The following is a 57671-nucleotide window of genomic DNA, read 5'->3' as shown; positions in this document are numbered from 1 at the left end:
CGTGAAAACAATTGGTTTCTTATTTAATTGCCTACTCTTTTCCATGCTTGCCCTTATTCTTGTGGATATTGGTTTTTATATCTGGGATTACCGAAACAATATTGCGATAGGTTCTGACTATAGCCATCGCTGGCTAGGGGATGGGTATGTATTTTTGACACCCTTTTTATTGGCCAGAATTTTATATAATCAAGAGCAAGGTGATATTCAAGCAATCAAAAAGCTCTCCGTAGCCCCCTTATTTTTTCAGCTATTGCTGTATTTACTCTTAATTCTTTCGGTGATCTTGGGCGGTGGCACCGGTGCGCGATCAACCTATCTAATTCTATTTTTTGAGATTGTATTTTTCATTGCTCTAAAAGCTTATCAAGCCAGATGGTCTGCAATCAAAATGCTGACGATCAGCTTTCTTGTTTTCGTAGTCTTAAAAGTCGCTCTTGGACTTTTGGCGCCTGAGTTGTTTGAGGGGGCTGTTTCTCGGAGGCTCCAAACTTGGGACAGGATTTTATATGCCTGGACCCCTGCGATTCTATTGATTCAGGAGGCGCCCATGATGGGCTATGGGTTTGGTGCTGAGGTATGGGATGCTGCTATTTCGCATTTAAAACTGACACATCCAAATATTATTAATTTTGGCAGTCCACACAATTGGTTTCTATCGGCGGGGTTTTTTGGCGGCATTCCAGCATGCATTGCCCAGTTTTCCCTGGTAGTTGGCATGTTTGGTATTTTAAAAAGCTTCTGGGAGCGCGGGCGTAAATTAATAGTCAATCGTGCAATAAATCAAAAATTATCTTACCTAACAATCGCAGTGTTAACAGCCTTCATCAGTTTCTATTTAGTTCGCGGGCTCGTAGAGTTCACAATATATAAATATCTAAGCATTTTGATAATAATTTTTGGTATGATCAACGTCGTAAATCAATCTAATCATCTCCATACCCCAGCTAATTTAGAAATAGATTGAGTTCATAAAACTCCAAATGGTTAATGTGCAAGCCGATAAAAACAACAATCTCGACGAGGGCGAAGTCTCCCTAATCGACATCCTGCGCTTCCTCAAAGCTGCCTGGAAATCTATCGCCCTCACAGGCGCACTTGGGCTTGCGGCAGCTGTAGCTTACCTGCTAATCACCCCCAAACAATACGAAGCATCGGTCCAAATCATGATGGCGCAAATTGTTATTGCCGCTAACAAGAACCTCAATCCTCTAGGCGTCAATGTTGAGGAGCCGACCCTCCTAATCGCGCGCTTCTCTTTGCCCACGAGCTTTTCGCCTCAGGTGATTAAGTCTTGCGGCCTCCAAGATCAAGCGGGCGATGCCGTAGCGCTGAAAAATATGATCAAGCTGAGCATCCCAAGGGGGGTGGCTAATCTGATTGAGCTCAAAACGGTTGGTCCATCCCCTCAAATTGCCACGGCCTGTGCACAAAGCATGTTTGATCTCATTCAATCGAGTCAAGCGCAAATTGTGGCGACCTACGTCGAGGAGGTCAAAACTAAGTTGGCAGACTACGAGGGTCGCCTGAAAAGAGCGAAAAACCTAGTAGCTATGGCCGACAAGTCCGGCCAGGCTATCAGCGCCAGCTACCTCTCGACCCGCGACGAGATCCGCTTCCTGCTAGAGGAGATGGCCATGTTCAATAATGTGGTCAGTACTAACCAAAGCCGTGCCACCCGCCTAATCACTCCCATCTATGCAGGCGACAGCCCGATCGCGCCCAAAAAAAGCGTAGTCTTGGCAGGTGGGCTCCTGGGTGGGCTCCTGCTTGGATTATTGATAGCACTGGGACGCCAGATGGTCGCAACATACATGCGTGAGATGGCGGGGACGGTTTGATAAAGAGAGGTACGAAAATAGATGCCCGGGTTCGGGCATTAGCGGGCGCTATTCCCACTCAGACCAGAATTGGTCTGTTTTGGACTTTGGGTTATTTTGCGTGACATCGACCTCCCGCTTCCTAAGCCACTCTTGTTGCGTCCTAAGTTCCTTTAAGAACCGAAAAAAGGCGCGTTCAGATCCAACCGGACACGGCTGGTCGGTTCAACTTTACTATTTAGCCACCCTAATTTCAGCAGCTTTTTTTTGGCAAGATATCTGATGGTCTATTCTTCTAGACACGACAGTTGGAATAAAAAACTTTTTCCCCTTGGCGGTCATGAATTGGCTGAAATTGTTTTAATATCCTCACACCTCGTAAGAACGTCGAAAGCCCTGTGTTTTACAAGTAGCATTAGAAGTCGGCTATTTTATTCAGGGCTAGACGGGCATCAATTGGGCGTGCAGTGCATCCAAGGCTTGCCCCTATTGGCACCCACACATGTCACTTAGCAATCAAACACTGTTTATATTTCTTTGGGCGCTCAAGCCACTCTGTGTCATCGTTGCGTCAAGGTATACACAATATCCAAATCAGGTGTACGTGATCTATGGAAGTACATTAATACTTTTGGCTACATTCATATATAAGGATATTGTAAACATCATATATATTCAATTGAAATGGCTGGCACTGCCAATCTGTTATGCGCTTGCCTTTATCCTTGTCTCATATTGGGGCATTGATTTTCAAGAGTCAATTAAATATCAAGTACTGTACCTTCCAATTGTGACCATCGACTTCATAGTGGCATTCATCATTGGTTACAAATTCAACCAGGCGGTTGTTGCAAAATATATATTAATTGCCGGGGCCCTCTCCATATTTTACTTGCTAATAGATGCGTATCTACACCCTTCCTTACCGAGAATAGGGGTTTTAGATTTAGATGTCGCTATGATAGTTCCGCTAGCGACTATCTCTGGTGCAACAACTTTGGCATTTGCCGCGATATTCACATTACTTGCATCAACCAAGAAGACGATAACCGTCGCGGCAATTTTCTCATTGGGAGCCGCTTTTTTGTTCAAGGCGCGAAATTCCCGTGGGCATAGGAATGCGGCCTTAGAGAGGCGAAATTCGGTCGCTTCAATATGGATTAGGCGAATAGTCGGGGTAATCGCTATTTTTTTTGTTATGGCCCTCTTTGCAGAGAAAATCCAAACAACATATAAACGCTTATCGGACCCGCAGGGGGATGAGGATCCGTCGCGAACGGCAATTTCTACATTATCATTTGAGCTGCTCAGTGAAAATTTCCCTGCGGGCATTGGTCTTGGTGGATTTAGCTCTATTTCCCAAGAGCTGATTAATTATCGGATCCTCGATGCTCGTGGAGAAATAGTTTACGGTGCAAATTTGCATAGCTCATATATGACTTGGGCTCTTGAAGGGGGGCTCCCCATTGTTGTGATTGTATTAAGCCTGTGCTTTTTCACGTTTCGGGCGATTCGTCATTTATTGAAGGATGAAAAATCAAGAGTGCTGGGTGAAGTAATGCTGATTTGGTTATTTCAAGGAATGCTATACGGATTGTTTCAGCAGTGGCACAACTCGGCACCTTTTTGGATGCTGTTCGGTTTGGTATTTGGCTGCTATGAGAGAAGTAAGAGAGTGAAGTGAACAAAGTCATCCTGCATTTGATACCTACTTTATCTGGTGGGGGAGCAGAACGCCAGCTCTCGCTATTAGCAAAGGAGCAGGCAAGGTGCGGCTGGAATGTGCATATTGGTATTCGTAGAGGAGGAGTTCATCTTGATGCTCTAAAGAGCGAAAAAATCGAAATTCATCAACTAAGGGACTTCAAATCCATCGATCCACGCTTATTTGTGTGTGTCTGTGCATTACTGAAGAAAATAAACCCCGATATTGTGCAAACCTGGCTGCCGCAAATGGATGTCGTAGGTGGTACTGCCGCATTGGTAAACCGAGTGAAATGGATAGGAACTGAGCGTTCCTCGATTCAGGGTATAAATGACACGAGGTTCATGGCTTGGCTTAGATGGTGGTTTTTTCGTTACGCAGATGCAGTGGTGGCAAATTCGTCCGCCGGTGAAAGTTATTGGCGCAGAGTATTGCCGGCAAATAAACACATCTTTCAAGTGGCGAATGCGGTTGATGTTGATGCAATCCGCAATGCTCCACAAGCGTTGTTAGATTCGTTAGCCTCAAATGTTTGCGAAAATAATATATTAGTGGTCGGGCGGCTGGCGCCGGAAAAGGGAATAGATGTGGTGATTAACGCGGTCAAGACAGATTCGTTATCGAATTTGGTCGGCGCATGGGTTATCGGGGAAGGGCCATCGCGGCAGTGCATTGAAAACATGATCGGAAATTTAGGTATGAATGACCGCGTCTCACTTTCTCTATATCGATCGGATTGGTGGGGTTTGCTGAGACGTGCTGCCGCTTTGGTCAGCATGAGCCGCTTCGAAGGGCAGCCTAATGTGGTGCTGGAGGCAATGGCTGCAGGTTGTCCGGTTATCGTGAGCGATATTCCGGCACACCGTGAGATATTGAATGACGAATCCGCTATCTTTGTGCAGCCCGATGATCATTTGGCGCTGGCAAAAGCCATAGAATCGGTGGTGATGCAGCGTGATATTGCGCGACAACGCTCCGAGTTGGCATACGGCCGCGTAAGTGGTATGACAATACAATCAGCCGCCAGAGAATATGAAAATATCTACAGGCAAGTATTAACTGGAGTGAATGAATAATGTGTGGAATTGTCGGTGTCGCATCTCGTTCGCCAGTACAGGATCGGGAGATTCTGACCGCAGCGCGGGATACCATGAGGCATCGTGGTCCGGACGACGCCGGTATTTGGTGGTGCGAAGGTGGGCAGGTGGGCATGGCGCATCGACGGTTGGCCATCATCGATTTGTCGCCAGCCGGACATCAGCCTATGCATGATTCTACTGGATCGATAACGATCGTTTTTAACGGGGAGATATACAACTACCTCGATCTTCAGCAAGAGCTGGCAGGGAAAGGTCACGTATTCCGTTCACTTACTGATACCGAAGTTCTTCTGGCAGCATACAGGGAATGGGGGGTAGATTGCCTTTCCCGGCTGAATGGTATGTTTGCTTTCGCGCTGTATGACGCCGCGATGCAAAAAGTATTTCTTGCCCGTGATCGCGCCGGAGAAAAGCCGCTTTTTTATTCCTTATCCGGAGGTTGCTTGCGCTTTGCCTCCGAGTTGAAGGGACTACTTTCGGACCCCGCCATTTCGAAGCATCTCGATGCAGAAGCGATGGATTGCTTCCTGGCGATGGGCTTTGTCCCGGGTGAGCGTTGCATCATTCATGGGGTGAAGAAATTGCCGCCAGCTCATGCGCTGACGTTCGATCTAAAGCAAGGTGCTGCAAAGGTCTGGAAATACTGGCAACTGCCCGCACCAACCCGAGAGAGTTGCCAGAATGAGCGGGCGCTGGAGAATGATCTCGAAGCATTACTGGAAGATGCCGTGCGGCGGCAGATGGTTGCAGATGTGCCGGTGGGTGTATTGTTGAGCGGCGGGGTCGACTCCAGTCTCATTACCGCCATGGCTGTACGAACATCGAGGCATGTCAAAACTTTTACAGTGGGGTTTGAGGGATTTGGAAAATATGATGAGACCAAACACGCACGTTTGATTGCTAAGCACTTCGGTACGGAGCATATTGAACTTAATGCTGGTCAGGTAACTCCGGATCTGCTTACGTTATTAGCGCGCCAGTATGACGAGCCCATGATCGATTCTTCGATGATTCCAACTTATCTAGTCAGCAAACTGGTAAGGCAGCATTGCACTGTAGCACTAGGTGGAGACGGCGCAGACGAACTCTTTGGCGGATATGCGCATTACGACCGGCTGTTGTGGCGTAAGCAAAAGATCGATTGGTTGCCTTTGGAACTTCGCAAACTGGTGGCGAGTTCGGCTAGCGCATTGTTGCCATATGGTTTCAGGGGGCGGAACTGGCTTCAGTCGTTAAGTAGCGATCTGGATTCAGGCTTGCCTCTGATTGCGACATTCTTTGATGATGCTGCACGCCGCGCATTAATCGGAGATGGATCTTGGAAGACGGTTGCGGAAGGAATCAGGCAGTCACGCATTCCGATGGTCGATGACTTATTACAGAGGGCGACTCGAATGGAATTCGAGAACTATATGCCCGAGGACATTCTGGTGAAGGTGGATCGGGCCAGCATGCTAAATTCCTTGGAAATTCGCGCGCCAATGTTGGATTATCGCGTTATCGAATTTGCTTATGGTCGAGTTCCGTCGCACATGAAAACAACACTGTCGCAGCGCAAGATCATCCTGAAGAAATTGACCTCGCGACTGTTGCCACCCGAATTTGATCGGCAACGCAAGCAGGGATTTTCAGTTCCATTGCGGGACTGGCTGAAAGAAGGAGCTTGGAGGGACTACTTCCATGCCGTTCTGCTCGATAACCGATGTATGTTCGACAAGAAGATGGTCTTGACTCTATTGCGCGGGCAGGACAAAGGTAGAAACAACAGTGAGCGATTGTTCGGACTGGTTATGTTCGAACTCTGGCGACAGGAATATCAAATAAGGATATGAGGATAAATGAAAATCGAATTGCTGGAAATTCTGCGGTGCCCTAAAACGAACCAAAAGTTGAGGTTGGAGGTTCCGGAATATCTGAATGGGCTGGTTCGCAGCGCTTGGCTGGTGTCGGAAGATGGTCATCAACGTTATCCGGTTCGGGAGTTTATTCCGCGCTTTGTACCGGAATCCAACTATGCCGACAATTTCGGAATGCAGTGGAACAAGTTCCGTCAAACTCAGCTTGATAGCTATTCCGGCCATCCAATTTCAGCTAACCGCTTCTGGCAGGCGACAGGATGGAACGTCGAGGATATCGCAGGTAAATGGGTGCTAGACGTCGGTTGTGGAGCAGGCCGATTTGCCGAGGTAGCGCTGCAGGCCGGGGCAAAAGTAGTTGCGCTGGATTATTCCAGAGCAGTTGATGCTTGCCTCACCAATCTCCGTCATTATCCCAATCTGCATGTTGTTCAGGGGGATATCTATTCACTGCCCTTTCTGAAAGCATCTTTTTCTTTTGTGTATTCGCTGGGAGTGTTGCAGCATACGCCGGATGTGGCTCGGGCTTTTGCAGCACTTCCTGGGATGGTTGCGGAAGGAGGGTGGCTTTGTACGGACTTCTACTGGAAACGGCTCCGTACCCTTCTTCATTCCAAATACCTATTTCGTCCAATTACAAAACACATGCCGCAGCAGCAATTGTTCCACTTCTTGGAGAAGACGGTGCCCGCGCTTCTCAAGACAAGTCAATTGATCGGGAGGATTCCTCTTGCGGGACGATATTTGAAGAGATTGATCCCGGTTGCCGATTACACCGGCGTATATCCGCTGGATGAGCGTCAGCTAAGAGAGTGGGCGCTTCTGGATACTTTTGATATGCTGGGCCCTCAATACGATAGTCCCCAATCGGCAACCACAATCCGGCAGTGGATGTCCGGCGCTGGCTTTAATCAGGTTGAAGTGTTTCAGGCAAATTTACTTGTGGTGCGAGGCCATAAAATCTGATGAAGCGCAGCAAGGGGATATTGCTGAATTTATTAGCGGCAACAACAGGTGGGCAGGTTACGAGGGCTGAGGCATTTTTGCGAAGGTTTCGTACTTATGCTCCCGACATACGTTTAGTGATCGTTAAAGATCGCGATTCTCTACCTTCTATAAATGATGCGGACGGTTGGGAGGTGATCAACGTACATATTGGGGTGGGACGATTGCGGGCGCTTCGCCGAGCGGCCTGGGAGAATTGGAACTTGCCGCAGCTGATGAATAGTAAAGACCTGAATATATATTTGACGTTCTCGCATTACCTGCCGCTATTTCTGGGTGAAGAAGTCTATTCGATCGTGGGAGTGTCTAATCTCGCACCCTTCTCTGAAGAGGCGTGGGGGGTTGAGAGCAATATTGTTCGTTTCAGGATGAGATTGCTTCGTCATACGATAATCTCTTCTTGCAGACGAGCCGACCAAGTGATCGCTCTCTCAAATACGTGCAAGTCCATACTTGCTGAATGCAGTATTAAGCCATTGAAGATCAAGGTAATTCCTAATGGTGTCGAGATATTTAATCCAAGTGCGGATGATATCCAGAACAGTACCCTTCCCTGCGAATCGCCTTTCATTCTTTCAGTATCTCATTTTTATAGATATAAGAATTTTGAAAGGTTGATCGAAGCTTTCAGCTTATTGCCGGCACAGCGACTAAACCGTTTAAGACTGGTGATTGTCGGTAAACCATACGATAGAAAATATTTTGAAGAAATCGAAGGTTTGATAGAGCGACTCGGATTGACAGATCATGTGAGTATTATTGCTGGGGCTGATCGGTCTAGTTTGGACGCGCTCTATCGTAATGCGTCATTGTTCGTTTTCACCTCTTTAATCGAGAATAGTCCGAATATTCTTCTTGAGGCCATGGCCTATTCGCTTCCGATAGTGGCCAGTAATGTCGAGCCTATGCCGGAATTTGGATCGAACGGGGTAAGATACTTCAAGGCATTCTCAGCAGAGGATCTTGCAGACAAGATTGAAATCATGTTGAGTGATCCGACAGGGGTGGCCGATTTGCGTCGACGAGCCAAAATGCGTGCAGACGAATATTCCTGGGAAAATTTTACAAAGTCTGTCATAGAAGTGTGTGTTTCTTCGCAAAAAGAAGGTCTACAATAACCAAGTGAGTGTTACAAGGTTGTTCCTGATCGACTCTTCAGTATGCTCTCATGTACTCTCTCCCTTAATGAGAAATAAACAATGAATCAATACAAATCGTTCGCAATATTACTGCTTTCGATAGTATTGGCTTTGATCATGCTTATTTACTACGAGGGGAAGCGTATTCAAGCGGAAGATTTTGCCTTGGGAAAAGAAAACACAAGCCGATCTGAGGCAATGGATGGCATTCCCTTTACGGGGCATACCTTGCCTGAAATCAATGCAATAGTCAGTCACTACTCCGGAGAATCGAAGCAACAAAAGATCGTGTTGTGGCTGAGTAATTCTCAGCTCCATACCATTAATCAATTCAAACAAGGTGAACACCTTGCGCCATACTGGATGAGAAACTCTCCACAGTGCGGAGGTTGTTTTGTCCCTCTCGGACTGTCGCTATCAAACGCTAATCCGCAAGAGGAGTTCATTCTTGCCCAGTTTGTTCAAAGCAAACTTGCTGTAAAGGCGTTGGTTCTTCAGGTCGAATTTATGGGCTTTCGAGAAAGCGGCTTACGTCAGGATTTTTCTGACATAGCCACCGATAAATTTGTCAACAGTCTGCTTACTTATTCAGTTGGCAGGGAATTGGCGCTTTTAGCGAATAATGGAAAGGAAGTTGAGTCAGAAGTAAAGCAGGGCGCTTACGGTGAATCAGTTGATAAAGGTTTGGAAGATTTGCTTTCGTCAAAATTGGGAAGTGTTTGGCAGCTTTGGGAAAAACGCGGCAATCTGCGAGCCAGTGTGCTTGGAGATTTATTTGAGTTTCGGAATTGGGTTTTTAATATTAGTTCAACAAGTCAGCGTAAAATCATTAAACCCCGCTATGAAAAGAATATGAAAGCCTTGGAAGACATGCTGGCTCGTTCAAAAGCGGACATGGTACCGCTAGTGATGTATATCGCCCCAGTAAGGCAAGATAAACCATTGCCATACGATAGAAAAGAATATTCAGAATGGAAAATTCAGATTGAGCAATTGGCAAATAAATATTCTGCAAAATATCTTGATCTTGAAAAATTAGTTCCAGCTGAAGATTGGGGCAGCAATTTTGGAGAAGACATTGATTTTATGCATTTTCAAGAAAATGGTCATAAACTTCTTGCGAAAGAACTCCTCCCTGTTATTCAGTCAAATTTGAAATAAGTGCATGCTATTTAATTCGGTCACTTACTTAACTTTTCTGGTGTTGGTTGTTACGACATATTGGATAATCCCAAGCTCAGGAAGGCGCTTTTTAGTGTTGGCAGCAAGTCTTTTATTTTATGGTTTTTGGCGAGTTGAATTTTTATTTCTAATTGTCTTGTCGGCTTTCGTAGATTATTTCGCGTCGCTGAAAATATATGACGAGAAACACCCTCGTGGACGTAGATTATGGTTGTTGTCGAGTCTGACTATAAATTTAGGCTTATTGATTTATTTTAAGTACGCTTATTTCATTACAGATAATATCTCGATGGTCGGTAAATCTCTTGGTCATGATTGGACATTCTCTCTGGGTAATATTATCTTGCCGCTCGGAATCAGCTTTTATACCTTCCTTTCAATCAGCTATACGGTTGATGTTTACCGTAAAATTTTTGAGCCGATAAGAAGTTTCTGGACATACCTAACTTATGTGATGTTCTGGCCGCATATGATTGCAGGCCCTATCCTGCGTGCACACGAGTTGATCCCTCAAATCGTCAAGATGCCACATATTAAGTTGGATAATGTGACTAATGGTATCAAGAAGATCATCTTGGGTCTGTTTCTTAAAGTGGGGTTGGCCGACCAGATTGCACCTTGGGTTGATGAAGCGTTTGCAGTCCCTCCTGATAGTTTGGGTGGGCTGGATGTGTGGACCATGGCATTTGGTTTCGGCCTCCAGATTTATTTTGATTTCGCCGGGTATAGTTTAATTGCTATCGGTTCTGCATTGCTGATCGGTGTGCATTTGCCTCAGAATTTCAACTGGCCATACTTGGCTTCGTCGCCAAGAGACTTTTGGAAAAGATGGCACATTACTTTATCTTCGTGGATTCGAGATTATCTTTATTTGCCACTTTCAGGTTCGCGGATCAAAGACAGTTCAGAAAACGGCATTGATATTCAGCCGAATCCTAAAGCAACTAGCATTCGCTTTGCTCTGGCCTTGGTCCTCACTTGGCTCATCATGGGGCTATGGCACGGGGCGGGTTGGATGTTTGCTCTATGGGGTATTTGGCATGCAATCTTTATATTGTTATATCGGTTGACCATGAATTGGTCTCCATTCAACTCATCCCGATTGACGATGATTTTCGGTTGGATGCTCACGCTACCAATCATCATGCTTGGCTGGATTCCATTTAGGGCGGATTCATTGAGAACGTCATTGTCTCTGTGGCAACGGGTATTTGATATTTCTAGTTATCATAGCTTGGCATTTCGTGAGAATTTCTATTTGCTGGTATTTTTATTCACATGTGGAATGTTGTTAACTTGGTTTTTTACACATACTAAAGCTTCCGTTCTTAATCAAACATGGGTTAGAAATATTGGGGAGATTGCGGCGTATAGTTTCATGATATTTGTCGTATTTATTTTTCTTCGCCCAGTCAGCCAGTTTATCTATTTCCAATTCTAGGGTTCACTATGACATATATTTTGGGTATCAACGCTTATCATGGTGATTCTTCTGCATGTTTGGTCAAAGACGGTGTTTTGATTGCTGCTGCGGAAGAGGAGCGTTTTCGACGTATCAAGCATTGGGCAGGGTTCCCTTCAGAATCTATCCGATATTGCTTGGCTGAGGCCGGAATTGAATTGACGGCTGTCGATAACGTTGCGATCAATCAGGATCCCAAGGCGAATCTGTGGCGAAAAATATTATTCACTCTCACCAATCGTCCCGACATCAAGTTTGTCATTGACCGGCTGCGTAACAAACGAGAGCGATTGAATGTGAGGCAGGAATTGTCAAAGGCATTTCCCGGGCAGCACTTTGCCGGTGAGATTCATGGTGTAGAACATCATGAATCTCACCTTGCTTCAGCTTTCCTGGTATCTCCTTTTGATGAAGCCGTTGTTGTATCTGTAGATGGTTTCGGGGATTTTGCGAGTGCCGCTTGGGGTTTGGGAAGAGGTGCGGAAATTCGTGAGGACAACAAGGTTTATTTCCCGCATTCGCTAGGCATCTTCTATCAGGCATTGACCCAGTTTCTTGGTTTTCCAAACTATGGTGATGAATACAAAGTGATGGGTCTGGCTCCTTATGGTTCACCAAAGTATCTACCTGAAATGCGTAATATCGTGAGGTTGAGGGAAGATGGTTCATTCCATCTTAATTTAGATTATTTTCAGCATCACAAGAACAAGATTAAATACGAATGGGAAAATGGTGAACCAAGAGTGGGAGGGTTATTTACTGATGCTCTATGCGAATTGCTTGGGCCGGCACGGCGAAAGGGTGACGAGCTGACTCAGCATCACAAGGATATCGCGCGTTCGATCCAGGCGATGTATGAGGAAGCTTTTTTCCATTTGTTAAAAAAGCTGTATGCAAAACACGGTGTGGATAATCTTGCTTTGGCCGGAGGGTGTGCTATGAATTCAGTGGCGAATGGCAAGATATACAGAAATACGCCTTTTAAGAAAGTCTATATTCAGTCTGCTGCGGGTGACGCAGGGGGGGCAATCGGCGCAGCATTCAATATCTGGCACAAGCAAGGAGGTAATCGCCGATTTGTGATGGATCATGCATACTGGGGACCATCGTTCAAAACAGAAGAAGTTCGGGGATTGTTGGAAGCAAACAATGAAAGGATACTCGCACAGAATTGCCGGTGGGAGTTCGTGAATGAGGAGAAGGTAATGTGTAACCGTGTTGCCAAAGCGATATCGGACGGCAAGGTGATAGGCTGGTTCTATGGGCGCATGGAATGGGGCCCCCGCGCCTTAGGGAATCGCTCTATTCTTGGTGACCCGCGACGTGCTGACATGAAAGATATTTTGAATCTAAAGATCAAAAGGAGGGAGTCTTTCCGGCCCTTCGCGCCATCGATTTTGCGCAAGGCAGTGCCTGATTGGTTCGAAACGGATGACGAGGTTCCCTTCATGATGCAGGTGTACCAGATTCGTGAAGATAAGCGTTCTCTTATACCGGCAGTAACACATGTTGACGGTTCGGGACGGTTGCAAACTGTCAGTGTCGAGACTAATCCACGCTATGCCATGCTGATTGAATCCTTCGGTGAATTGACGGGCGTGCCTCTGGTGCTGAATACCTCTTTTAACGAGAATGAGCCGGTTGTATGCAGGCCGGAAGAGGCTCTCGACTGCTTCTTGCGCACCAAAATGGATGTGTTAGTTTTGGGTGACTATCTTGTTACAAGAAATCAATAGAGAACTCAAAGGCGGAACTCGTTTCAAAAACGCACAAGAAAAACCACGATTAAATAAACTTAAGTGCTCTATTGTTACAGTCGTATTTAATGGAGGCGATAGTATCGAAGATGCTATACGTAGCGTTCTTGAGCAGACGTATGACAATATTGAATACATCATCATTGATGGCGGCTCGACGGACGAGACGCTAAATATTATCCGAAAACATGAAGAACATATCGATTACTGGGTAAGTGAAAAAGATGCGGGGATTTATGATGCCATGAACAAGGGCATCGCAATAGCTACGGGCGAAGTCGTGGGTTTCTTGAACTCGGATGATATGTTTGCTCTACCCTCAGCTGTTGCGAAAATTGCGGCTGTATTTGAAGATAGATCCATTGATGCCTGCTACGCAGATCTGATGTATGTCAGTCAGGATAATCGGACGATAGTGAGATATTGGAAGTCCTCACAATTTGTTATGGGCTCATTTGGGTTGGGATGGAACCCTCCCCATCCTACCTTCTATGTCCGAAGTAGGGTATTTAAAAGATTTGGAGGGTTTGATCTTTCCATAAAGATTGCATCAGATGTCGATTTGATGATGCGATATCTTGAGCGCTACAAAATTCGCGCTGTATATATTTCACAGGCGCTGATTAGAATGCGAGTGGGTGGAGTATCGAATAAAAGTCTTAAGAGTATTCTTCGACAAAACAAAGAAGTGATCAACGCGTTGAAAAAAAACGGGGTTCGCTTTTCTTTAATAAAATTTGCAGCCAGAAAAATAGTGAATCGGGCTTGGCAATATGTTGTCGGACACATATAAATCCGCAAGGACTTAACTTCTTAAAGTTACAAGACAATGGGATTTATAAAAAAACAGTAAATTACTGACAGCGGGATATCTCACCTCAGTCTCAGTGACGCTTGGCTTTTGGGGTGGTGTGCATTTTATATTAGGGATAATTATTATGCGAATGATCACGGGTTTCTTGTTTGTTAGTCCATTGATCATTTTGAATAGAGAATACCTCGTGGGGCAATTGGATCTGAATCTTAAGCCATATTTTTCAACAAGGATTATTGCAGTGCAACAAGCCAAGTGTTGCAGGCATTAGGCCGTTGTCTACCAAAAGTGACAAAATAAGCAGTTTCCATTTTTTGAGAGCATAAAGTGATAAAAAAGCTACTGGTTACTGGTGCGAATGGTTTTGTTGGAGAGCGACTGTGTCGTGAAGCTTATGCGAGGGGCTTGGAAGTAAAGGCGGTGACACGAGAGGCATGTAATTTGCCAAATGTAGATCATTGCCTGAGTGTTGGGTCAATAGACCAAAATACTAATTGGCGGAACGCATTGAGCGGGTGTGATGTGGTAGTTCATCTTGCAGCTAGAGTGCATGTCATGCGGGAAACCTCTAACGATTCAATGTCCGAGTTTCGTAAGGTCAATACGCTAGGAACACTGAACCTTGGCAAACAAGCTGCGCAGGCTGGTGTGCGACGCTTTGTGTTTGTCAGTTCCATCAAGGTCAATGGCGAGTTGACAAACGGTTCACTTCATTTTGCTTGCGATGACGATCCTGCGCCAGAAGATGGCTATGGCGTATCAAAGGCTGAGGCTGAGGCGGGATTGTGGCGACTGGCACAAGAGACGGGGATGGAGGTGGTCATAATTCGTCCTCCTTTAGTGTATGGTCCGGGGGTTAAGGGTAATTTTGCAAGTCTGTTGGCTTGGGTAAGGCGAGGCTTGCCTTTGCCTTTGGGTGCGATTACCCAAAACCGCCGCAGTTTTGTGGCGCTTGATAATTTGGTGGATTTGATTCTGACTTGTATTGATCACCCCAAGGCTGCAAATCAAATATTCTTGGTTAGTGATGGAGAGGATCTATCGACAACGGAGTTGTTGCAAAGAATCGGCAATGCCATGAACCGACCAATTCATTTACTGCCAGTACCTGCTGGCCTTTTGGTATTTCTTGCTGGATTTTGGGGTAGGAGAGCTGTGATTCAACGTTTGCTGGGCTCTTTAAAAGTGGACATGGGCAAGACCTGTGAGCTGCTTGAGTGGAGGCCGCCAGTCTCGGTGGACGAAGGGCTGCGTAGAGCAGTCGAGCCGAGGGTATGATGTTGCGGTTTTTGGATTTTGCATTTTCTTTACTTGGGCTCATCTTGGGGGCGCCGGTATTTTTGGTGATTTTTGTGTTGGGGTTGTTTGATACAGGTTCGCCGATCTTCCGCCAGCAGCGGGTTGGTCGCTATCAAAAGTCTTTTACCTTAGTCAAGTTTCGAACAATGCAGTCAGACACTGCTTCCGTTCCATCTCATTTTGCTGATGCTTCTGCAATAACTCCTTTGGGCGTCTTTTTGAGGCGAACTAAACTCGATGAACTGCCTCAACTGTGGAATGTGATGAAGGGCGAGATGAGTCTAGTTGGTCCCCGGCCTTGTTTGCTCAGTCAGAATGAGTTGATCCGTGAACGCGACGCCCTTGCTGTCTTTGATTCGAGACCTGGCATTACGGGGTTGGCTCAGGTGAGCAATATTGATATGTCGACACCAAAGCTTCTGGCTGAGACGGATGCACGTATGTTGCAGAATCTAACCTTGGCTATGTACTTTAAGTACATATTCATGACGTTAGGTGGCAAAGGTACTGGTGATAGGATTAAAAATTAAAGCTGGATTTTTCCAATCAACCGCTAAATTTATGATTTGAAAATGCCAGTAAATCATGCAACGAAAATATTGACTTTCTTCCAAGGGGAATCAAGATACTCATCGTTCTTCCATTGAATATTGAGCTTTGCTTGCTGACGGTCTAGCTGGCCATTATTTACATTTTGATGGTCTGATGCCTTAATCACTCTTGCTGCTAGAGTTGGTAGCGGTGATCGCGGTTGCTTATATCATCAATTTAGCTTGTACTGCGCCATCTTTAGATTCGCCTATGGTTATTGTCTTATGCGCTGGTATATACGACACACTTTTGGATCATTGGACTGAAGAGATACCACGATCAGTTGGCAAAATTCAATCAGTGCTGTTGTTTGTGGGAATGATCTATCCCAATTGGTGACCAAGTATTTCTTTAATGGCTGGTTGCGAAAAATGGCATCTGGAAGCTGGCCAAAGATAGTATTGATTTATGGACATCGGTCTCCAGCTTGGCAGATCGCGTCCGGCTTAAGTGGGGGTTTCGAGATTAAGTCGGTTAGTTTTGTGGATGAGAATCGTCGTTTATGGAAGGGGGGTTAGTAATCGTTTATCGGTGCTTGCGCTGATTCACTATGATCGGGGAATTACTGAAAAGTTGCTTGTTATTCCGTCTGCAAGTCGAGCTCGTCCAAAAGAAATATTCACGACGATGTTTGTTTTGCCTTTGTAAGCGCGTATCTTGCCGGGTTTGTCACATCTGGTAAATGGCTTAGTAAAGATTGAAGATATTGGCGAAGTTGAGATTGAAAATATGCTGACTTGAGATCCTTTGTAGGCAAGCAAAGATCTGTTGCACCAGAATTTAACAGGTGCGAGTGGATTAATTGGCTCTGAATTGTGCCGGTAGAGTCTGTTGCAGTAACCTAAGACATTAGTCTTGTTTGAGCTCAGCGAGTTTGCGCTATATGCTAATGATCGTGAGTTGACCTTGCTGTGAACGTTTGTAAATATTGTGACGGTGCTGGGGTTAGTGCTGGATGCCAATAAGCTGGGTAGGATCTGCCGACGCTTTGGTGTACAGGCGGTATTTCATGAGGCAATCTATAGGCATGTGTCCACGATTGATATGAACCCGGCTGCAGGGGTTTGGAATAATGTGTTTGGCACCTTGCGTGCCATTGGAACGGCTTTTAAGTATGGGCTTGAAGCGTTTGTGTTGACTTCGGCTGACAAAGCAGTGCGTCCCACCAACGTAATGAGTTGCTATAAGCGTTTGGTTAAATTGGTGCTGCAGGCTAAAAGCATGCAAGAGATCCCGTTGGGCTTGTATGCTATCTAGCATATCATGGTGCGCTTTAGCAATGTGCTAGGTTCCAGCTGTTCGGCGTGCCAGCATTTCAGATTAAAAAGTTTTTGATTCAGAGGGGCGTTAGAAGCCCACGTTTGAAGTGCCCTTGCTGTTCCCAAACAGGAAACGGGCGCTCTATTTTATAAATGCACTCAAGAGGCTTTCCGGAAGTTGTTTGTTGATTTGAAATCGTTTTCCATTCCAATCTTGATGAGCGCGCCCGCTTTTTGAAGTAAATGCGCCATCAGATAATCCCGATTTAGGCGCCTATATCCGTTGAGTGCGATTTGTTCGCGCTCCGTGTCGTGCGTTAAATAATATTTTATTTTATCTATCAGTTCATCGGCGTTTCTGTAGGACTCGATCTCACTTCCAATCTCAAAAAAAGTCTCTAGGTAAGGGCCGCCATCCGAAATTTGCATTACGCCGTTTGCGGGCAAATCAAAAAGGCGATACCCGCCGACGGTATAGTCTCCCCGGTTATGCACGTTGATACCGATTTTCGTCCGCTGGTATAGTGAAACGTATTGCTCGAATTGGAGCGGCTTGACCCAGCCGGGGAAGCCGAATTTCAAGTTGAAGTAAGCATTTCTTTTCAGGTTAGTAAGTCCATACAACTTCATTCGTCGACCGAATGCCTTCTTTACCGCTGCGATCAACGGCATCTTGTTTGGCGCAAGTGCGCCAACGAAGGCAATATCGATGTCCCGATCTTTTGATTTGATGTCTTCTTCTGTCATGCTTCGATCACAGAGTGCGTCAAAAGATCCGAGAGGCCAGAAATCAATCCGCTTTGCCCTGCAATAGCGGAGCTTTTCATCGATCTGCATATCTTTGCTGTAAGCTGGGGAATGATACAGCACATGGTCGAAGGCATGTAGATAGGCAAAGTCACGATCATAGGCTGCCATGGGCCCATCATTGATCCGCAATACTTTATAGATGCCCAGTTTGCGCAGATAGTCAGGATGGTAAGGATTATATGTATCGACCATCAATGCATCGGCCTGCTCTGTCCGAATTTTCTCTTCTATATTTGCATACAGCCGGGCCAGGCCGGCGCTGTTCTCAAAATAAAGATTGTCCAACAATTGCGCGCGCATAAATAAGCTCGATTTTTCATATCCGGCATGGTTGAACGGAATAAACGTATATTCAGCAGTGGAGGCGGCTGCAATCTCGCGCTCCCAATAATCAGCCTCAAAGCCGACCTTGCCGAATGAATAGATGATTTTCATTGATGACTTTTAACGAGTGCCCAAGGAATTTAGGTATGAAGAGTTTGTTGCGGAATCTTATCGCCACACGACGGATAACTCCTTGGTACTAGCTATTACATTAATCGTATCTTCGCCCTTAAGTACTTCACGCATTGCGGCAAGGCTGCCATATTCTTTGCCAGTATGTACGTCCCAAAAGCGATACTCCAAATCTGCAATAATTTGCCAAGGGTTAGTGGATGAATCCGCAAAATGATAAGCCCCGACCTCAGCAATTAGAATTGGCTTAAATTTGCGCAACAACTCTCTGGCCCCATCAAAAACGGCATACTCATTTCCATCCACATCAATCTTAATAAAGTCTAATTTGCTAAGTGACTGTTGAGCGGCCCAGTCATCCAGTCTAATGAAGTCTACAACGCTCGATTCTTGAGTCTGTGAACCATTTGTCTTCCAGCTTGCCCTATAGGAAATCTTCTGCAGTGGTTGACTCTGATTTGAAAGAGCCACTTGATAAAGATGAAGGTTGGTAAATTTATTCAGCGCAACATTTCGTTGCAGTTTTTTGAATGCATAGTTAGTTGGCTCAAATGCATATACCTTCCCGCCATTACCAACCAACCATGCAAATCGTAAAGAATGTGCCCCAATATCAAGCACAACCCAATCCCTTTGGCACAGTATGTTAATGGCCGATGTAACATCTTTTTCAAAACGATTAACGTATAAACACACATCAATCAATTCGCTCAAATCTAAATCAAACGTAATTTGATCGACTGTAGTTACAACTTTCCTTCCGCGAACATACCAAAGAAATGCATTCCACATACACTCCCTTATAACCCTTGCAGGAATATGCTGCCAAACTGAAGTTGCTGTATCTATAAACCATTTTTTCATTTTGTTTCCACAATCTTATTCGAAAAAATTTTGTATTCAGGAAAGGTGGCAAGTATATTCAAGTGACGATTGGTAAGTAGCTCATGGTTCTCTGAGTATTTCGGAGCCTTTCCAGTGAAAGACTCGTAGCTAATGTTCTTTACGTTACAGGACTCCCCATCTTTTGAGATAGTGTAAATGTCGATTTCTGGGCGAAGCGCTCTAAGGAAATCCAACGCAAAGTTTGTTGGTTCGAAAAATTCACCAGGCCCCAGTTCATACCAGCGTAGTGCTCTGGCAGGTTGTATCGTCCACCCATCAAAGCCGATCAGATAGGCCTTTTTGAATCCCATGTAATACGCCAATGACAATGCCGCATGAAAAGAACCGCCAAATAGATCAAAATTCCCAAGTAGCGCATCTGTCTTATTTCTAATTTGTGGCAACCCCCGATAAACATAGTGAATATTTTTACCGGTTAGCGCAAATCTGTTTGATAGGCTAACGAAAAACTCCTTTTCCGGAGTACTTACAATAAGGTTCTTGTATTCATTCGCTATATGAACAAGCTGATGTAGGTAAGTTATATTGGGCTGGAATAACTTTGGTACGAATAACCATGGCTCTGTAATTAAAATATATTTGACATCTAACTTGTGAAAATCTTTGTGAAATGGAATTTGTCCACAACAAATTGCAGGGTGATTAGAAAATTCACTTAAATTAAACCATTTGATAGATGGGCCATCGCCAAAAATATAGCAAGTTTTCCCTTTATGAAGATTGCTAAACCGCTTTAGCCCGGGCGTAAATATCTTGGCGGCCAGGTGTTTTACGTTCATGCCACCTTATGCCTCAGGACCCAGTCCCCATCCGCTCGCGCCCACAGATGTGGAGAGCGGAAGCGATCAGCAGTTTCGAAGAATTGTTTTTCGGATATGTTGATATATTCGAGGAATTCCTTGAAATACTTTTGGGGGAATTCCTGATCATATTTATGTACTAGATGCACTCCTTCCTCGCGAGTGATCTTGCCATTCCTTATTTCTTGCGCTGCATCGTATGTAGCTCTGCCGATGCCAAATTTTATTAGTGTGGTGAAATAGTGAAACATGTCTATCTGGTCATCGATGCTGCTGTACTTTGAATACGTGCCTTCAGTTCGTTCGCTGTTAGCCTGGAAGCCGGTATTCTCGACCGCATAGTAGTAGCACTCTTGCGGATCCCACTTAAGGTAGTAGCCGAGGTAATGCACTTCAACACCCTTGTTTTCAAGGAAATCCGCGCTCGGCGGAATATAGGGTGCGAAGTCGTTTAGATGATATTTGCCTTCAGCGATGATGTCTTTGACCGGCTTTCCTCCCAGAATCATTTCTTCCGGATTTCCCACGGAGAAGAATTTACGATCCATAGTTGGCACATAGTTGTCATTGGGATTGTTGCCGTATTCAGCCTGGTTCTCGCCGTACATGACCAATTTCACTCCAAACTTCGCCGCCATCGCCGGACCGATAATGCGCTGACCGACAATGAACGGCTGGAACGGATGGAACAGATTGAGAAAAGCCTGCTGTGTAAGATAGCGATGCAAACGTCCATTAGGAGTAAAAAGGATATTGTCGAGCCCCCCCACATGCATCCAGTTCTCGAAATTTTTCCAGCCGATCTGGGTGTATTTGTGGGGCGCCCAAGTGACGGTAAGCGGGTTCATTCCATATTTGTATTTAAGGATATGCGAGGTATATGCGCTATCTTTGCCGCCGCTGCCCGGCACGATTACGTCATAACCACCATCATTGCGTCGATGTTGATCCAGCAGCTCAATCAATGATTTCTCGCGCTTTTCCCAGCTTATTTGTTTTTCTTTTATTTCATGATATCGACAAGCATCGCACACGCCTTCGTTGTCAAAACCTATTGTTGCTTTCTTCTCGTCTTGTTTGTGCTTGAACTCGACGGACGAGCTCGGCCGCTGGTTCGAGATAACGCAGTGTTTGCAAAAAATCACTTCTTCAGGAAGTCCAAAATAAGGCTTACTCATTGCTGACCCCAGTATTTAACAAATACTTATAAAGTTATTTAAAAGATGTAGACCGCTCGGGCCGCTCTTTTCCGGATGGAATTGAGTTCCCCACAGTTTACCTCTTTGTACTGCTGCCACGATGTCATGCCCAAGGTAATTCACGGTTGCACTTAGGTTGTCTGGCTTAACCCCGGCTGCTGCATAACTGTGTACGAAGTAGAAACGCATCTCGCTGTCAGTTAGTCCTGCAAACATCCCATTTCGCCCCAGTTCGGTCGGGCTGACTCTGGACCAAGCAATATGTGGAAGTCGTCCTTCTTCTGGCAAAATGGAAATGATGTTAACCGATCCATGGATCAAGCCCAAGCCATCGGTCGGCACAAACTCCGTTCCTTTGTTGAACAGCATTTGCATACCTAGACAGATGCCCAACACAGGGCGACCTGTACCAATATATTTCTTTATTAACTCAACCAAACCGGACTTCTTCAAATTGTCCATACCATGTGGGAATGCCCCAACACCCGGGATTACTAAGCCATCAGCCTGCATGACAGATGATTCATCATGGACCACTTCCGCATTGGCTCCGATCGCCCGCAGGGCATTGCTCACACTACGTACATTGCCAAGTCCATAATTCAAGACAACGATTTTCTTCATTTCATCCTACCCGCTTTTGCAGACTCAATACTATCCCGCAAATCGCTAGCGCAAGCTGTCTTGTAATGCAATGCCGAGGCAAAGCACAAACCGCTGGGCTCGGTGACCTCAAGAAGCTCATTGATGTGTTTGGGTTGACCATAACCGCCGCTGACAATGACAGGAATCGACACCGCATTGTTTACCGCTCGCACCAACGGGATATCAAAACCGGATTTGGTTCCTTCCTTGTCAACCGAGGTAAGCAGCAGTTCTCCTGCGCCAAGTTCCTGCAATCGACGCACCCAATCCAGTACCTGAACACCGGTCTTTTCTCTCCCGGTCTCAATGTATGCTTCCCAGCCGTTCGCCGTATGTTTGGCTTGCACCGAGGCAACAACGCATTGGCTGCCATATTGCTTTGCTACCTTTTCAATCAATTCCGGTTCGCGTATTGCAGCAGTGTTGAGCGCAACCTTGTCAGCCCCGGCATCCAGAGCTTTTTCGACATCGTACAGATTACGCAAGCCACCTCCGATGGTAATAGGCACAAACACCTCTTCCGATGCTTTCTGCAGCACAGAAAACAGGTTGTTCCTATTGTACAAACTGGCAACAGCATCTATGAGTATGATTTCATCAATTCCTGCTTCATAGTAGGCCTTGGCTAACTGGTTAGGATCGCCAACCTTGCGTAAGCCCTCCAGGTGGATGCCCTTGATAACGAACTGGTTCTTCACATCAAGTCGCGCAATAACTCTCATTTTGAGTATTGGTCCACATCAAAGTGATGCATGTTCTTCTCAATCCAGCGCACGGTCTGCTCCAGGCCCTCCCGGAACGGAACAGCGCTTTTCCATCTGGTCAACTTATGAATTCTGGAATTGTCCGCAAGCAGACGATTCACTTCGCTCTTTTCTGGGCGAATACGTGTGTCATCTGTGATGATTTGCGGCTTACGGTCAGTTATCTCGCAAAGCATTTCTAGGGTTTCTGCGATCGACCATTCTTCACCAGAACCGATATTCACTACTTCACCTTGCGCTGCCGGACATAATGCCAGCGCCACCATTCCGCGTGCCGTGTCAGTTGCAAAATTGAAATCCCGGGTCGGATGAAGTGATCCCAGCTTGAGTTTCTGTTTGCCCGCAATCAACTGGCTGGCTATGGTTGGGATGACTGCCCTAGCTGTTTGACGTGGGCCAAACGTATTGAATGGCCTTGCTGTTACAACCGGCAAATTAAATGACAGATAAAAGCTTTCAGCCATCTTGTCGGCGGCTATCTTGCTTGCAGAGTAGGGCGATTGCCCAACCAAGGGGTGGTTTTCCGATATCGGAACTGTTTGCGCAGATCCGTACACCTCAGAAGTTGACACATGCACCAACCGCGTGAGCGCATCGCTCTCACGACAGGCTTGGAGAATATTTAGGGCGCCCATAACATTGGTTTCTACATATGATCTGGGGGCGTCATAGCTGTAAGGAATGGCAATGAGGCTGGATAGGTGGAATACGTAATCACAACCTTTTACCCCTTGACGGATGCGTTCTGCGTCACGAATATCGCCCGTGTACAACTCAATTTGGCTCAGAATGGATTCAGATAAATCCGTCAACCATCCGCTCGCGTTCCATGAGTTGTAATAGACTAGGGCGCGAACCCTTGCCCCTTCGTTGACAAGAATCTCCACCAGGTGACTACCGATAAATCCGTCTGCCCCGGTAACAAATACACTTTTTCCTTTGAGTGACTCACTCATTATTGATCTCCATCTTTGAGAAGTGAATTCGGGCCTTTTCCAGGTCGCTAGGTGTACCGATATCATTCCAATATTCGTGTACTGGAAATACCGCGACCGGCAATTTCTTTGTAAGGCAGATATTGACAAGATCTGTCATGTTGCTATGTATGTTCTTCTCTAAGTGAATCAGCGCTTGTGGAGAAAGTGCGTAAATACCCGCATTACACAAGAATCGTTCCGAGGGTTTTTCAACCAGTCCGGTAATAAACGCGCCGTCTGTCCGTATTACTCCATACGGGACATGAACTCGATGGTCTATTGCTGCAATAGTAATATTTGCCGCATGTGCGTTGTGAAAATGATAAAAACTATCAAGGTCTGACGTGGTCAGGATATCGCCGTTCATCACAAGAATAGGTCCTGTTGGGTGCTCCGGCAGCAACGTCAATGCTCCGGCAGTCCCCAGCTTTTCCTGCTCCCTAAGATAACTTATTTCTATCCCAAAGTCTTCACCATTGCCGAAATACTCCTCGATGATGTGACCCAGGTAATTTACTGAAATGTAAACGCGGGGAATCCCAATCTTGACCAGCCGTTGAATTTGACGTTCGAGTAAGGGTGCGCCGCCTATTTCAACCATCGGCTTGGGAATAGTCTCCGTCAATGGCCTCAGTCGCGTACCTTCGCCGCCCGCCATGATTACCGCAAAACTGAATCCCACTGCGTTGTCGGATATGCTGTCATTCAGATCCATATCCATCAAATGAATCAGCCGCAAGTATTTTCTATCGCGATCCAGCAAGGGGATCGCAACCACATTCCCGCGGCGCATCAAATCCTTGATGTATCCGTCCGAAGATCCCTCTTCTGCCGAAAGTGGGTTGGGATTCATAGCGATTGCTACCTGTGCATCCAGACTGCCTCCCGCGAGCAAATGACGACGAATGTCTCCGTCCGTCAGGGTTCCAGTCAAGCGGTTCTCTGCATCGACGACTACCGCCATACGCCTAGGGCTGATCTCAATAGCCCGAACAGCATCAATTAATTTTGCCTCGTGGCGAAGCGGCTTCTCAATCACCTGAACCAACCATCGTGAGTTTCTCCTTTGAGCGTCATCCGCTTGCGTATGATCTTGGGATCAAGGGAAACGGTTGCCAATACATTGGCAATTTTGGGGCCGGCATCGCCAAGCCAGTAAGGGTTTTCCGAATTTCGGCAGGCGGACCTGAAGTCGTCGTCGAACAAGCATTTTTTCATCGCCCTGGTGATTGAATTGTCGTTATAGTCTGCGTCGATAACATTCTCCCCGCGCAATCTTCCTTCCTGGCGTGAGCCTATATTGACTGTTGGACATCCGAAAGCTGGTGTTTCCTTCAGACCTGAAGATGAATTCCCTACGCATGCAACCCTTATCGAGGGATTGCGTGCGAGTGCCAACACGCCATGATAAAGATGCCGCCCAAGAGAGCGTCGAATTTGCGTTCCGGCAATCATCCTTGCCCCATACTCTTCCAGCATCTTGATAATTGCTTGTCCTCCGGCATCATTGTTCGGATATGTGAGAATCGTCTGCACTCCCTCCGCGGCCAATCTCTCTATTGCCTTCAGCGAGGGCTCAAGTTGCGATCCGGCGTGATCAAATTCGGTGCTCACCGAATGTTGGGTAAACAGCATAATGGGGCGGGATAAATCAAGACCAAGCTTATCGACAATTTCATTCTCTTTGGCAAATCGGCCTTCAGATATCAAATCGATGGCGGGGAACCCAACTGTATGTACACGCCATGGTTCTTCCCCCATCGCCAGAATACGATTAGTTGCTTGCTGGTTGGTTGTAAAGTGAAGATGGGAGAGCTTGGTCATTGCATGGCGTACCGAATCATCCAGTGCGCCGCCTTCAGTCAAGTCGCCCCCTTCTATGTGTGCCGTGGGAATATTCATTTGACTTGCCGCAATGACGGCAGCCAGTCCCTCAAAACGATCGGCGTAAACCACCATCATGTCCGGTTTCAGTTCGTTCAGCGCGCGACTGATGGACAAAATTCCCGACCCGATTGCCTGGGCCGTAGCATAGAGCGTTGCAGCGTCCATTTCGATCTTGATCTCAGCGTCAATGCGGAAGCCATCTGCACGAATCTCGTCCAGAGTGCTTCCGAAATTTGGGTCAAGGTGTGCTCCGGATACCATCAAGCGGTAATCCATATCAGGATGGCGATCTATAGCGCGCAGTATTGGATACTGCAAGCCATATTCGGCCCGGTTACCTGTAAATACTGCTATCGTGCGACGCTTCATGATGATGTTCTTCTTTTCCTATTTGCAGCAAATCCGTAATACCTTCAGCCAGCGTTGTCCTTGGTTTCCAGCCGCAGGCAAGAGTGGTTTGGTTGTAATCCAGAATCAGGCAGGAATCTTTTCCTGCAATTGATTTGGCTTCGACTCGCCTGTGCGATTCCCCAGCGATTTCCAAGGCCATATTGGCTAATGTTCCAATGGATGTTCCTATTCCAGTTCCTAGATTATATAGGCCGCTTTCGCTACCTTTTTGATCTCGCCCTAGGGCCAGCGCAACAATTCCATCGGCAGCATCATCGGCACTTAGGAAATCCCTGATAGGGCTAGCATCCATCACTTGCAGTGGGTCTACGCCGGGTATCTGGCGAAGAATTGCGCTCATCACGTTATTCTCTGACATTCCGCGTCCGTAGATATTAGCCAGGCGTACTACGACCCCTCCTCGCGTATCTAGTACTGCGCACTCCGATTGATGCTTAATTCGTGAGTAATTATCGGTTAACACAACCTTGTCGCTCGTCAAGTGCGGTCGTTTATCATTATCGCTATAGAGTACCGCAGATGACGCATAAATTACGCGGCTATATCCTTTTGCTAATAGCGCCATCAATGTTGACTGGATGCCTTCTTTATATGACTCGCCCATGCCTGCAACCTGACCTCGGTCGCAATTTTCTGCCAAATGAATTAATACGTCTCCGGCCGATGCTTGGGAATAATCGGACACCCTTTGCCAATTCGGGATGTTCTGCCTTGTCACGGGAACGAGCTCTACCTTATGCTTGTCACGAAGCAGTCGAACGATCCGTCGTCCTATAAATCCCGATGCGCCGGTAACAACTAGCTTCACGCTCCTGTTATCAGAGTACATTTGACTTCTTTATCTGAAAGCCTCGCGGTATATGCTCTTTTGCAGTTTTCCCAAGTAGACCCTCATAGTCCATGACAGTAAAATCACCGCCACCCGGACGTTTGACCCAAATATTTTCTTCGCTTAGTTTTTGTCCGGGTGTGATGTCGCGAATGGCCACAACTGAGGCAAATGCAAACGCAATCGTTGGCACTTCAGCTTCTACAGGGCCTTTTTCCCCGCCCCGTGCTGCAAAGATGATTTTTGACCCTTCGATCAGCTCATTCAGCGCGGTCGGGTCCATCGAACAAACAATATCGGGGCCGGGGCGATCCATGCGATCGGTAAAATGACGCTCCAATATTGATGCCCCAAGCGCTACTGAGCCTAGGCATGGATAGTTCGAAGTGGTGTGATCCGACAGACCGATTACTGCATCTGGAAAGAATTCTTTCAATTTGGTCATCGCCCCCAGTCGCACCAGTTCGGGTGGAGTGGGGTATACGTTTGTACAATGCATCAATGCATAAGGGATTTTTTCCTTGCGCAAGATTTCGACTGATGGCCTTATCGATTCGATTGTATTCATGCCGGTACTAATAATAACCGGTTTGCCAAAGCGGGCTATATACTTAATTAGCGGATAGTTGTTGCATTCTCCCGATCCCACCTTGAATGCCGGAATATCGAACTTGACTAGTCTGTTCACTGCGGCACGTGAGAACGGTGTGCTTATGAAAATCGCACCACGTTGCTGCACATACTTCATCAGCGAGTATTCATCAGTCTCGGAAAGTGCACACCGCGCCATGATCTCGTAGATTGAGACATCCGCATTACCTGGAATCACCGCTTTTGCCTCATCAGACATTTCGTCTTCTACTATGTGTGTCTGATGTTTGATGATCTCAGCGCCGGCATGGACAGCGGCATCAACCATCTGAATGGCTGTATCAAGTGACCCCTCATGATTAATTCCGATTTCTGCGATAACCACCGGTGGATGATTGTTGCCAATCCATCGGTCTGCAATTTTAAATTCAGCCATTACTTACCTCCCAAAATAATTTCTGCACGGCAGATATCATCTTCAGTATCGATATCTAGACTATCCTCAGTATTCATTACAAAAGGGATGCTTCCATTCGACGGGAAGCCGCCTCTTGACTTGAATTCTGATGCTCGGAATACATAGATTGCACCATTGGGAGCAAACACTTCGGGCAGATCCTGACGGCGAGCATTGGAAAGCTTCTCATCAAATAATGACTGCAAGCGCCCCTTTTCATCCAATGTAAACATCTTGAATGGCGATTTCTGTACTTCAGATACACTTACAAGCGATTGTCCCTTTGCGGCCAACATCTGTTCGAGTGCATCGTCAATATGATGGGATGTGCGAAGTGGCGAGGTAGGTTGCAAATACACAATATATGGGTCTTCCTGTAGCAACGTATCAGGAAGCATGCTCAGGAAATGCTCAACAACCGCAATAGCCGAAGCAGTATCCGAAGCAAATTCATCTGGCCTAGCAATCCCAATTGCTCCTAGAGTTCTCGCATGCTCCAAGATTGTTGCGTCATCCGAAGAGATGTATACATTGTCTGCATAGTTGGAATGCTGTGCCGCCAGAATAGTAAAATCTATAAGCGACTTCCCTGCTATTGTTCTCATGTTCTTCCTGTATACGCCTTTTGACCTGCCGCGGGCCGGAATAAGACAAACGACGGGAGTTGTATTCAGCCCCAAGATTACCCAACTTTCTTTATCGATAGTGAGTACATCATCATAACCATTTACCTTGCGCAGTCCCAATTGCCGGAGACAATCCTTGCGCAGAAATCTGCCCGCTCTCCAATTGCACGATCAAATCACAATTCTGGAGGGTAGAGAGTCGATGGGCAACCATAAGGATGGTCAAGTTGCGATTCAGATTTTCTATCGCCGCCATAACCGAATTTTCCGTATCCGTATCCAGCGCGCTGGTCGCTTCGTCAAAAATGAGGATCTGCGCCTTCTTGTACAGTGCTCGTGCAATTCCGATTCGCTGGCGCTGCCCCCCGCTCAGCCTGACACCTCTTTCTCCGACAACAGTGTTGTAACCATCAAGTGAGCCCTCAATTAAGTCAGTCAACTGCGCCTGTTCTGCAGCGTTCCTTACAAGTTCATGATCGATCTCGTTGGGCGCCACTCCAAATGCGATGTTTTCGGCAATCGTGGCGTCCGACAGGTATATTTGTTGTGGCACATGCGCAATTACAAGCTGCCATGATCGAGTGTTTTCTTCTGTAAGCGGATTGCCGTCTACAATGATCTGTCCGCACGTCGGCTCAAGCAAGCGCATGAATAAATCCAGTATGGTGCTTTTCCCGCTGCCAGTTTTGCCGACAAAACCGATTCGGGCGCCCTTGGGAATGGAGAGCGAAATGTCTTTTAGTATCCAGGGGCCCTCCATGCTATATCGAAAGCAGACTGACTCGAAGCGCGCTTCCTTCTTAAACGAAATCGGCTTGGGTTGTGGTTCATGAATATGGTTGGGCAATGACTGATCCAGAAGTGCCAGAACATCTTTTAACGTTGCTTGGCTGCCGGCAACAACTGACCAGTTGCCATATAGTTGCTGCAACAGGGGCATCAGCCGCTGCGCCCCTAATGCCAGTGCGCCCAGTATCGGCAGTGCGGCTCCGATGCCCCCCTGATGTTTGCTGAGGCTATAGGCGAAGATGGCGACCATTATCATACCCAGGGCCTCCATTACATACCGGGGGCCCAAGGTGATACACTGGTTTTCTCCTGTGGATTTCTGTAGTTGCTGTATCGAATTCCTAAAGATATTGGTGTAAGTGGATTGAGTCCCATCAAGCAACACATCGCGTATCGCACCCAAGCCTTCCTGCAATGTTTTAACGACCTGCGTCTGCTGTTGCGCTATGCACTGGCTGTTTCGCTTCAACCGTATACGCGTCTTCCAAGCAATAAGTCCATAGCCTGTTCCAAAACAAACCATTGCAACTGTAGCTATGTAGGGGTCGATTAAAAACAGTGACAACAGTATCGCAATAAACAGTATGGATGAAGTAGCGACAGTGATTAATGAGGTTAGTACGCTTGTCGCCGCAGTAACTTTTTGGGTAATTCCGCTAATGATTTCGCTGCTGCTACGCGCAACATGTACCAGATAGGGCTGATACAGCGTTTTTCGGTAGACTTCAACGCTCAGATCGGCCCCGGTAACGTTGGATAGGCGGATGCTGACCCAAAGCAGCAACAATCGCAGGACCGCAGCAACGATAGCAGCTACCGAGAATGCTACCGCTAGCGGTAGCACCAAGTCACTCGGTGTGGTTATCCCCATCCACTGTATGTATCGGGACAATATGGGTAAATTGAACACCCGCTCCGGCTCGGTCAGTATTCCGATAAACGGCACCACTGCGCCGAGGCTGACCACTTCCGCAACGGAAGTGGTCAGGGTCAAAGCGATCATCAGTACGAATTGGAGGCGTCGCTGTGGACTTATGTGCCGAAACAACTGAGCCAACAGTGTGCTCAGTTTTTCCGGAGATTGTGCATATGGGTATGTCATATTCCACGCTTCTTGTTCATTGCGTATCTGTAGATCGGTTTTGCTAGCGAATAGCTCATTTCAGCTTTTCCACATACCATTGCATTGCGACCCGTAGTCCCTCGCCTATGCGATGGGTTGGCTGGTAACCCAACAACATTGAAGCCTTTGTAATGTCTGCTAGTGAGTGCCGCACATCCCCTGCACGAAAATCTCGATATATGGGTTTGGCCTCTTGAATATGAGGGAGCAGCGGCTGGAGATTTAAACGCAACTGTTCATATAGCTGGTTGAGAGTGGTACGATCCCCGACGGCAACGTTATAAATCTCGTTCACCGCATCCGGGCGCTCGGATGTTGCGGCCAGTAGATTGACCTGCCGCACGTTCTCGATAAAGCAAAAGTCACGGCTAGTTTCACCGTCTCCATTGATGAAGATGCTTTCGCCCTTGATCATGCAGGAGATCCACTTCGGAATTACCGCGGCATAGGCTCCATCCGGATCCTGGCGCGGGCCGAATACGTTGAAATAACGCAAGCCGATTGTATTGAAGCCATAAGTCCTGGCAAAAACATCGGCATATAACTCGTTCACATACTTGGTTACTGCATATGGCGACAACGGCTTCCCGATTTTATCTTCGACCTTGGGCAAGCCGGGATGGTCACCGTAAGTGGAGCTGGAGGCGGCATACACAAAACGCTTTACCTTTGCATCGCGTGCGGCAACGAGCATATTGAGGAAACCGCTGATATTTGTTTGGTTGGTAATTATGGGGTTCTCAACCGATCGCGGCACGCTGCCGAGGGCGGCCTGATGCAAAACGTACTCGACGGGATTTTCACCCCCTCCCACCAAGCGGGAGGGAGAAAATCGCATGGCTCGGCGGCAGTCTTCTAGGTTGCGAATGTCGCCTTCGATGAACTGGAAATTGGCCCACTGTTTCCCGCTGACCAATGATCGAACCTCATCCAGGTTGCGCTGATGGCCGGTGGCAAAGTTATCCAGCCCTACAACACTTTGGTCAAGCTTGAGTAAAGTCTCAAGCAGATTGCTGCCGATAAACCCGGCTACGCCTGTAACAAGCCATGTATGTGGCTCGGTCGCAAGACGGCCTTTCAATTGTAGATATGAGCCAGTCATCGTTACAGTCGCCACAGTTTGTAACCCGCAGCTTCAATCGTTTCTTGCTGGTAGGCAGATTTGATGTCGATGAAAGCGCCACCCGGTTTCAATTTGGATAACAGTCGTGATACCGGTTGGCTGGTGTATTCAGCATGCGATACTGCCGCAACGATAGCGTCGACCTTGGCCGGTAATGTATCCCACGGGGTCATAGTGATGCCATATTCATGCAAGGCTTCCCTGGGATCAGCCAACGGGTCATGAACACTGACATCGCAGCTAAACTCTTTTAGCTCTTTCACTAAATCGGCGACTTTGCTGTTGCGCAGATCCGGGCAATTCTCCTTGAAGGTCAATCCAAGTACAATGACTTTTGAACCCTTGACGGCGCCGCCAGTTTGGATAATCTGCTTTACCGTCTGCTGCGCAACATAAGCTGTCATACCATCGTTGATTCGGCGACCCGCTAGAATGACCTGCGGGTGATAACCCAACATTTCGGCCTTATGCGTAAGGTAATAGGGGTCAACCCCGATGCAGTGCCCTCCCACCAGACCGGGGCGGAATGGTAAAAAGTTCCATTTGGTACCTGCCGCCTTCAACACTTCCAATGTATCGATGCCGAGCTTATCGAAAATGATGGCCAGTTCATTCATAAGTGCAATGTTCAAATCGCGCTGGGTGTTTTCGATGACCTTGGCCGCTTCGGCCACCTTGATGCTGCTCGCTGGATAGACTCCTGCAGTGATGATGGAATCGTAAACTGCGCTTACCGTTTTTAATGTTTCCGGCGTATCTCCGGAAACGACCTTGACGATCTTAGTTACTGTGCGCTCTTTGTCACCCGGGTTGATCCGTTCTGGACTGTAGCCAACAAAGAAATCTTTTTTCCATTTCAAGCCTGAGTGTTTCTCGATCAAGGGGATGCAGATTTCTTCTGTCGCGCCGGGATAGACCGTGGATTCATACACAACGATCGCACCCTTCTTTATGTATTTTCCGACCGCAGTGCTAGACGCTACTAAAGGCGATAAATCTGGGATGTGCGCCTCATCCACCGGGGTTGGTACAGCTACTACGATGAAATCTGCATCGCGCAAAACTTGCGGATCAGTGTGGCAAGTTAATTGGGTCGCTGCGCGCAAATCCTCCGAGTTCACCTCTCCCGTCGGATCCATAAAGTTCCGGTATGCCGCTACCTTCTCTTCAGAGAGATCCAGACCTACTGTGTGGAATTTCTTTCCAAACTCGACCGCTAAAGGCAAGCCGACATAACCTAAACCAACGACTGCTATTTTCATCTTAAGAACTTCTTTCTTCTATTGACCGAGCAGACCCGGTACGCACCAATATTCCCCGCTTGACACTACTAAAGAACGCGTCTGCCTGACATGACGTAGTCTGAGAGACGGCATTAGAAGCTCGGTAACCCTCCTGCACCCTTAATCTCGAAGCGCCATATCGGTTTTTTACATACCGTACAATAGGCCAAAGAGCTTAATCAAAAGTATATAGATTACGAGGGCTAGTTTACTATTTCAGCAATGGTTAGGTATATATAGCTTCACTAGTAACTGCGAAATATAAGCTCGATTTTATAATAAGCACTAAAAAGTAGTGATTACCTTGAACTGGAAAAATAAATGCAGTTTCTTTGCAAGAATAAACTCTTTTCGATCCTGTATTTTTTGACGGTACTTGCAGTTCTTATAGCGGTATACAAACTGGGTTTCAAGGAAGCTGTTAACCAAATAACTAGCGAGCCAGAACGTTTGAGAGATGTAACTTTCCGCATATGGGACAACTACGATCCATCTAATCATGGCTTTCTTGTTTTTTATTCGTTAGAGGATTTTAAAAAAAATATTGCATATTCAAATCATTCAACAGCATATTTGTTGTATATGTATGTTCTTTATAAAATAGAAATGCTAATTCCTGCTTTTCAGATGCGAGTAGTTAGCGCCTTGATCAATATGCTCTCGCTGGCTGGAGCAGTGTTTTATATAATTGCTAACATCACCAAAAAAAGCATCAGTCTTAATAAGGGCTTTCTTGTTTTGCTTTCGGTAATTTTTATGCTGTCGATGCCTGGCTATTGGATTTCAGTGGCTCGATTTAATGTTGATAACGCGTTCCCATTGATTTTTACCATATTGGTATTACTCGCTTTTTTTATTTGGAAAGATAAAGGAGGTGGCAAAAGGGTTTGGGGCTCACTTTTATTATTCGCGATATTTTCCCCTATTTCAACAGTAGTTACTGGGTTAGCGCTGTACCTATATTCGTTTCGATATGACGGTCTCAATATAAAGCTATTTAAGTTGGCATCTGTATCTGTATTAATAGGGTGTGTATTTTACCTCCAGGCACCTATTTTATTGAAGATTCTTGGTTTTACGTCGTCAAACAGTGGATGGCTATTTAGGTCTGGACTTGATGGCAACTCTGCTTACTTTTCTAATGCATTTTTGTCTGTTGTTTCGCCGCACTTCCCTAGACCTCTCCATATTATTGCCATCCCTATTTTATTGCTTCTCGCGCAGGTAGTGTATTCCCGATCAGCTGCTGGTATCGCGAAACTGGAAGGTGAAGATCGCGATGAGGGCATGACTTCCTCAGGTATGGAAGTTTTCAATTTTCTTATTTTTTCTCAATACATATTTACATTGCTGCTTTGGCCACAAGCAATTTCTATTCACCCTTACCTTTATGACTACATATTTCTCGCTCCCACTTCGGTGCTAATTATTTTAAATTTTTTAAACTTTCCAGGGCATTTTTATCTTTTGCGACTATGGGTATTAATACTGCTTTTCTTAATATCTTTTAATTTTCAGCAAATAGCACAGTCAAAGTGCGATGGTTGTTACTACCCCGCTTGGGGCGCAAGTAATTGAGGTCTTATTGGTGAAAAAAATCGCCATCCTTCAATCCAACTACATACCCTGGAAAGGCTACTTCGACATGATCGCCGCCGCGGATGAATTTATCCTTTACGATGACATGCAGTACACGCGGAGGGACTGGCGCAACCGGAATCAGATTAAAACACCAAATGGTGTGGAGTGGCTTACGGTTCCCGTTCAAGTCAAGGGCAAGTATAAGCAGAGGATAAATGAAACTATGATCGATGGGTCTGACTGGGCCTTAGCACATTGGAAAGCATTGGTACAAAACTATTCTCGCGCGCAACATTTTGATGAAGTTGCGACATGGCTTGAGCCTCTTTACATTCAGCGTTACACCCATATCTCACAACTGAATCGCCGCTTCATCGAGGCAATCTGTCATTACCTAGATATTAAAACTACCATTTCCAATTCATCGGACTTCACTCTGCTTGACGGTAAGACCGAACGTTTGGCCGATCTTTGTATGCAGGCTGGCGGCACCGAATATATCTCAGGCCCTTCGGCCAAGAATTACGTGGATGAACACATCTTTGATGATATGGGCATTAAACTTACATGGTTTGATTACGTGGGCTACCCACAATACCCGCAACTTTGGGGTGAATTCACTCATGGAGTCACGATTCTCGACTTGCTGTTTAATTGCGGCAAGGATGCTCGTCGATATATGAGGTATGTATGCAAATGAAGCTTTCGATTGTTGCAACACTTTACCAATCCGCACCCTACATCATCGAGTTTTATGAACGAGCGAGCGCCGCTGCTCAGCGGTTGGTAGGAGATAATTATGAGATTGTCTTAGTGAACGATGGCTCCCCCGATAACAGTCTTGATATTGCAGTTCAGTTAAGCCAGGGTGATTCCTGCGTCACAGTGGTTGACTTGTCGCGGAATTTTGGTCACCACAAAGCCATGATGACCGGTTTGGTACACGCTTCGGGGGAGCGTGTATTTCTTATCGACAGCGATCTGGAGGAGGAGCCCGAATGGTTAGATATTTTTTCGGAAAAAATGGCCAGCGAAACGTGCGACGTGGTGTTTGGCGTACAGGTGCAGCGCAAAGGTGGTTTTTTTGAGCAAGTGACGGGTAGATTTTTTTACCCCTTGTTTCGGATGATGACGGGCATTGCACAACCCAATAATATTGTTACTGCTAGGTTGATGTCCAAGCGTTATGTAGATGCCTTGCTGCAACACCAAGAGCGCGAGTTGAATATTGGCGGCTTGTGGATCATTACTGGCTTCAAGCAATGCCAGCAAACTGTGCTCAAGCATGCCAGCAGCCCGACCACTTACTCTCAGTCACACAAATTCAGTCACTTTGTTAATGCAGTCACTTCTTTCAGTAGTTTGCCCTTGGTATTTACGTTTTACTCGGGATTGGTTATTTCACTCTCCGCATTGGGTTATATCGCGTACCTGACTTTCAGATATTTGTTTATAGCATCACCGCCAGGTGGGTACACTTCGATTATCGCTTCAATATGGCTTTTTTCTGGGTTGATTATTTTCTTCGTCGGTATACAAGGCATTTATATTGCCAAGGTTTTCTCTGAGGTGAAGCAACGCCCTTACACAATTGTTCGCCAAATATATAAACTTGTCCCAAATCAGACTTAAAAAAAGATCATCGTGCCTATTATTCCAACAAAGTCCTATGGCGTTCTCCAGCAGAATCAGTGTTGCTCGACGCTTGATGAAGCCGCTGAGCAAGTTAAAAATCTGGGCTATGCTATTATCGACGCAGGCTACACAGCAGATGAACTACAAAGTCTTTCAAAAGAGTTCAACCGCACCCGGACCAACTATGTTAATACATATGGCGAGTCCAAGCTGAAGAGTTTAAATGAGTTTCATACCATTCGTTCACCGCTAACGCATGGCGGGGCAGCATTTTTAAAACTTGCGCTGAATGCGAATTTATTGTCTATAGTGAAAGAATTAATTGCTGGCAAATTTATTCTCAATCAACAAAATGGAGTTATTAACCCTCCAAAGGAGGGCTATAACCAAGGTGCATGGCACCGCGATCTGCCATACCAGCATTTTGTATCTTCGCAGCCGCTAGCCATCAATGCTTTATTTTGCGTAGACGATTTCACATTTGAGAACGGAGCCACCTTTGTGCTACCATCATCACACAAGTATGAGGTTTTTCCTTCGGTCAGCTATATCCAGAGAAATGCAATTCAAGTTGCCGCAAAAGCAGGTTCATTTATCTTGCTTGACTGTATGGTGTTTCATGCGGGTGGGTTTAACAATACAAAAGAAGAGCGCCGTGCGGTGAACCATGTTTATACCATTCCATTTTTCAAGCAGCAAATTAATATCCCAAAGAATATAGCGCACTTTGAAAAATTATCTGCAGAGGCTAAAGATTTATTGGGTTTAAATTATATTGAGCCAGCGTCGGTTGCCGATTATCTTGATTCGCGAAATTCCAAAGATACTGATCCAACTTAAATTGCAACTAAAGGCTAGGTAACAATATGGTGCTACCGCCGGGAACGTTGCTTCAATTAATGTATCTACAGGAACGCATACGTTTAATTGTGCCGGGTCGTTTTATAGAGATCGGACCAGGGAGCGGAGAAATTACAAAGCTCCTATTGGATCACGGTTGGAGCGGATACGCATACGACCTGGAGGAAAAAACTGTCGCGGCGCTTAAAGAGCGTTTTGCCAATGAAGTCGCCATACGCAGTTTGACGCCCATCCATGATAGTTTCCACTCTGCAACGCTGCCCAACTCTGAAAAAGTAGACTTGATTATCTCAAGTATGGTGATGGAGCACCTGGAAGATGGGGAGCAAATTACTTTTATGCAAAGGGCGTCGGAGAGGCTTAAGTTAGGTGGTATGCTGATTGGTTTAGTGCCAGCATCTCCCGCTGATTGGGGTATTGAAGACGACATCGCCGGACATTACAGACGCTACACGAAAGAAAGTATTACCAGCTTAATGGCATCTACGGGCTGGAAAGTCCAGCACATGGCTGCCTTGACATTCCCGGTATCTAATCTATTGTTGCCAATATCAAATTTTTTAGTGAATCGGAGTGAGCGCTCAAAATTAACCTTATCACCGCTAGAAAGAACCAAGCAATCAGGTCAACGTCAGGTCAAGTTTAAAACCTATTTCCCCGCAATGCTTGGACTGCTACTTAATAAGATAACTCTATTCCCTTTGCATTTGCTTCAAAAAATGTTCACCAAATCTGATCATGCACTTGTACTCTACTTTGAGGCGTATTTAAGCCCAGGTGCCAATAAAAAATGATCAACTTTGCTAATACAGCGCTTGCATCAGAGGTCTCAGCGCATTACTCAGCAAAGTTTGCCGAACATGGCAAGACAGCCAGTGGCAAGGATTGGAATGGTGAGGAGATTTGGAAGCTTATTTTTTCCATAGGCTCTTTTTTAATCATTGACCTCGATTATGGCTACATTACTCTACATAACTGTTTGACCAATGAGAAAGCAAGTTTTTCTTATGAGGGTGTTAGTGTGTTCGACGACTTGGATCAAGTCTCTTTACAACGCTACCAAAGTAATGTGCAAGCCCGTTTTATTTTAGTCGGTGAGTCGACTCAAGTCGCTGATTTCGGCGTAAAGAATGTTATCTTTAATGTCGTCATTGGCAGATCTGATGACGAATGAATATGTTGAGTTCATAATGGATTTACTTGACCAAAAAAGCGATGTTGGTTCCGTCTTCAACCACCTGACGTCCTATTTTGATAAAAACAAGATGCTCAACTATCTTTATAGTGTTGATCCTTGTGTGCTGTTATCTGCTCAATGTGGTGCTGCTCCGCGATTATGGTTTACATGATGAATTCACGATCCTAGTAAGGAAGTATTAATGAAAAAATCACTAGTAATCTTTGGTACTGCTGAAGTCGCCCAACTAGCACATTTTTATTTCAGCACTGACTCAGAATATGAAGTAGTTGCATTTACGGTTGATGCTGACTATCGAATGGAAAGAAAATTTTGCGATCTCCCGGTAATTGCATTTGAGGAGGTAACTAAATACTACACGCCAGAGCAATGTGAGATTTTTATTGCCCTCGGCTATTCCAAACTCAATGCAATTCGGAGGGAGAAATATCTAGCAGCCAAGGCATTGGGATATCGAATAGCCAGCTTCATTAGTTCGCATGCCACGTTGCTCAATGAGGGTCAAGTTGGTGAGAATTGTTTAATATTGGAAGACAATACTATTCAACCGTTCGTCACCATCGGAAATAATGTCACACTTTGGAGTGGCAATCATATTGGTCACCACTCAACTATTAGGGATCACTGTTTCATTGCATCTCATGTGGTAGTTTCAGGTGGTGTTGATGTGGGTGAGCAATGCTTTATAGGTGTAAATGCAACGCTGCGCGACCATATCAAGGTCGGTGAAAGGTGTGTAATTGGCGCCGGCGCCTTGCTACTTGGGGATGCAGAATCTGAGGGGATTTATATTGGCGCCGCTACAGACCGTGCTAAAGCGCCGAGCACAAGGCTAAGAGGGATTTGAGCATGAAGTGGCAAAAATGCGGTCTACTGTATTGTCCTTCTGGGGCTGACCGACACCCCAAACTGCTGTCACACGCCGCAAATCCCCTGCCGGTATTGATTCATGGGGATGTCTATCGTATTTTTTTTAGCGGCAGGGATGCTAATAACCGATCTTCTGTAGGTGCAGTCGATGTCGATATCGTCAGACGTAAAATCATTAAAGAGCATAACCAACCTTTTTTTGAGAATGGACCTGAAGGAAGTTTTTATGCCGATGGCGTGAGCATTGGCAACTGCTATGAAGTAGATGGAAAACATTACATGCTGTTTATGGGATGGCAGACGCCGCAAAGCAAACATTGGCGAGGTGATGTGGGTCGTCTGATAGTAAAATCAGATCTGACTTTAGAGTTGGATAGTGATGCCCCTTTAATGACTTCAAACGTTGTCGATCCGATTAGCCTTTCTTACCCATGGGTGCTTGGAGGCGAAATGGGTGGATTCAGGATGTGGTACGGCACAACATTAACATGGGATGCTGGCAATGGTGAGATGTTGCATGTAATTAACTGTGCGTCATCCGCTGATGGGCATCACTGGAGTCGTGAAGGTCTAGCTGTTCCCTATAAGCTCGGTATAGCCCAAGCGTTTTCAAGACCTGCTGTAGTTCGTGATGCTAAAGGTGAATATGCGATGTGGTTTTCCTATCGTGGTGGTATGGGGCAGAAATACCGCATTGGATATGCCATCAGCAAAGATGGTAAGTCATGGGTATTGGCTTTAAATGAAGCAGGAATCGATGTTTCGGCTGATGGCTGGGACTCAGAAATGATAGAGTACCCATTCATTTTTGACCATAAAGGTCAGCGATACATGCTCTACAACGGGAATGGATATGGTTTGACTGGATTTGGTTTGGCCGTTCAAGCCTTGAAAGCTTGAGGGAAGCGAAAAAATGTGAAAAACTACCTATTAATTTTGCGGATTGTGCTTTTGGTGACATCTAACCAGTTGATTTTGAAGTTACGATCTAATAGAATAAGGTCTCATGTAAACATCGCAACTTTAGAGCGTCCCGCCATATTTGCCCGATCCAACAATCTTATTAGCATTCGCAGCGGCTTTGCTGAATTCATTTGCCAAGCCTTTATGGTTGCGCAACTGCCGTTGAAAGTGACATTTCCCGCGTACATCGATAATATATTTACAATGACGTTCTTTGGCGGTCGGTTTTTTCTGTCAGAAACGCTTATTGAAAAAACAATCTCTGCCATCTTATTCATCTTTTGTGGCATTGCCTTGGGTATGGGCCTAGATGTCTGATGTGCTGGAGCCAGATTCAATCGAGTGGTGGCTGGCTGATGTTCGTGCTTTTATTATGGACGCAGCTCCATCGCTACTTCCCCTTTTCGATATCTATTCAGCGGAAGCCATATTCGGTCGGCGTTTTATTGCCTCAGATTTAGAGCGTTTGCAACCGGGGGCAAGAATCATCGAAGTTGGTGCTGGTTTGCTATTGCTCAGTTGCCAACTGGTCAGGGAGGGGTTTCATGTCACTGCACTTGAGCCAACTGCTTCGGGATTTTCGCATTTTGAGCAGATGCGGCGGATGGTGCAGCAAAGAGCAACCATGTTAGGGTTCAGTCCTAAAGTTCTAGATCTAAATGCCGAAAATTTAACTACACATAATTGTTTTGATTATGCGTTTTCAATAAATGTGATGGAGCATGTGGATAATGTTGCACTAGTTTTTGCCAATGTTGGGCGAAGTCTAGTTATTGGGGCAAGCTATAGATTTACTTGCCCAAATTATCTGTTTCCATATGAGCCCCATTTCAACATTCCGACCTTGTTTTCTAAACGACTTACAGAAATAGTGCTAAGTCAAAAAATACTCAGTAGTAGAGATATTCCAGATCCTTTGGGTTTGTGGAAGTCGCTTAATTGGATCAGCGTTGTGCAGGTACACAGAATCTCTAAAAAGCTTCCATGGATACGGGTTACTTTCAATCCTCTTTTATTGGTATCGACACTAGAGCGTATTTCCTCTGATAGAAATTTTTCAAATCGCCGCTCACCAACCATGCGCAAGTTACTGATACTATTTGTGGGATTACAACTGCATCATCTGCTCCGGTTTATGCCCGCTATACTCCAACCGGTCATGGACTGCAGGGTAGAAAAAATTTCTGATTCGGGGGTTTATTGATGGCCCAGATAACTCATGGCATAAGGGCAATTTTGTCTCACCCATCCATTTATAGAGTATTTCAGTCCATGATGGGCGCTCATCAAGGTCGCAAGTGGTTTGTTGAAAATTTTGTTAAGTCATTTCCTGGGATGAAGGTTCTTGATATAGGTTGTGGTCCGGCAGACATTTTGGCTTATATGCCAGGAGTTGATTATTATGGGTTTGATGTCGACGGTGCTTATATTAAGCATGCACATAAAAAATTTGGCCCACGTGGAAAATTTCACTGTAAGCAACTACAAATTACAGATTTAGAATCTTTACCATTATTTGATATTGTTCTTGCGCTCGGTTTACTTCATCATCTAGACGATTCTGTTGCGGCAGACGTCATCCGCCTCGCTACTAAAGCACTGAAACCAGGTGGCAGGTTTTTGACAATTGACCCATGCTTTGATCCTTTACAAAATCCTATTGCTCGTTTACTGATTCGTGGAGACAGAGGCCAGAATATACGAGATAAGACTGGTTATGAAGCCTTGGCTAGTGTTTTTTTTGAATCACCACGAGTTGAAGTGCATCATAGAGCATGGATTCCGTATACGCACTGCATCATGGTATGCCAGCAATGAAGATCCCCTTTAACAGGCCTTACTTGACAGGCAAGGAGATGTCTTACATTGCCGAGGCAAAATTTAATAATATGCTAGCGGGTGATGGTTCATTCACCAAGCGTTGCCATCAATGGCTCGAGCAATACAGCGACTGCAAGAAGGTATTGTTGACTAACTCTTGCACTGCTGCGCTAGAAATGGCGGCCTTATTGATTAACGTTCAGCCGGGTGATGAAATCATCATGCCGTCCTATACTTTTGTTTCCACGGCGAATGCTTTCGTACTACGCGGCGGCGTGCCGGTATTTGTAGATATCCGTGAAGACACTCTGAATCTTGACGAGCGCCTTATCGAAGCAGCCATTACCCCGCGTACTAGGGCAATAGTACCAGTGCACTATGCCGGCGTGGCCTGCGAGATGAATTCCATTATGGATATCGCTATGCATCATAAGCTAAAAGTAATTGAAGATGCTGCTCAAGGTGTTATGGCTAGTTATAAAGGACGCTCATTGGGTAGTATCGGAGACCTTGGTGCCTATAGTTTCCATGAAACAAAGAATGTAATTTCAGGTGAGGGGGGTGCGTTGCTGGTCAATGATCCCGAGTTGGCTTTGCGAGCAGAAATTATTCGAGAAAAAGGTACTGACCGTAGCCGTTATTTCCGAGGTGAAGTTGACAAGTATACGTGGCAAGAAATTGGTTCTTCATTTCTGCCTGGAGAAATAGTGGCTGCATTTCTTTTGGCGCAGCTTGAAGAGGCTGATCGAATCACTAAAGAGCGTCTGGCGATTTGGCGTCATTATCATAGGTTGCTTGAACCCCTAGAGTCCAAAGGTATCCTCCGTCGCCCAATCGTACCTGACGATTGTCAGCACAATGCACATATGTACTATTTTTTGCTGGCACCAGGAACTGATCGGGAGAAGGTGCTTCAGGGGTTCAAGAATAGGGATATAAATTCAGTATTTCACTATGTACCATTGCATTCATCACCTGCTGGTCGGAGATTTGGCCGCGTAAATGGGTCGATGGCAAACACTAATGCTCAATCTGAACGCTTGATACGTCTCCCTTTGTGGGTAGGCTTGACAGAGCAACAGCAAGACAAAGTTGTACAAGTCTTAAAAAGTGTAACTATGCATAGGTAGAGCAAATTATCAATCGTCCTCATATTAAGGTATTAGCATTATGCTATGTTAATTTCATCCTTCTTAAAGGTATTTGATTCTAATATTTATAATTACATTGTGCCAATTAATGCAACTAAGCAATCTCTATTAAATCTACCTCGCTCAGCGAAGCGTGGTTTGGTGATCGTTTCTGATGCTCTTATTTCTGGGTTTAGTGTTTGGCTTGCATTTGGACTTCGATTGGATCAATGGGGTTATTTTCACGGCAATCAATGGATAGTATTGATTGCCGCAATTGGATTTTCATTGCCCCTCTTTATTTTCTTTGGCTTATATCGAGCTATTTTTAGATACATTGGCTCAGCTGCGTTTGCCTCAATAGTGCGTGTTTTTATCATATATGGCACCTTATTTTTCTGTACATTTACACTCCTTGGCATAGATGGCGTGCCTCGCTCAATTGGGGTAATTCAGCCAATTGTTCTCTTTATTGGGATTGGCGCAAGTCGATATTTTGTTCGTCATTGGTTGGGTAGTATTAATAACTTTCAAAAATTATTTCATAGCGCTCAACCGAATGCATTAATTTATGGTGCTGGCGCTGCGGGCCGTCAATTGGCAGTTAGCTTAACGAGTAGCCAAGAAATGGTGGTCAAAGGTTTTATTGATGATGACCCTCAATTGCATAGGAGCACTATTAATGGACTTCATGTGTACGCTAGTACTGATTTACAAGGTCTAATCCATCGTTTAGATGTTACCGATGTGTTATTGGCCATTCCTTCGGCTAATCAGAGTCGCAGAAGCGCAATTATTAACTCATTAGGGGGGTGCGGGGTTCGCGTTCGAACATTGCCTGGATTGAATGATTTAGCTTCTGGTCGAGTCAGAATTTCGGACTTACATGATTTGGATATGAATGACTTGCTTGGGCGGGAGGTTGTCCCGCCCCAAGTTGAGTTACTTGAAAAAAATATCCGTAATCAAGTCGTTTTGGTTAGTGGGGCTGGGGGCTCAATTGGCAGTGAATTATGTCGCCAGATTATTAGGTTCTCCCCTAAGGCATTGATTCTGCTTGATATAAGCGAGCACTCCCTTTATTTAATCTATGAAGAATTGAAGACGGCACTTATTGATTTAGATGATAGCTGTTCTGAGCCGATCAGAGATGGCGCTGAATTTTCTCCCTCGTTGATGCCAATAAAGTTAATACCCTGCATAGCTTCAGTGCGTGATGGTGAATTATTGATGAAAATTTTTAAGGCCCATCAACCTACTACTGTTTTTCATACTGCTGCTTATAAGCATGTTCCCTTGGTAGAGCAAAATCCTGCGGAAGGTATTCGCAATAATGTGTTCGGGACTTTCACTTGCGCACAGGTGAGCTTGGAGTGTGGCGTACCCCACTTTATTCTGGTGAGTACTGATAAAGCGGTTAGACCTACCAATGTTATGGGGGCAAGTAAACGCATTGCTGAGCTTGTTTTACAAGCAATGGCGGATATTTCTTTTAAGGGCGAACATTCAACTACATTTTCAATGGTTAGATTTGGCAATGTACTTGGCTCCTCTGGTTCCGTAGCGCCACTTTTTAGTTCCCAAATTGCAGCTGGTGGACCTATTACTTTGACGCATTTTGAGGTAACACGTTATTTTATGACTATTCCCGAGGCGGCTCAGCTGGTAATTCAAGCTAGCGCAATGGCCAGCGGTGGAGATGTTTTTGTCTTAAATATGGGCGAGCCCATACGAATTTATGATTTGGCTGTACGTATGGTTTATTTATCAGGCCTATTGGTTAAGGATGATGCCCATCCTAACGGCGATATTGAAATTAAGGTCACTGGTTTGCGCCCAGGGGAAAAGCTCTACGAGGAGCTCCTCATTGGCGATAGCCCGCGGGCAACTAATCACCCTAAAATCATGAAGGCGCATGAAGAGTTTTTGCCATGGGATCAGCTGCAACAGGAGCTTGAAAAGCTTAACTTAGCTTTGAATGCAAATGATAGCAAGTTGATTAGAAGTATGCTCATAAGATTAGTCCCTGGCTACCAGCCTAATCGCGATGGAGTGGATTATGAGCATTCTATTTAAGATTAAAGCTTGCACAATTATCTTGATATACGCTAAAGTTGCGATGAACTATGTCAGCTAATCAACTTCTCTCTGAACTTAAGCAATTTTTTGTAAATTCATTTACAGATCGCGTCTAACAAGAGAAAATTTTGCATTCAATTCTTGAAGAAATACCTAATCCAAGAGATTCTGGCCTATTCAAGATTTTATGCAGTTGCACCCAGATTGGTCTAGATGCGTTTGCTTTAGACGAGTCCAATGTTCTTGTTGCCAATCAGCTTATTGGTTTGCATGCTGCTACTATCCGCAAATACCTATACCAAAAAAATAATTGAGCACATTAATATTGCTTCTTGGGCGCTAGAAAAAATTCAAGCGGGTATGGCTAAAGTTTTTTAAGATTACACTTTAATTCGGTTTTCTCAGCTTTATTGTCCTCTTTAATATCGTAGTAGAGATATTTAGACCTTTAGACCTAGATTAATGTTCTCACTGTATATTCTGCTAAGTTGGGATTAAGAGCCTTTTAAATTCCGATCTAATTGGGGATTTTTTTAAATTCTTGCGCAAAAAACCGGGTAGGACTGTAATCTACTTCTCTAGGTGCTTTCTTGAGGTTCGCTCTTTGTATTCGGTGGCGGTTGCAGGGCCAATACGATAGACAGCTTTTGCATGAGATTTTGTAATGACATCCTAAATATTAATAAATAATTCAATAAAATCAATTGCTTAAATACTTATTGGGGGATTTTTAGTGTGTTGATAATGCAGTTGCCTTTTCCAAGGCTGCCCAGCCCCGAAATTGCCATTCCTGGAGCTTTCAAATCAAGAAAATTCCTTTAAAATTAAGAACTAAACAATAAAAATATCTATTCATAATCGAACGCTCCGAGATGGCAATGATCTTGGTGGTTTTGATGGTGCTGGCGGTAGATTTACCTTATGGCTCAAATAAACGTCCTCATTGATGCAGCGAGAGCAGTAGTTCAGTCTACTAGCTCTGCTGTTGGCGTTTCTGCGGCAAATGCAAATTTAGTTGCCGTTGCAGGCGCATTGTCTGGTATGCAAATGTCTGGCTATGATGTAGTTGATCCTCGCATGTTTGATGCCCTACCCGCTCCTTCTGAAACGGTTGGCGCGGTCGCGGATATAGCAAGCGAAACAAGCCATTACATTCCTAGTCAATTTGCTTACCAAGGGGTAGAGCAGAATATTTTTTCAGGTCTAGTGAATCCTGATGCAACTTTCGATTTTCAGAATTTCTTTGTAGATGCTCCGATTCAAGCTAGACCACTCAGTGCTAATTTTCAATTTAATGATTTCGCATTAGAGTCTGACAGTTTGTTTGATCCAAGTCACCCTGATGGGGCCGGCATTGGCCCAGGTGATGAGTCTGGTAGTGAATCTGATAGCGCTGATAAATCTCAGCGTGGTTCTACGGGCGCTGAAGATGCTGAAAAAGCCGATGCAGAAGTGCTTGCTTCTGAATCTATGCTTGGTGATGGTGCAGCACAATTTAACGCGGGCTTTCAGGGCCTCAAGGGCGGAATTGCGCAAGCTTCTAGTACGGCAGCTAACAGCATTAATTACGCTTCATCAGCATCTAGCCCATACGCTTACAGTTCTTTTTATAACTCTTTTGATGGCTCCTCTTCAGCAATCCAAGACGATCTCTTAATTGAGCCAAGCGGGTTTATTTATTTAAGCTCCGGGTCTGGCGATGTGGTAGAAGGCACGCGTTATGCCGATACTTTATTTGGTTCATTGTCTGGTGGCGATACCTTAATTGGCGGCGCGGGAAGTGATACTTATGCCATTTATTCAAACTCCACACTGTTAATTGAAGATGCAGCTGGTGGTTCAAGCGATACTGCATATATTGGCGTTGAAAATTATCTGGGTACTGCAGGCATTGAGAATATTGCTGCAATTGATACTGAGGCTTATGCAACCCAAGCTAGTACTGCAGGCCCTTATTTAACTGGTCTGGATACTGGCTGGCGCATCAATGGATCGGCAGATGCACAAACTCTCAGCGGCTTATATGGGGCGGATATTCTGAATGGCGGCGGCGGTAATGATCTGTTAATTGGTGGCGCAGGCGACGATGTTTATATCTATACCGGTAGTGAAATCATCATAGAGAATACATCCCAAGGTCACGACATTGTGCAGGCCTCTGTGGACTACACCTTATCTAGCAATATTGAGGTCGCTATAGCAAATGAAAATGCTAGCGACGTAAATTTAGTTGGTAATTCACTAGATAATTTATTGGTAGGCAATGATGCCGTTAACAATCTTAGTGGCGGCGCTGGTTCGGATACCTTAGTCAGTGGTAGCGGTGGGGATATTTTGACGGGTGGATTAGGTTCAGATACCTTTATTTTGAATAGTCAAGATAGCTTCCTGGGTGAGATTACTGACTTTGAATCTGGTCAAGATCACATCTCACTTTTAAATACTGATCCAAGTGTGACGCTTTCAATGGCACCTTCAGATGGCTTTACTGGAGTAGCCGGTCAATTATGGTCGGTGGATGGCGGCCTACAGATTGATTGGGACGGCGATGCCCAATTTGATGCACTCTTACTGATTAATGAGGCGCCAACCTTGGCAGATTTAACCCTCGTTGATCACAACCATATTCCGTACTTTTAGGAATTATGAGTACGCAAAGTCTTGCGCAAGATCAATTGCAAAGTGCCAGCTTAACCCCATATCAGCGAATTGCCAAGCTGATTGGTCAAGGCCAGCATGATCAAGCCATCAAAGAGCTTAGTGCATTAGATAAAAAAGCCCTACTATCCAATCATGCTTTGCTAAATGCTTATGGCGTTGCGTTGCGAAGCACGGGTAAGCCAGAAGCAGCTATTCAGATGTATCACTTGGCATTAAAGCTTGATAGCAAACAAGGTGGCACATGGTCAAATTTGGGTAATGCTTTAAAGGATTCAAACTACCCGATGGCCTCCATGAGTGCGCACCGCTACGCACTAGATTTGGCGGAGAAACCTGAAGGCAAGCTTTGGCATAACTATGGCATTGCCTTGGCTATGGCTGGAGATCATGCAGGTGCAATTGAGGCCTTGCAAGCTGCTATTGAAATTGATCCCAACAAACAAGGTTTGCGATGGGATCTTGCGCGCTCACAATTAGCACTTAAAGATTACCGAAATGGTTTTGAAAATTATCAATATCGTTGGAATATGGAGGAGGCGCCCCCAAGACGAGTCTTTGGTAAAGAGTGGGACGGACAGCAGTTAAGTGATGAAGTGTTGTTTGTGTATGCTGAGCAGGGTTTTGGTGATTACATTCAGTGCGCCCGTTACCTGCCGCTATTACTGAAAAGAGCACCAAATTTGTTGGTTGAAGTAAAGTCAGAGCTACGTCTTTTAATGGAACATTCTTTTCCAGATATTCAATTTGTTGATTATGTAGAGCATAAACAAGAGCGCACAGAAGGTTTCATTGCTTCACTTTTAGATTCTCCTCGTTTTTTTAAAGACGAACCAATACCCGGAGTAAATGGCTATCTCACTCCAGCACCAAGCCAACATGTTTATGGTGAGCGCTTACAAGCTCGTTTGAGTGATACTAAATCCCTCAAGGTTGGTATTGTCTGGTCTGGTAGTTTGACGTTTAAGCGGAATAACTATCGTTCAGCGCCATTAGATTGGTTTTTTAATCACTTTGTTTTGCCTGGCGTAAATCTTTTTTCTTTGCAGATGGGCCCGCGCTCAGAGGATTTGAAGAAATTGCCTTTAGCAGTAATTTCTAATGAGCTTATTCCCCATATTGAGAACTTTAATGACACGGCTTTGATATTACAGAAACTGGATTTGGTGATTATGACCTGCAGTAGTACAGCCCATCTTTGTGGTGCATTAAATGTTCCATGTTGGGTTTTGTTGGATAGTTCTCCGCATTGGTTATGGGGCCCAGACTCGACAACATCTGATTGGTATCAAAGTTTGACTTTATTTCGACAGCAATCTCCTGGAGATTGGCGCTCAGTATTTGATCGCGCTAGCGCACAGTTAATTTCTTTAGGGATGCAAAAAAAATATGAATGATTCACCGATCGTCAAGATCATGCGGGATCCATTGCTCTCGCGAACAATCATTGCTGCCGTTATTGCGGATGGCTTGTTATTGCTGCCATTTTTCTTTACATCCAATCTATTCAGTAAGATTTTGCCCTCCGGAAATTTGGTCTCCTTGGTGGTGTTGTTGATATTTTCTTTGGTCGCTTTGCGCTTAAGTAATACCTACGACCGCTTGAGGACCGCTGGCTTGCTCCTCATTCGTAGACGCATGTTAGAAGTTTTATCGCCACAAGAGGGAATCCTCCTATTTGCTCGTGGTCGCGAGGTAACGCCTCATATACGTCTTTTGCAATCTATCATGATTTCTCTACGATCAGGAGATTTTGTGGCGGTTGCAGGCGCTGCATTGCAAGTCTTTTTCCCAATTGCAGTGTTGGTCTTAACCTTATTTGTTAGCTTCAAGCTGTTCTTATTAATCTTATTATTTTTGCTGGGATATGGGTATATCTTCCAATTCAAAATGGCTCAGCAAAATAAGGGTGTGCAGAGCGATCGTTTAGCAGGGGTTCGTAAAAGCTGGTTCTATCGTTGGATGGGCTCATCCCCTAGACGCATGCGCTTTTATTTTGCAAGCCCTAAGTTAACATACTCCCCATGGTCTGGGGCGGCAGATGCGGCAAGAATGGGGACGTTTCGATACTCCGCATCTTTATTGCTTTTATCCTTAGCCGCATTTTTGATCATTGCAGATAACCTACCTACAGGATTTTTGCTGCCGATTTCATTCTTCTCGCAACGACTATTGCAGCCTGCTGAACGACTGCGTCAGATTTCATTGATCTTTAAGATATTTACTTTAGCTGCAGCTAATCCGCCGAAATCCTTGAGTGCGGCAAAGTTGAAAGCTACCAACGCATCCTCTTCCAATGCCCTCACTGTGATTGCGCAGCCTGCTTTACCTGAAGAGCCTGTTATGGACCCAAAGAAAAAGGTGGATAGCTTGCAGTTTGTGGCGCCTTTGGAGATTCATCAAGGTGAATTCAAGATAAAGCTTGCTGAATCATTCGAAGTTCAGGCTGGACAGATTTGTGTTGTATCTGCAGGGGTGGGTCAAGGAAAAACACTTTTACTGGAATCAATTTTAGGGATCCGAACAATGCATGTTGGGCGCATTGATTTGAAAACCCAATACTCTCAGCCCTGGGATTTAATTCGGTATATGAATCAATCTGATTTTTATGATGCAAATGAAGGGCTATCTTTTTACACTATCCGCTTGCACGATATTAAAAAAATTCTTACCAAGACTGTTGGCGAGCTTTTAGTGATTGATGATCCGATGATGGGTATGGATGCGAGGGCGCGTAATCAAGTAGTTGAGGGTTTGGCTGCGGCTAAGGCTGCTGGTGCAACCATGGTGATTGCTTCGAACGACCGTCAACTCGTTGACTTGTCGGATTGCTGGTTAACAATTAATGACGCAGGCGACATGCAGTTACGCAAGAAAGAAGCGTAAGCTTGAAGTTAATCCAGCCAGTTTGGCAATTTCTCTCGAAGATATTTTCTTTCATAGGAAAGTGCCTGCATTGGCTTAATAAAGTATTTCATCGGTATATTTTGACTCCAGCACGTCGCAAACGCGCGTTACGTATGGTTGCAAAGCTCAATAAGTTTTTAAAATACTTTAATGAGGGCTCCCGAGGTTTTTTAGCGATTAAACGAAATCGTAATGCCCTGGTGATGGGTTTATTTTTGGCAGTACTTCTGGTACCACTGAGTTCATCTGTGAACTTGATGGGTCAATTAGGGTTTGTGCAAAAAAAGTTACCGATTGAGACTTTAGAGGGCGGCATTATTCTGGAAGTAAGCGTTACTGACGGTCAGTTGGTAAACAAGGGTGATGTGCTTGCACTTTTGGATGAGCCTCGTATTAATTCAGAGCTCACCTCACAATTAAATAATGCAGCGGCTAAGGCTTGTAAGCTTGAGCGTTACCGAGCGATTGTGGAGTTATCAGATTTTCAAAGCCCTACCAATCTGGATCTCATCCCAGAGCAATATCTTGAGCGATATTGCGCTCATGAGAAGAAGGTTGCGGATGGTTTCGTCAATTCATATAAAGCTCGCATTGAAATTGCGCAAGGCCAGCTAGATCACACTACAGAGGATGTTGAGCGTACCGAAAAGGCTGTGATCAATGAAGAGCGACGTTTACAAATTCAAAAAGAAATTTATCAAAAGAAAAAAGAGTTAGTTCGTCAGAATTTCTATGCAGAAGCCGCTTTACTTGATCAAGAAAATCAAGTTATCAATGCAAAGCAAAGTTTGGCTTCTAAAAGTGTTGAGTTATCTGATCGAAAAAACAAACAACTTGATTTACAACGTCAGCTTTTAGATATCCGTTCTGAATTCTCTGATAAAAATCGTGCTGACTATGCTGCACTCATTTCGGATTTCGAATCGCAATATGCCGGCTTAAAGTACGCTTATCGCTCTAGCCAAAATTTGCGCATTGTTGCCCCGCAGACTGGCTACGTAACAGCCTTAAGGAAACTGCGTCCTGGCATCTTGCTGGCGCCACGTGAACCTCTCATGGAAATTGTGCCAACAGGCGAGGATTTGGTTGCTATTGCCACTTACAAACCGGCCGATCATGCGAATGTGCATGTTGGTCAAGATGCGATTGTTCGATTGCAAACCCATAATCAGAGTCTCTCACCAGAATTTCACGGCAGCGTTATTTCTGTAACTGCAGATGTAAGGCAAGAAACCCCGAATGATCCGCCTATGTATGAAGCGATTGTGAGTTTTCCTTGTGATGCGCATTGTCGTCAGCGGGCATTTCTTACTGCGGGAATACCGGTCGATGTCTATGTTTTAGGTCAACGACGCTCTCTGCTATCCTACTTAGTAAGTACGATGATGCGCGCAGGCAGGTCGGTATTGTCTGAGCCAAATTAATTAATTTTTTATTGGAGGTGGTATGAGTTTAGAAGGTGCAGACGTATATATCGACGGTGTTGGCGCTCTTTTCTTTAATGGCCAAGTGTTGAAAATTGATCTATTGACTTTATATCCAGACCCAAAGGAAAACACTAAGTTAAATCCCCGTCTAGCTGGAAGGCTTGCTATGCCGATAAATGCTGCAGTGCAACTAAGAGATAGTTTGAACCGCTTAGTGGCTGATTTGCAAAAGGCTCAAGAGCAAAATCAAAAGGCCAATCCAGCAACAGCTCAGGTCGAGTCTGCTGCTGAGGCTGATAAAAAAGCTAAAAAGTAAATTTATTTAATTAAATCAATAACTTATATAGTGTAATTTTATATTATCTCGGTTAATCTCAAATAGTTCTAAAGTTTTGAATTAATCCCTGCTCTTTATCTCAAAAAATACTAAAATCAATCAATATTCACTCTAAATTTAGGGTGGTGTTTGATTGATTCATTACTTGAGATATTGATATGGCAATAAACAATACCGCTCCTAGTTTTTTAAATGTGGGTGATGGTATCACCGGCATACAGTTTGGGGGTGCCGGCGTTTATTCGTATGCAACAAATCTGGCAACTTTGCCTAACGGCAATATCCTTGCTGCGCTCTCAACCAACATCACTAGCAATGCGCCGGTAGGCGTCGCTCTTTTTGATGCGAACGGTAATTTAGTTTTAGGTTTTGGAAATGATGGAGTAAATGATGGTGTAGTAAGTATGGCCACTACATCGAACGGCGGATCTGGTTTTCCAGTCATTGCTGTAGATGAAGCAACTAGTACCTTTGTGTTGGCTGGGCATCAGTCGATCACTAAATACAATTTTGATGGAACTAAAGTCACCTCATTTGGTTCTGGTGGCACCATCACTGAAAATCTTAATTCAACCTGGAGCAGCATTTCTGCTATTAATTTCAATTCAGCAGGCAAGCTCATTGTCACTCACAATAATGGCACGATCGCACGGTTTAACAGCGATGGTTCCGTAGATAATACTTTCGGTACTAGCGGGACTTTTTACGCAAGCAATGTTGATATCAGCACCCTACAGGCTGATGGAAAAATTCTGACGGCAAGCTGGAATGGTGTTGTTACTAGGTATAACGAAAACGGTAGCCTAGACAACACTTTTGTTCCTACAACCGTTGCATCCGCACGTATTTCCTCTTTAATTACGGATGGGCACTTTAATCCATCGGGATTAATTCAAGATGCTAATGGAAAAATACTAGTTAGCGGTACTGTTGGCGGGTCATCGATTGGTGGTAGCTATAGCTCTCAATTTGCTTTGGCTAGATTCAATGCCGATGGAAGTTTAGACACATCATTTGGCGGTACTGGAATCAAGAGTATTCCATTTGCAAGTAATAACTATGCAGAAGCTACATCTCTTGATTTGCAACCTGATGGCAAGATTTTAATCGGGGGTATGTCTAACGGTCCAACGGTAGTTCGTTTAAATAGCGATGGTTCTTTTGATACATCCTTTGGTAGTGGCGGAACTTCTGTTATTTCTTGGAGTGTTGGTATCAATCGTGCCTGGGATATCGCATTACAAGCTGATGGCAAGATTCTCGTTTCTGGCGATGGAAATTTAGGTTCGCAAGTTGTTCGCTTGACCTCTTCTGGGGTTCTTGATACTTCATTTAGCGCTAACCCAATCGCGAATGGCGCCGAGCTTAATGATGTTACTTATCGCGCAGGTACTTCAGCAATTCCGATTGCTCCTGCCGGACTCATTGTTAGTGATTCGGGTTTAGCTGCACAAGGTAATTTTGCAGGCTCTAGTGTCACCCTCGCGAGAAATGGTGGCGCAAACTCCCAAGATGTCTTTTCAACATTTGGTGGCCGTATATCCGCCTTAAATCAAGGCGGCTCTATATTGCTTGATGGTGAGTCCATTGGTACGGTTACACAAAACTCAGCCGGCACACTCAGTCTTTTATTTAATAGCTCAGCAAGTCAGGCTGAAGTTAATACGGTTTTAAATTCCATCGCCTACTCCAACTCGAATGCTTCTGCTACAACTGAAGATATTCGCATTAATTGGGTATTTTCAGATGGCAATACCTCTGGCCAAGGTAGCGGTGGGGCGTTAAGCACCAATGCTTATACTACGATTGCCCTCACCTCTGCTCAGGGCAGTGCTCCCATTTATGTCGATTTAACCCTCAATCAGTGGGAGCGCGATTCTGATACCTCTACCGTTCGTGGTGGACCAAACGGTTACTACTACAATTCAAGTGACAACTCATGGTCCTCCCAATTTTATCGCTGGCCGGATCCTACAAACCCAAGCTGGATTACTAATCGAGTCACGTTGTCGCAAGATGGTAATTCGGCGATATTGCCACCTGCAAACCAAATTCAAAAAATTGGCCAGCCACTTTCCTATGGTTATTGGGAAAATGTCAATGGTATAAATGTACAGCAGCCAACCATCAACGATCTCAATGCTGATTTGGGAATGTTGCGTATTCATGCGCTTGGTAGCTATCCGACTGCCCAGCTAGACTTTGCTCCATGGGTGGATGCTAATACTCTGCCTACCTATTTTTCCCTTACTGCAGATGGAGCGGCGAAAACGGTAAATTGGGTTAGTCTTCCCGCATTTTGGGACTATAACGAGAGTACTAATAGCTCACAGCAAATTACCGGATTAAAAGCTAAGGTTGTTGCTGGTTTAAACAATAGCGGTAACTACGATCTTCTGATTGGCCATTTTGATTCTGCAGGCAATCTACTCAATGATTTAACTGGCGCTCAAATGAGCGAGATCTTTCGCCAAATTAATCTGATAGATACCAGCACAACACCTTTACAAGCTGCGTATTCATTTAACATACAGGTTAGTAATAATGCACAGCTTTCAAATTTAAATGGTGCTACATGGTATGGTGCATCAGGCCCTGGTCAGGCCGATAAGACAACTGTTTATTACGATACTTTAGCGCCTGTTCAAAGTAAGTTGTATGTTGCTGAGACCAGCATGTTCTTGGCCATGAATGGCACTGGAACTTCCAGTAACAGTCCAGGTAATGTTGCTCAATCACAGTGGCAGGGTGTAGTTGATGCGAAGTTATTGCCACGTTTTACTGCAACAGTTGATGGTGTTCAGGTTGATATTGTTGGCATTAAATCACAATGGAATGGATATGAGCTTAATTTAGCGAAATCTATCATTCCCGGAAAGACAGTTTCTCTTACATATACACCGCCAGCGGGCTCTACAGGAATCAATCAGTTAGATGGTGTTATACAAGATGAAGCCGGTAATGATGCTGCTGCATTCACAATCTCAGGCGTTGCATCAGCAACCCCTACGAGTCAAGTCACCTTTGCGAATTACACAGCAATAGGATTTACTAATGATGAGAACTCAAATAGCAATGGCTATTTTAGTGGTGGTGGTTTGGATATTAGTTATGCGACCAAAATCACCCTAGTATCTTTTGCAAGTGGTAGGGCTGTATTTCAATTTGATATGCCATCTCTTGCTGTTGGAAACCCAAAACTAGACGGCGTAACTATCAATGGGGCCTCCTCTATTTATGCGCAGTTTGAGGTTGCTGTAGATTTGGTTGCAGGTACCAACCCTTATTTATCAGGGATTTTCACAGGCGTTGGACAGTCTAAACTAGTCAGCACCATACCCAACGGTATGAATAACTTCTTCAGTCAAATAGACCCGAAGCTGGCAAAAATTGTCTCATTTAAAAATACAGCGATTGGAGATAATGGTAGTAGACAGCTAATCGAGACAAATGACTTCAATGGAGTAACTAGCTTTATTAAGGTTGATGACTTGTCTGATTCGGCCGCATTGATTGGTAACGATACTTTTTACACTGGCGCGGGTAATGACACAGTTTTCTTGTATGGGGGAAATGACACCCTCATTTCTGCAGGAGGAAGTGACACCATTGACGGTGGCTTTGGAATTGACACTGTATCCTTCTCCAATTTAACCGCTGGTTCAGGTCTGCATGTTATGTTGGCAGACCTGCTGAGTTCAAGTCAAAGTGCTTATGGAACCGCTAGTTACGCTGGGATAAATGGTCAAGTATTATCCCGGTTAACCTCTATTGAAAACGTAGTGGGCAGCAATCTTGCTGACGTTATTACCGGAAATCAAGCAAATAATATTTTGGATGGCGGATCTGCAGGGCAAGATAGCTTGTTTGGCGCTGCAGGTGACGATACTTTAATTGCTAGTCTCTCAGGTAATAACTATTTAGATGGTGGCGATGGTCGTGATACTGCGGTATTGACTGGTAATGCAAATGAATGGAGCGTTGTTTCTTGGGATTGGGTCTCAAATCCAAATCCATCAAGTATTCAAGTTGTCAATCGCAATACTAGTCAAGTAGTTACTATTAGTAGTACTGTTGAGCAGATTGGTTTCCGTGACGCATCTTCTGCTGTTGTTTACGATGTATCGGCGATTATTCAAAATCATGATTTCCCTAATGTAACTACGCCCATTTCACCAAGTCAAACCTATTTCGTTGGCACCTCTGGTAATGATTTCCTGATTGGTAATAATTTAAATAATACGATGCTAGGTTTGGAGGGTAGCGATACCCTTCGAAGTGGTTCTGGAAACGATTCATTGGATGGCGGTTCTGGTAGCAATATATTAATTGGCTCAACGGGTAACGATGTTTATCTGGTGAATTACACAGCCGGATCAACAGCCTTTACTGGCAACTTTGATCCTAGTGGGCCGAATCAGTTCAGTAATGTCATTATTGATAGTTTAGGTATTGATACTCTTAGGGTGACTGTAAATCAGCCAAGCACCCTTAGTTCTAGCGCCTATCTCAATATTCGTCGTGGCGGTGTTGACGGTGCTGATTTTTATGTGGGGCTGAGGGATGGCTCCCAATCGCTTGCCGGCCAAGATGCTTGGTTTGGTAAAACGACAATTGCAGGCCAGTATGAATGGAATGGCATTGCCTACACTGGTAATAACACCGTCGAGAATCTTCAACTTTCCGGAAATATCCTTAACGGTACCGTCAATATAGCATTAGGCGCGGGCTCTAATGCTACTTCGCTTCTTGGTACTGCTGGAGCGGATTTCATAGCTGCATTTGGATCGGGTAACACCATTATTGGTGGAGCTGGCAATGACTTCCTGACTGCTAGCCGACTCGATACCCAAGAAGAGCTGGATGTTTATAACCTGCGCAATGTTGATGGAGTAACTTTAGACGCCAACTCTCCAGCTGGAGTTGTGAATAGATTGGGAACCCTCTTGGGTGACAGTTTGTTTGGCGGTGATGGCAATGACGACCTCAATGGCTACTATGGAAATGACTACCTAGATGGTGGAGCGGGTATTGACCTTTTGAGGGGTTGGGAAGGGAATGATACCTATGTAATTGATAATGCAGGCGACAGTATTGAAGAAAAAACCAGCAGTGGTTATGACACTGGTGGAATTGATACGATTATTACTAGCTTAAGCACATTAGATTTGCGTGCAACTAAGTATGACAATGTTGAGAACCTCACTTCAATTGCTGGCGCAGGCCTATCGACGACTTTGTACGGTGACTCTGGAAATAACGTCATTACCGGCGGTGCTGCTAATGACACTATTGATGGAATTTCAGGCGTAGATACTATTAGTGGCGGGAGTGGTAACGACACAATCGTTGTTCATTCACCAAGTGGCTCAATTGATGGCGGCGAAGGTATTGATACTTTGCAAATTGCTAATGATTTTGCTGGTAGTGCGTTTAGCCTCGGTGCAGCCTCAATCAATTCCATTGAAAATCTCGAATTTATCGGTGCTGGTAACTTTATTGGTGTAGGCAACACCCTCAACAACACCATCACCTCAGG

The 57671-nt window shown here is 45.1% G+C and carries 48 protein-coding genes and 1 pseudogene (1 of these 49 running past the window's edge); 33 read left to right on the top strand and 16 right to left on the bottom strand.

All coding sequences use genetic code 11. The features are described from left to right. The 13 genes from ICE93_RS00240 to ICE93_RS00180 all read left to right on the top strand — a co-directional run. A protein-coding gene (locus tag ICE93_RS00240) for an O-antigen ligase family protein (RefSeq protein ID WP_216184249.1) crosses the window boundary here: on the top strand, positions 1 to 967 show its 3' portion. 398 nt of this gene lie to the left of the window's left edge; only the last 967 of its 1365 coding nucleotides appear in the window; the start codon falls outside the window, past its left edge; it ends in the stop codon at positions 965 to 967. 16 nt (positions 968 to 983) lie between these two features. Then, complete coding sequence (locus tag ICE93_RS00235) at positions 984 to 1841, top strand: Wzz/FepE/Etk N-terminal domain-containing protein (RefSeq protein ID WP_216184247.1); 858 nt, start codon at positions 984 to 986, stop codon at positions 1839 to 1841. A gap of 610 nt (positions 1842 to 2451) precedes the next feature. Next, positions 2452 to 3504, top strand: coding sequence for an O-antigen ligase (locus tag ICE93_RS00230; protein ID WP_216184244.1), 1053 nt, complete (start codon positions 2452 to 2454; stop codon positions 3502 to 3504). Further along, positions 3501 to 4601 carry a glycosyltransferase gene (locus tag ICE93_RS00225; protein ID WP_216184241.1) on the top strand — a complete coding sequence of 367 codons (1101 nt, stop codon included), beginning with the start codon at positions 3501 to 3503 and terminating at the stop codon, positions 4599 to 4601. Before ICE93_RS00230 ends, ICE93_RS00225 begins: the two co-directional genes overlap by 4 nt. Further along, positions 4601 to 6457, top strand: coding sequence for an asparagine synthase (glutamine-hydrolyzing) (asnB, locus tag ICE93_RS00220; protein WP_216184238.1), 1857 nt, complete (start codon positions 4601 to 4603; stop codon positions 6455 to 6457). The genes ICE93_RS00225 and asnB overlap by 1 nt, the downstream gene beginning before the upstream one ends. 6 nt (positions 6458 to 6463) lie before the next feature. Further along, entirely contained in the window at positions 6464 to 7447 is a 984-nt protein-coding gene (locus ICE93_RS00215) for a methyltransferase domain-containing protein (RefSeq protein ID WP_216184235.1), read from the top strand. Continuing rightward, positions 7447 to 8604, top strand: coding sequence for a glycosyltransferase family 1 protein (locus ICE93_RS00210; protein ID WP_216184232.1), 1158 nt, complete (start codon positions 7447 to 7449; stop codon positions 8602 to 8604). Before ICE93_RS00215 ends, ICE93_RS00210 begins: the two co-directional genes overlap by 1 nt. Positions 8605 to 8685: 81 nt before the next feature. After that, positions 8686 to 9786 carry a hypothetical protein gene (locus tag ICE93_RS00205; protein WP_216184229.1) on the top strand — a complete coding sequence of 367 codons (1101 nt, stop codon included), beginning with the start codon at positions 8686 to 8688 and terminating at the stop codon, positions 9784 to 9786. Positions 9787 to 9790: 4 nt separating this feature from the next. Then, positions 9791 to 11248, top strand: coding sequence for an MBOAT family protein (locus ICE93_RS00200; protein ID WP_216184226.1), 1458 nt, complete (start codon positions 9791 to 9793; stop codon positions 11246 to 11248). Between the two features lie 8 nt (positions 11249 to 11256). Continuing rightward, on the top strand, positions 11257 to 13005 hold the full coding sequence (locus tag ICE93_RS00195) for a carbamoyltransferase C-terminal domain-containing protein (RefSeq protein WP_216184224.1): 1749 nt from the start codon (positions 11257 to 11259) through the stop codon (positions 13003 to 13005). Then, on the top strand, positions 12986 to 13819 hold the full coding sequence (locus tag ICE93_RS00190) for a glycosyltransferase family 2 protein (protein WP_216184221.1): 834 nt from the start codon (positions 12986 to 12988) through the stop codon (positions 13817 to 13819). The genes ICE93_RS00195 and ICE93_RS00190 overlap by 20 nt, the downstream gene beginning before the upstream one ends. A gap of 348 nt (positions 13820 to 14167) precedes the next feature. After that, positions 14168 to 15118, top strand: a complete 951-nt coding sequence (locus ICE93_RS00185; RefSeq protein ID WP_370624575.1) for a UDP-glucose 4-epimerase family protein — start codon at positions 14168 to 14170, stop codon at positions 15116 to 15118. Next, complete coding sequence (locus tag ICE93_RS00180; RefSeq protein ID WP_255554408.1) at positions 15115 to 15669, top strand: sugar transferase; 555 nt, start codon at positions 15115 to 15117, stop codon at positions 15667 to 15669. Before ICE93_RS00185 ends, ICE93_RS00180 begins: the two co-directional genes overlap by 4 nt. Positions 15670 to 15722: 53 nt before the next feature. Here the strand turns inward: ICE93_RS00180 and ICE93_RS11345 are convergent, their stop codons facing one another. Then, the gene (locus tag ICE93_RS11345) at positions 15723 to 15857 is read right to left on the bottom strand and encodes a hypothetical protein (RefSeq protein ID WP_255554406.1); all 135 of its coding nucleotides are present in this window, start codon (positions 15855 to 15857) and stop codon (positions 15723 to 15725) included. A 359-nt stretch (positions 15858 to 16216) separates the two neighbouring features. Between ICE93_RS11345 and ICE93_RS00175 the strand changes: the two genes are divergently transcribed. Beyond that, positions 16217 to 16378: a hypothetical protein gene (locus ICE93_RS00175; protein WP_216184219.1), complete on the top strand. Its 162-nt coding sequence runs from the start codon at positions 16217 to 16219 to the stop codon at positions 16376 to 16378. A 282-nt stretch (positions 16379 to 16660) separates the two neighbouring features. After that, complete coding sequence (locus ICE93_RS00170; RefSeq protein ID WP_216184216.1) at positions 16661 to 16987, top strand: polysaccharide biosynthesis protein; 327 nt, start codon at positions 16661 to 16663, stop codon at positions 16985 to 16987. A 161-nt stretch (positions 16988 to 17148) separates the two neighbouring features. Here the strand turns inward: ICE93_RS00170 and ICE93_RS00165 are convergent, their stop codons facing one another. The 15 genes from ICE93_RS00165 to ICE93_RS00095 all read right to left on the bottom strand — a co-directional run bounded on the left by ICE93_RS00165 (position 17149) and on the right by ICE93_RS00095 (position 32644). Then, entirely contained in the window at positions 17149 to 18234 is a 1086-nt protein-coding gene (locus tag ICE93_RS00165; RefSeq protein ID WP_216184213.1) for a glycosyltransferase, read from the bottom strand. A gap of 57 nt (positions 18235 to 18291) precedes the next feature. Next, entirely contained in the window at positions 18292 to 19119 is an 828-nt protein-coding gene (locus ICE93_RS00160; RefSeq protein ID WP_216184210.1) for an FkbM family methyltransferase, read from the bottom strand. Beyond that, positions 19116 to 19940 carry a hypothetical protein gene (locus tag ICE93_RS00155; RefSeq protein ID WP_216184207.1) on the bottom strand — a complete coding sequence of 275 codons (825 nt, stop codon included), beginning with the start codon at positions 19938 to 19940 and terminating at the stop codon, positions 19116 to 19118. The genes ICE93_RS00160 and ICE93_RS00155 overlap by 4 nt, the downstream gene beginning before the upstream one ends. Beyond that, positions 19937 to 21139, bottom strand: a complete 1203-nt coding sequence (locus tag ICE93_RS00150; RefSeq protein ID WP_216184204.1) for an N-acetyl sugar amidotransferase — start codon at positions 21137 to 21139, stop codon at positions 19937 to 19939. Before ICE93_RS00150 ends, ICE93_RS00155 begins: the two co-directional genes overlap by 4 nt. 15 nt (positions 21140 to 21154) lie before the next feature. Further along, positions 21155 to 21784 (bottom strand): imidazole glycerol phosphate synthase subunit HisH, encoded by a 630-nt coding sequence (hisH, locus tag ICE93_RS00145; RefSeq protein WP_216184201.1) that lies wholly within the window; start codon positions 21782 to 21784, stop codon positions 21155 to 21157. Next, positions 21781 to 22527 (bottom strand): imidazole glycerol phosphate synthase subunit HisF, encoded by a 747-nt coding sequence (gene hisF / locus ICE93_RS00140; protein WP_216861279.1) that lies wholly within the window; start codon positions 22525 to 22527, stop codon positions 21781 to 21783. Before hisF ends, hisH begins: the two co-directional genes overlap by 4 nt. Beyond that, the gene (locus ICE93_RS00135) at positions 22524 to 23525 is read right to left on the bottom strand and encodes an SDR family NAD(P)-dependent oxidoreductase (protein WP_216184199.1); all 1002 of its coding nucleotides are present in this window, start codon (positions 23523 to 23525) and stop codon (positions 22524 to 22526) included. Before ICE93_RS00135 ends, hisF begins: the two co-directional genes overlap by 4 nt. Next, complete coding sequence (locus ICE93_RS00130) at positions 23518 to 24585, bottom strand: nucleotidyltransferase family protein (RefSeq protein ID WP_370624615.1); 1068 nt, start codon at positions 24583 to 24585, stop codon at positions 23518 to 23520. The genes ICE93_RS00135 and ICE93_RS00130 overlap by 8 nt, the downstream gene beginning before the upstream one ends. Next, positions 24582 to 25802 (bottom strand): UDP-N-acetylglucosamine 2-epimerase, encoded by a 1221-nt coding sequence (gene neuC, locus ICE93_RS00125; RefSeq protein ID WP_216184193.1) that lies wholly within the window; start codon positions 25800 to 25802, stop codon positions 24582 to 24584. The genes ICE93_RS00130 and neuC overlap by 4 nt, the downstream gene beginning before the upstream one ends. Then, a complete protein-coding gene (locus ICE93_RS00120) occupies positions 25768 to 26673 on the bottom strand; it encodes an NAD(P)-dependent oxidoreductase (protein ID WP_216184191.1) in 906 nt (301 codons plus the stop codon). Before ICE93_RS00120 ends, neuC begins: the two co-directional genes overlap by 35 nt. Next, positions 26663 to 27700 carry an N-acetylneuraminate synthase family protein gene (locus tag ICE93_RS00115; RefSeq protein WP_216184188.1) on the bottom strand — a complete coding sequence of 346 codons (1038 nt, stop codon included), beginning with the start codon at positions 27698 to 27700 and terminating at the stop codon, positions 26663 to 26665. The genes ICE93_RS00120 and ICE93_RS00115 overlap by 11 nt, the downstream gene beginning before the upstream one ends. Next, positions 27700 to 28401, bottom strand: a complete 702-nt coding sequence (locus ICE93_RS00110) for a cytidylyltransferase domain-containing protein (protein WP_255554663.1) — start codon at positions 28399 to 28401, stop codon at positions 27700 to 27702. Before ICE93_RS00110 ends, ICE93_RS00115 begins: the two co-directional genes overlap by 1 nt. Positions 28402 to 28438: 37 nt before the next feature. Beyond that, positions 28439 to 30139 carry an ABC transporter ATP-binding protein gene (locus tag ICE93_RS00105; RefSeq protein ID WP_216184183.1) on the bottom strand — a complete coding sequence of 567 codons (1701 nt, stop codon included), beginning with the start codon at positions 30137 to 30139 and terminating at the stop codon, positions 28439 to 28441. 154 nt (positions 30140 to 30293) lie between these two features. Next, a complete protein-coding gene (locus ICE93_RS00100; RefSeq protein WP_216184180.1) occupies positions 30294 to 31361 on the bottom strand; it encodes an NAD-dependent epimerase/dehydratase family protein in 1068 nt (355 codons plus the stop codon). 2 nt (positions 31362 to 31363) lie between these two features. Then, complete coding sequence (locus tag ICE93_RS00095; RefSeq protein WP_216184177.1) at positions 31364 to 32644, bottom strand: nucleotide sugar dehydrogenase; 1281 nt, start codon at positions 32642 to 32644, stop codon at positions 31364 to 31366. A 387-nt stretch (positions 32645 to 33031) separates the two neighbouring features. On the opposite strand from ICE93_RS00095, the gene ICE93_RS00090 reads away from it, so the two are divergent. The 18 genes and pseudogenes from ICE93_RS00090 to ICE93_RS00005 form a co-directional block, all read left to right on the top strand. Beyond that, the gene (locus ICE93_RS00090; protein ID WP_216184174.1) at positions 33032 to 34243 is read left to right on the top strand and encodes a hypothetical protein; all 1212 of its coding nucleotides are present in this window, start codon (positions 33032 to 33034) and stop codon (positions 34241 to 34243) included. Further along, complete coding sequence (locus ICE93_RS00085; RefSeq protein ID WP_216184170.1) at positions 34206 to 34946, top strand: WbqC family protein; 741 nt, start codon at positions 34206 to 34208, stop codon at positions 34944 to 34946. Before ICE93_RS00090 ends, ICE93_RS00085 begins: the two co-directional genes overlap by 38 nt. Beyond that, on the top strand, positions 34937 to 35878 hold the full coding sequence (locus ICE93_RS00080) for a glycosyltransferase family 2 protein (protein WP_255554403.1): 942 nt from the start codon (positions 34937 to 34939) through the stop codon (positions 35876 to 35878). Before ICE93_RS00085 ends, ICE93_RS00080 begins: the two co-directional genes overlap by 10 nt. 12 nt (positions 35879 to 35890) lie before the next feature. Then, positions 35891 to 36721 carry a phytanoyl-CoA dioxygenase family protein gene (locus ICE93_RS00075; RefSeq protein ID WP_216184166.1) on the top strand — a complete coding sequence of 277 codons (831 nt, stop codon included), beginning with the start codon at positions 35891 to 35893 and terminating at the stop codon, positions 36719 to 36721. A 26-nt stretch (positions 36722 to 36747) separates the two neighbouring features. Next, the gene (locus tag ICE93_RS00070) at positions 36748 to 37536 is read left to right on the top strand and encodes a bifunctional 2-polyprenyl-6-hydroxyphenol methylase/3-demethylubiquinol 3-O-methyltransferase UbiG (protein ID WP_216184163.1); all 789 of its coding nucleotides are present in this window, start codon (positions 36748 to 36750) and stop codon (positions 37534 to 37536) included. Beyond that, positions 37533 to 37916 (top strand): hypothetical protein, encoded by a 384-nt coding sequence (locus tag ICE93_RS00065; protein WP_216184160.1) that lies wholly within the window; start codon positions 37533 to 37535, stop codon positions 37914 to 37916. The genes ICE93_RS00070 and ICE93_RS00065 overlap by 4 nt, the downstream gene beginning before the upstream one ends. Positions 37917 to 38121: 205 nt before the next feature. After that, on the top strand, positions 38122 to 38787 hold the full coding sequence (locus ICE93_RS00060) for an acetyltransferase (RefSeq protein WP_216184157.1): 666 nt from the start codon (positions 38122 to 38124) through the stop codon (positions 38785 to 38787). A 2-nt stretch (positions 38788 to 38789) separates the two neighbouring features. Continuing rightward, positions 38790 to 39710 carry a hypothetical protein gene (locus ICE93_RS00055; RefSeq protein WP_216184154.1) on the top strand — a complete coding sequence of 307 codons (921 nt, stop codon included), beginning with the start codon at positions 38790 to 38792 and terminating at the stop codon, positions 39708 to 39710. A 373-nt stretch (positions 39711 to 40083) separates the two neighbouring features. Continuing rightward, positions 40084 to 40977: a bifunctional 2-polyprenyl-6-hydroxyphenol methylase/3-demethylubiquinol 3-O-methyltransferase UbiG gene (locus tag ICE93_RS00050; protein WP_216184152.1), complete on the top strand. Its 894-nt coding sequence runs from the start codon at positions 40084 to 40086 to the stop codon at positions 40975 to 40977. Continuing rightward, complete coding sequence (locus tag ICE93_RS00045; RefSeq protein WP_216184149.1) at positions 40977 to 41591, top strand: bifunctional 2-polyprenyl-6-hydroxyphenol methylase/3-demethylubiquinol 3-O-methyltransferase UbiG; 615 nt, start codon at positions 40977 to 40979, stop codon at positions 41589 to 41591. Before ICE93_RS00050 ends, ICE93_RS00045 begins: the two co-directional genes overlap by 1 nt. After that, positions 41579 to 42724: a dTDP-4-amino-4,6-dideoxygalactose transaminase gene (rffA, locus tag ICE93_RS00040; RefSeq protein WP_216188157.1), complete on the top strand. Its 1146-nt coding sequence runs from the start codon at positions 41579 to 41581 to the stop codon at positions 42722 to 42724. The genes ICE93_RS00045 and rffA overlap by 13 nt, the downstream gene beginning before the upstream one ends. A gap of 45 nt (positions 42725 to 42769) precedes the next feature. Then, positions 42770 to 44800, top strand: a complete 2031-nt coding sequence (locus ICE93_RS00035; RefSeq protein ID WP_216184146.1) for a nucleoside-diphosphate sugar epimerase/dehydratase — start codon at positions 42770 to 42772, stop codon at positions 44798 to 44800. A 924-nt stretch (positions 44801 to 45724) separates the two neighbouring features. After that, entirely contained in the window at positions 45725 to 47443 is a 1719-nt protein-coding gene (locus tag ICE93_RS00030; protein WP_216184143.1) for a calcium-binding protein, read from the top strand. A gap of 5 nt (positions 47444 to 47448) precedes the next feature. Next, complete coding sequence (locus ICE93_RS00025) at positions 47449 to 48858, top strand: tetratricopeptide repeat protein (protein WP_216184140.1); 1410 nt, start codon at positions 47449 to 47451, stop codon at positions 48856 to 48858. Next, complete coding sequence (locus ICE93_RS00020; protein WP_216184137.1) at positions 48851 to 50347, top strand: hypothetical protein; 1497 nt, start codon at positions 48851 to 48853, stop codon at positions 50345 to 50347. The genes ICE93_RS00025 and ICE93_RS00020 overlap by 8 nt, the downstream gene beginning before the upstream one ends. A 2-nt stretch (positions 50348 to 50349) precedes the next feature. After that, on the top strand, positions 50350 to 51792 hold the full coding sequence (locus ICE93_RS00015) for an HlyD family efflux transporter periplasmic adaptor subunit (protein WP_216184134.1): 1443 nt from the start codon (positions 50350 to 50352) through the stop codon (positions 51790 to 51792). Positions 51793 to 51814: 22 nt separating this feature from the next. Further along, positions 51815 to 52111, top strand: coding sequence for a hypothetical protein (locus ICE93_RS00010; protein ID WP_216184131.1), 297 nt, complete (start codon positions 51815 to 51817; stop codon positions 52109 to 52111). A gap of 179 nt (positions 52112 to 52290) precedes the next feature. Continuing rightward, a pseudogene (locus ICE93_RS00005) lies at positions 52291 to 57671 on the top strand (hypothetical protein); the annotation flags it as partial.

This window comes from Polynucleobacter sp. MWH-HuK1, assembly GCF_018881815.1.
Taxonomy (GTDB): Bacteria; Pseudomonadota; Gammaproteobacteria; order Burkholderiales; family Burkholderiaceae; genus Polynucleobacter.
The sequence above is the reverse complement of the archived record's forward strand: the minus strand, read 5'-3'. Positions and strand labels throughout refer to the sequence as shown.

Coding starts and splice junctions, on each gene's coding strand:
- hisF (WP_216861279.1), bottom strand. CDS start 22,527: ATGAGAGTTATTGCGCGACTTGATGTGAAGAACCAGTTCGTTATCAAG.
- ICE93_RS00095 (WP_216184177.1), bottom strand. CDS start 32,644: ATGAAAATAGCAGTCGTTGGTTTAGGTTATGTCGGCTTGCCTTTAGCG.
- rffA (WP_216188157.1), top strand. CDS start 41,579: ATGCCAGCAATGAAGATCCCCTTTAACAGGCCTTACTTGACAGGCAAG.
- ICE93_RS00080 (WP_255554403.1), top strand. CDS start 34,937: ATGCAAATGAAGCTTTCGATTGTTGCAACACTTTACCAATCCGCACCC.
- ICE93_RS00160 (WP_216184210.1), bottom strand. CDS start 19,119: ATGAAAAAATGGTTTATAGATACAGCAACTTCAGTTTGGCAGCATATT.
- neuC (WP_216184193.1), bottom strand. CDS start 25,802: ATGAAGCGTCGCACGATAGCAGTATTTACAGGTAACCGGGCCGAATAT.
- ICE93_RS00055 (WP_216184154.1), top strand. CDS start 38,790: ATGAAGTGGCAAAAATGCGGTCTACTGTATTGTCCTTCTGGGGCTGAC.
- ICE93_RS00020 (WP_216184137.1), top strand. CDS start 48,851: ATGAATGATTCACCGATCGTCAAGATCATGCGGGATCCATTGCTCTCG.
- ICE93_RS00065 (WP_216184160.1), top strand. CDS start 37,533: ATGATCAACTTTGCTAATACAGCGCTTGCATCAGAGGTCTCAGCGCAT.
- ICE93_RS00120 (WP_216184191.1), bottom strand. CDS start 26,673: ATGTACTCTGATAACAGGAGCGTGAAGCTAGTTGTTACCGGCGCATCG.
- ICE93_RS00165 (WP_216184213.1), bottom strand. CDS start 18,234: ATGAAAATCATCTATTCATTCGGCAAGGTCGGCTTTGAGGCTGATTAT.
- ICE93_RS00105 (WP_216184183.1), bottom strand. CDS start 30,139: ATGATCGCTTTGACCCTGACCACTTCCGTTGCGGAAGTGGTCAGCCTC.
- ICE93_RS00030 (WP_216184143.1), top strand. CDS start 45,725: ATGGCTCAAATAAACGTCCTCATTGATGCAGCGAGAGCAGTAGTTCAG.
- hisH (WP_216184201.1), bottom strand. CDS start 21,784: ATGAAGAAAATCGTTGTCTTGAATTATGGACTTGGCAATGTACGTAGT.
- ICE93_RS00035 (WP_216184146.1), top strand. CDS start 42,770: ATGTTAATTTCATCCTTCTTAAAGGTATTTGATTCTAATATTTATAAT.
- ICE93_RS00210 (WP_216184232.1), top strand. CDS start 7,447: ATGAAGCGCAGCAAGGGGATATTGCTGAATTTATTAGCGGCAACAACA.
- ICE93_RS00010 (WP_216184131.1), top strand. CDS start 51,815: ATGAGTTTAGAAGGTGCAGACGTATATATCGACGGTGTTGGCGCTCTT.
- ICE93_RS00150 (WP_216184204.1), bottom strand. CDS start 21,139: ATGAGTAAGCCTTATTTTGGACTTCCTGAAGAAGTGATTTTTTGCAAA.
- ICE93_RS00180 (WP_255554408.1), top strand. CDS start 15,115: ATGATGTTGCGGTTTTTGGATTTTGCATTTTCTTTACTTGGGCTCATC.
- ICE93_RS00205 (WP_216184229.1), top strand. CDS start 8,686: ATGAATCAATACAAATCGTTCGCAATATTACTGCTTTCGATAGTATTG.
- ICE93_RS00195 (WP_216184224.1), top strand. CDS start 11,257: ATGACATATATTTTGGGTATCAACGCTTATCATGGTGATTCTTCTGCA.
- ICE93_RS00070 (WP_216184163.1), top strand. CDS start 36,748: ATGGTGCTACCGCCGGGAACGTTGCTTCAATTAATGTATCTACAGGAA.
- ICE93_RS00200 (WP_216184226.1), top strand. CDS start 9,791: ATGCTATTTAATTCGGTCACTTACTTAACTTTTCTGGTGTTGGTTGTT.
- ICE93_RS00100 (WP_216184180.1), bottom strand. CDS start 31,361: ATGACTGGCTCATATCTACAATTGAAAGGCCGTCTTGCGACCGAGCCA.
- ICE93_RS00235 (WP_216184247.1), top strand. CDS start 984: ATGGTTAATGTGCAAGCCGATAAAAACAACAATCTCGACGAGGGCGAA.
- ICE93_RS00115 (WP_216184188.1), bottom strand. CDS start 27,700: ATGGCTGAATTTAAAATTGCAGACCGATGGATTGGCAACAATCATCCA.
- ICE93_RS00025 (WP_216184140.1), top strand. CDS start 47,449: ATGAGTACGCAAAGTCTTGCGCAAGATCAATTGCAAAGTGCCAGCTTA.
- ICE93_RS00060 (WP_216184157.1), top strand. CDS start 38,122: ATGAAAAAATCACTAGTAATCTTTGGTACTGCTGAAGTCGCCCAACTA.
- ICE93_RS00175 (WP_216184219.1), top strand. CDS start 16,217: ATGAGAATCGTCGTTTATGGAAGGGGGGTTAGTAATCGTTTATCGGTG.
- ICE93_RS00215 (WP_216184235.1), top strand. CDS start 6,464: ATGAAAATCGAATTGCTGGAAATTCTGCGGTGCCCTAAAACGAACCAA.
- ICE93_RS00135 (WP_216184199.1), bottom strand. CDS start 23,525: ATGAGTGAGTCACTCAAAGGAAAAAGTGTATTTGTTACCGGGGCAGAC.
- ICE93_RS00085 (WP_216184170.1), top strand. CDS start 34,206: ATGGTTGTTACTACCCCGCTTGGGGCGCAAGTAATTGAGGTCTTATTG.
- ICE93_RS00045 (WP_216184149.1), top strand. CDS start 40,977: ATGGCCCAGATAACTCATGGCATAAGGGCAATTTTGTCTCACCCATCC.
- ICE93_RS00050 (WP_216184152.1), top strand. CDS start 40,084: ATGTCTGATGTGCTGGAGCCAGATTCAATCGAGTGGTGGCTGGCTGAT.
- ICE93_RS00155 (WP_216184207.1), bottom strand. CDS start 19,940: ATGAACGTAAAACACCTGGCCGCCAAGATATTTACGCCCGGGCTAAAG.
- asnB (WP_216184238.1), top strand. CDS start 4,601: ATGTGTGGAATTGTCGGTGTCGCATCTCGTTCGCCAGTACAGGATCGG.